General features: G+C 43.0%; 54 protein-coding genes (1 of these 54 running past the window's edge). 32 read left to right on the top strand and 22 right to left on the bottom strand.

Features of this window, described 5'->3' with window-relative positions; all coding sequences use genetic code 11:
• Positions 1 to 302: 302 nt before the first annotated feature.
• Positions 303 to 2,456: a fatty acid oxidation complex subunit alpha FadB gene (fadB, locus tag ACE3PQ_RS00625; RefSeq protein ID WP_374294246.1), complete on the top strand. Its 2,154-nt coding sequence runs from the start codon at positions 303 to 305 to the stop codon at positions 2,454 to 2,456.
• A gap of 12 nt (positions 2,457 to 2,468) precedes the next feature.
• Positions 2,469 to 3,641, top strand: coding sequence for an acetyl-CoA C-acyltransferase FadA (gene fadA / locus ACE3PQ_RS00630; protein WP_374294248.1), 1,173 nt, complete (start codon positions 2,469 to 2,471; stop codon positions 3,639 to 3,641).
• Between the two features lie 79 nt (positions 3,642 to 3,720).
• Here fadA and ACE3PQ_RS00635 read toward each other — a convergent pair whose 3' ends face one another.
• The 4 genes from ACE3PQ_RS00635 to ACE3PQ_RS00650 all read right to left on the bottom strand — a co-directional run bounded on the left by ACE3PQ_RS00635 (position 3,721) and on the right by ACE3PQ_RS00650 (position 6,083).
• Positions 3,721 to 4,254 carry a hypothetical protein gene (locus ACE3PQ_RS00635; protein WP_374294250.1) on the bottom strand — a complete coding sequence of 178 codons (534 nt, stop codon included), beginning with the start codon at positions 4,252 to 4,254 and terminating at the stop codon, positions 3,721 to 3,723.
• A gap of 143 nt (positions 4,255 to 4,397) precedes the next feature.
• Positions 4,398 to 5,126, bottom strand: coding sequence for an HIRAN domain-containing protein (locus ACE3PQ_RS00640; protein ID WP_374294252.1), 729 nt, complete (start codon positions 5,124 to 5,126; stop codon positions 4,398 to 4,400).
• 25 nt (positions 5,127 to 5,151) lie between these two features.
• Complete coding sequence (locus tag ACE3PQ_RS00645) at positions 5,152 to 5,613, bottom strand: hypothetical protein (protein ID WP_374294254.1); 462 nt, start codon at positions 5,611 to 5,613, stop codon at positions 5,152 to 5,154.
• Positions 5,613 to 6,083 carry a hypothetical protein gene (locus tag ACE3PQ_RS00650; protein ID WP_374294256.1) on the bottom strand — a complete coding sequence of 157 codons (471 nt, stop codon included), beginning with the start codon at positions 6,081 to 6,083 and terminating at the stop codon, positions 5,613 to 5,615. The genes ACE3PQ_RS00645 and ACE3PQ_RS00650 overlap by 1 nt, the downstream gene beginning before the upstream one ends.
• Positions 6,084 to 6,280: 197 nt before the next feature.
• On the opposite strand from ACE3PQ_RS00650, the gene ACE3PQ_RS00655 reads away from it, so the two are divergent.
• Positions 6,281 to 6,976, top strand: coding sequence for a DsbA family protein (locus ACE3PQ_RS00655; RefSeq protein WP_374294258.1), 696 nt, complete (start codon positions 6,281 to 6,283; stop codon positions 6,974 to 6,976).
• 93 nt (positions 6,977 to 7,069) lie between these two features.
• Here the strand turns inward: ACE3PQ_RS00655 and ACE3PQ_RS00660 are convergent, their stop codons facing one another.
• Genes ACE3PQ_RS00660 through ACE3PQ_RS00670 form a run of 3 tightly spaced genes read right to left on the bottom strand, consistent with a single transcriptional unit; the run spans position 7,070 to position 9,147 of the window.
• Positions 7,070 to 7,882 carry a metal ABC transporter permease gene (locus tag ACE3PQ_RS00660; protein ID WP_374294260.1) on the bottom strand — a complete coding sequence of 271 codons (813 nt, stop codon included), beginning with the start codon at positions 7,880 to 7,882 and terminating at the stop codon, positions 7,070 to 7,072.
• Between the two features lie 3 nt (positions 7,883 to 7,885).
• Complete coding sequence (locus ACE3PQ_RS00665) at positions 7,886 to 8,656, bottom strand: ATP-binding cassette domain-containing protein (RefSeq protein ID WP_374294360.1); 771 nt, start codon at positions 8,654 to 8,656, stop codon at positions 7,886 to 7,888.
• Positions 8,653 to 9,147: a transcriptional repressor gene (locus tag ACE3PQ_RS00670; RefSeq protein WP_374294262.1), complete on the bottom strand. Its 495-nt coding sequence runs from the start codon at positions 9,145 to 9,147 to the stop codon at positions 8,653 to 8,655. The genes ACE3PQ_RS00665 and ACE3PQ_RS00670 overlap by 4 nt, the downstream gene beginning before the upstream one ends.
• Before the next feature lie 139 nt (positions 9,148 to 9,286).
• Here ACE3PQ_RS00670 and ACE3PQ_RS00675 point away from each other — a divergent pair, with 139 nt between their 5' ends.
• The 13 genes from ACE3PQ_RS00675 (at position 9,287) to guaA (ending at position 20,525) form a co-directional block, all read left to right on the top strand.
• Entirely contained in the window at positions 9,287 to 10,183 is an 897-nt protein-coding gene (locus tag ACE3PQ_RS00675; RefSeq protein ID WP_374294264.1) for a metal ABC transporter substrate-binding protein, read from the top strand.
• A 317-nt stretch (positions 10,184 to 10,500) separates the two neighbouring features.
• Positions 10,501 to 10,893 carry an ATP synthase subunit I gene (locus ACE3PQ_RS00680; RefSeq protein ID WP_374294266.1) on the top strand — a complete coding sequence of 131 codons (393 nt, stop codon included), beginning with the start codon at positions 10,501 to 10,503 and terminating at the stop codon, positions 10,891 to 10,893.
• A gap of 100 nt (positions 10,894 to 10,993) precedes the next feature.
• On the top strand, positions 10,994 to 11,869 hold the full coding sequence (gene atpB / locus ACE3PQ_RS00685) for a F0F1 ATP synthase subunit A (protein ID WP_374294268.1): 876 nt from the start codon (positions 10,994 to 10,996) through the stop codon (positions 11,867 to 11,869).
• A 77-nt stretch (positions 11,870 to 11,946) separates the two neighbouring features.
• Positions 11,947 to 12,192 carry a F0F1 ATP synthase subunit C gene (atpE, locus tag ACE3PQ_RS00690; RefSeq protein WP_000424060.1) on the top strand — a complete coding sequence of 82 codons (246 nt, stop codon included), beginning with the start codon at positions 11,947 to 11,949 and terminating at the stop codon, positions 12,190 to 12,192.
• A gap of 40 nt (positions 12,193 to 12,232) precedes the next feature.
• Complete coding sequence (locus ACE3PQ_RS00695; protein ID WP_374294272.1) at positions 12,233 to 12,703, top strand: F0F1 ATP synthase subunit B; 471 nt, start codon at positions 12,233 to 12,235, stop codon at positions 12,701 to 12,703.
• A gap of 12 nt (positions 12,704 to 12,715) precedes the next feature.
• The gene (locus ACE3PQ_RS00700; protein ID WP_374294274.1) at positions 12,716 to 13,255 is read left to right on the top strand and encodes a F0F1 ATP synthase subunit delta; all 540 of its coding nucleotides are present in this window, start codon (positions 12,716 to 12,718) and stop codon (positions 13,253 to 13,255) included.
• A 41-nt stretch (positions 13,256 to 13,296) separates the two neighbouring features.
• Complete coding sequence (atpA, locus tag ACE3PQ_RS00705) at positions 13,297 to 14,841, top strand: F0F1 ATP synthase subunit alpha (RefSeq protein WP_092619797.1); 1,545 nt, start codon at positions 13,297 to 13,299, stop codon at positions 14,839 to 14,841.
• A gap of 94 nt (positions 14,842 to 14,935) precedes the next feature.
• Entirely contained in the window at positions 14,936 to 15,805 is an 870-nt protein-coding gene (gene atpG / locus ACE3PQ_RS00710) for a F0F1 ATP synthase subunit gamma (protein WP_374294277.1), read from the top strand.
• Positions 15,806 to 15,836: 31 nt separating this feature from the next.
• Positions 15,837 to 17,231: a F0F1 ATP synthase subunit beta gene (atpD, locus tag ACE3PQ_RS00715; RefSeq protein ID WP_374294279.1), complete on the top strand. Its 1,395-nt coding sequence runs from the start codon at positions 15,837 to 15,839 to the stop codon at positions 17,229 to 17,231.
• Positions 17,232 to 17,260: 29 nt separating this feature from the next.
• Positions 17,261 to 17,680: a F0F1 ATP synthase subunit epsilon gene (locus tag ACE3PQ_RS00720; RefSeq protein ID WP_374294281.1), complete on the top strand. Its 420-nt coding sequence runs from the start codon at positions 17,261 to 17,263 to the stop codon at positions 17,678 to 17,680.
• A 139-nt stretch (positions 17,681 to 17,819) separates the two neighbouring features.
• Positions 17,820 to 18,629, top strand: coding sequence for an ATP-dependent Clp protease proteolytic subunit (locus ACE3PQ_RS00725; protein ID WP_374294283.1), 810 nt, complete (start codon positions 17,820 to 17,822; stop codon positions 18,627 to 18,629).
• Between the two features lie 14 nt (positions 18,630 to 18,643).
• Positions 18,644 to 18,814 carry a hypothetical protein gene (locus ACE3PQ_RS00730; RefSeq protein WP_374294285.1) on the top strand — a complete coding sequence of 57 codons (171 nt, stop codon included), beginning with the start codon at positions 18,644 to 18,646 and terminating at the stop codon, positions 18,812 to 18,814.
• A 142-nt stretch (positions 18,815 to 18,956) separates the two neighbouring features.
• Positions 18,957 to 20,525 carry a glutamine-hydrolyzing GMP synthase gene (guaA, locus tag ACE3PQ_RS00735; protein ID WP_374294287.1) on the top strand — a complete coding sequence of 523 codons (1,569 nt, stop codon included), beginning with the start codon at positions 18,957 to 18,959 and terminating at the stop codon, positions 20,523 to 20,525.
• 69 nt (positions 20,526 to 20,594) lie between these two features.
• Here guaA and ACE3PQ_RS00740 read toward each other — a convergent pair whose 3' ends face one another.
• A complete protein-coding gene (locus ACE3PQ_RS00740; protein ID WP_374294288.1) occupies positions 20,595 to 20,864 on the bottom strand; it encodes a hypothetical protein in 270 nt (89 codons plus the stop codon).
• Positions 20,858 to 21,676: a DUF3883 domain-containing protein gene (locus tag ACE3PQ_RS00745; protein ID WP_374294290.1), complete on the bottom strand. Its 819-nt coding sequence runs from the start codon at positions 21,674 to 21,676 to the stop codon at positions 20,858 to 20,860. The genes ACE3PQ_RS00740 and ACE3PQ_RS00745 overlap by 7 nt, the downstream gene beginning before the upstream one ends.
• A gap of 142 nt (positions 21,677 to 21,818) precedes the next feature.
• On the opposite strand from ACE3PQ_RS00745, the gene ACE3PQ_RS00750 reads away from it, so the two are divergent.
• Both ACE3PQ_RS00750 and ACE3PQ_RS00755 read left to right on the top strand, forming a co-directional pair.
• Entirely contained in the window at positions 21,819 to 22,766 is a 948-nt protein-coding gene (locus tag ACE3PQ_RS00750; RefSeq protein ID WP_374294293.1) for a pirin family protein, read from the top strand.
• Between the two features lie 100 nt (positions 22,767 to 22,866).
• Positions 22,867 to 23,268, top strand: coding sequence for an OsmC family protein (locus ACE3PQ_RS00755; RefSeq protein WP_374294295.1), 402 nt, complete (start codon positions 22,867 to 22,869; stop codon positions 23,266 to 23,268).
• A gap of 117 nt (positions 23,269 to 23,385) precedes the next feature.
• On the opposite strand, the gene ybaK is transcribed toward ACE3PQ_RS00755, so the two are convergent.
• The 4 genes from ybaK to ACE3PQ_RS00775 form a co-directional block, all read right to left on the bottom strand.
• Positions 23,386 to 23,859 (bottom strand): Cys-tRNA(Pro) deacylase, encoded by a 474-nt coding sequence (ybaK, locus tag ACE3PQ_RS00760; protein ID WP_374294297.1) that lies wholly within the window; start codon positions 23,857 to 23,859, stop codon positions 23,386 to 23,388.
• An 87-nt stretch (positions 23,860 to 23,946) separates the two neighbouring features.
• On the bottom strand, positions 23,947 to 24,576 hold the full coding sequence (pncA, locus tag ACE3PQ_RS00765) for a bifunctional nicotinamidase/pyrazinamidase (RefSeq protein WP_374294299.1): 630 nt from the start codon (positions 24,574 to 24,576) through the stop codon (positions 23,947 to 23,949).
• 424 nt (positions 24,577 to 25,000) lie between these two features.
• Positions 25,001 to 25,567 (bottom strand): single-stranded DNA-binding protein, encoded by a 567-nt coding sequence (gene ssb, locus ACE3PQ_RS00770; RefSeq protein ID WP_374294301.1) that lies wholly within the window; start codon positions 25,565 to 25,567, stop codon positions 25,001 to 25,003.
• Positions 25,568 to 25,622: 55 nt separating this feature from the next.
• The gene (locus ACE3PQ_RS00775; protein WP_374294304.1) at positions 25,623 to 26,984 is read right to left on the bottom strand and encodes an MFS transporter; all 1,362 of its coding nucleotides are present in this window, start codon (positions 26,982 to 26,984) and stop codon (positions 25,623 to 25,625) included.
• A 193-nt stretch (positions 26,985 to 27,177) separates the two neighbouring features.
• On the opposite strand from ACE3PQ_RS00775, the gene uvrA reads away from it, so the two are divergent.
• The gene (uvrA, locus tag ACE3PQ_RS00780) at positions 27,178 to 30,009 is read left to right on the top strand and encodes an excinuclease ABC subunit UvrA (RefSeq protein WP_374294306.1); all 2,832 of its coding nucleotides are present in this window, start codon (positions 27,178 to 27,180) and stop codon (positions 30,007 to 30,009) included.
• A 133-nt stretch (positions 30,010 to 30,142) separates the two neighbouring features.
• Here uvrA and sstT read toward each other — a convergent pair whose 3' ends face one another.
• The 3 genes from sstT to ACE3PQ_RS00795 all read right to left on the bottom strand — a co-directional run bounded on the left by sstT (position 30,143) and on the right by ACE3PQ_RS00795 (position 33,556).
• A complete protein-coding gene (gene sstT, locus ACE3PQ_RS00785) occupies positions 30,143 to 31,339 on the bottom strand; it encodes a serine/threonine transporter SstT (RefSeq protein WP_374294308.1) in 1,197 nt (398 codons plus the stop codon).
• Positions 31,340 to 31,490: 151 nt separating this feature from the next.
• Entirely contained in the window at positions 31,491 to 32,744 is a 1,254-nt protein-coding gene (dcm, locus tag ACE3PQ_RS00790) for a DNA (cytosine-5-)-methyltransferase (RefSeq protein ID WP_374294310.1), read from the bottom strand.
• 74 nt (positions 32,745 to 32,818) lie between these two features.
• Entirely contained in the window at positions 32,819 to 33,556 is a 738-nt protein-coding gene (locus ACE3PQ_RS00795) for an Eco47II family restriction endonuclease (protein WP_374294312.1), read from the bottom strand.
• A gap of 289 nt (positions 33,557 to 33,845) precedes the next feature.
• Here ACE3PQ_RS00795 and ilvD point away from each other — a divergent pair, with 289 nt between their 5' ends.
• The 9 genes from ilvD (at position 33,846) to ACE3PQ_RS00840 (ending at position 45,141) form a co-directional block, all read left to right on the top strand.
• Positions 33,846 to 35,675 carry a dihydroxy-acid dehydratase gene (gene ilvD, locus ACE3PQ_RS00800; RefSeq protein ID WP_374294313.1) on the top strand — a complete coding sequence of 610 codons (1,830 nt, stop codon included), beginning with the start codon at positions 33,846 to 33,848 and terminating at the stop codon, positions 35,673 to 35,675.
• 367 nt (positions 35,676 to 36,042) lie between these two features.
• A complete protein-coding gene (rsmH, locus tag ACE3PQ_RS00805; protein WP_374294315.1) occupies positions 36,043 to 36,978 on the top strand; it encodes a 16S rRNA (cytosine(1402)-N(4))-methyltransferase RsmH in 936 nt (311 codons plus the stop codon).
• Between the two features lie 129 nt (positions 36,979 to 37,107).
• Positions 37,108 to 37,440 (top strand): cell division protein FtsL, encoded by a 333-nt coding sequence (gene ftsL, locus ACE3PQ_RS00810; protein ID WP_374294362.1) that lies wholly within the window; start codon positions 37,108 to 37,110, stop codon positions 37,438 to 37,440.
• Positions 37,441 to 37,591: 151 nt separating this feature from the next.
• Entirely contained in the window at positions 37,592 to 39,382 is a 1,791-nt protein-coding gene (locus ACE3PQ_RS00815) for a peptidoglycan D,D-transpeptidase FtsI family protein (protein ID WP_374294317.1), read from the top strand.
• Positions 39,383 to 39,397: 15 nt separating this feature from the next.
• Positions 39,398 to 40,930: a UDP-N-acetylmuramoyl-L-alanyl-D-glutamate--2,6-diaminopimelate ligase gene (locus ACE3PQ_RS00820; protein ID WP_374294319.1), complete on the top strand. Its 1,533-nt coding sequence runs from the start codon at positions 39,398 to 39,400 to the stop codon at positions 40,928 to 40,930.
• A gap of 33 nt (positions 40,931 to 40,963) precedes the next feature.
• The gene (gene murF / locus ACE3PQ_RS00825; RefSeq protein WP_374294321.1) at positions 40,964 to 42,388 is read left to right on the top strand and encodes a UDP-N-acetylmuramoyl-tripeptide--D-alanyl-D-alanine ligase; all 1,425 of its coding nucleotides are present in this window, start codon (positions 40,964 to 40,966) and stop codon (positions 42,386 to 42,388) included.
• Positions 42,389 to 43,507 carry a phospho-N-acetylmuramoyl-pentapeptide-transferase gene (gene mraY / locus ACE3PQ_RS00830; RefSeq protein WP_374294323.1) on the top strand — a complete coding sequence of 373 codons (1,119 nt, stop codon included), beginning with the start codon at positions 42,389 to 42,391 and terminating at the stop codon, positions 43,505 to 43,507. It begins immediately after the preceding gene.
• Between the two features lie 73 nt (positions 43,508 to 43,580).
• Positions 43,581 to 44,426, top strand: coding sequence for a putative RNA methyltransferase (locus ACE3PQ_RS00835; protein WP_374294325.1), 846 nt, complete (start codon positions 43,581 to 43,583; stop codon positions 44,424 to 44,426).
• Positions 44,427 to 44,469: 43 nt separating this feature from the next.
• Positions 44,470 to 45,141, top strand: a complete 672-nt coding sequence (locus ACE3PQ_RS00840) for an ion channel (protein WP_374294327.1) — start codon at positions 44,470 to 44,472, stop codon at positions 45,139 to 45,141.
• A 140-nt stretch (positions 45,142 to 45,281) separates the two neighbouring features.
• On the opposite strand, the gene ACE3PQ_RS00845 is transcribed toward ACE3PQ_RS00840, so the two are convergent.
• The 3 genes from ACE3PQ_RS00845 to ACE3PQ_RS00855 form a co-directional block, all read right to left on the bottom strand.
• Positions 45,282 to 45,917, bottom strand: a complete 636-nt coding sequence (locus ACE3PQ_RS00845; protein ID WP_374294329.1) for a hypothetical protein — start codon at positions 45,915 to 45,917, stop codon at positions 45,282 to 45,284.
• A 342-nt stretch (positions 45,918 to 46,259) separates the two neighbouring features.
• Positions 46,260 to 46,706, bottom strand: coding sequence for a DNA polymerase III subunit chi (locus ACE3PQ_RS00850; RefSeq protein ID WP_374294331.1), 447 nt, complete (start codon positions 46,704 to 46,706; stop codon positions 46,260 to 46,262).
• Between the two features lie 15 nt (positions 46,707 to 46,721).
• Positions 46,722 to 48,182, bottom strand: a complete 1,461-nt coding sequence (locus ACE3PQ_RS00855; protein WP_374294333.1) for a leucyl aminopeptidase — start codon at positions 48,180 to 48,182, stop codon at positions 46,722 to 46,724.
• Positions 48,183 to 48,375: 193 nt separating this feature from the next.
• On the opposite strand from ACE3PQ_RS00855, the gene lptF reads away from it, so the two are divergent.
• The 4 genes from lptF (at position 48,376) to ACE3PQ_RS00875 (ending at position 53,735) form a co-directional block, all read left to right on the top strand.
• Entirely contained in the window at positions 48,376 to 49,476 is a 1,101-nt protein-coding gene (gene lptF, locus ACE3PQ_RS00860) for an LPS export ABC transporter permease LptF (RefSeq protein WP_374294336.1), read from the top strand.
• 1 nt (position 49,477) lies between these two features.
• A complete protein-coding gene (lptG, locus tag ACE3PQ_RS00865; protein WP_374294338.1) occupies positions 49,478 to 50,548 on the top strand; it encodes an LPS export ABC transporter permease LptG in 1,071 nt (356 codons plus the stop codon).
• 157 nt (positions 50,549 to 50,705) lie between these two features.
• Entirely contained in the window at positions 50,706 to 52,250 is a 1,545-nt protein-coding gene (gene gpmI, locus ACE3PQ_RS00870; RefSeq protein ID WP_374294341.1) for a 2,3-bisphosphoglycerate-independent phosphoglycerate mutase, read from the top strand.
• 186 nt (positions 52,251 to 52,436) lie between these two features.
• Complete coding sequence (locus tag ACE3PQ_RS00875) at positions 52,437 to 53,735, top strand: S41 family peptidase (RefSeq protein WP_374294343.1); 1,299 nt, start codon at positions 52,437 to 52,439, stop codon at positions 53,733 to 53,735.
• Between the two features lie 382 nt (positions 53,736 to 54,117).
• On the opposite strand, the gene ACE3PQ_RS00880 is transcribed toward ACE3PQ_RS00875, so the two are convergent.
• The 3 genes in view from ACE3PQ_RS00880 to ACE3PQ_RS00890 are tightly spaced (at most 31 nt apart) and all read right to left on the bottom strand, a layout consistent with a single transcriptional unit that may run on beyond the window.
• Complete coding sequence (locus tag ACE3PQ_RS00880) at positions 54,118 to 55,557, bottom strand: sigma-54-dependent transcriptional regulator (RefSeq protein WP_374294345.1); 1,440 nt, start codon at positions 55,555 to 55,557, stop codon at positions 54,118 to 54,120.
• Positions 55,558 to 55,588: 31 nt separating this feature from the next.
• On the bottom strand, positions 55,589 to 57,169 hold the full coding sequence (locus ACE3PQ_RS00885) for an ATP-binding protein (RefSeq protein WP_374294347.1): 1,581 nt from the start codon (positions 57,167 to 57,169) through the stop codon (positions 55,589 to 55,591).
• Between the two features lie 21 nt (positions 57,170 to 57,190).
• Positions 57,191 to 57,671, bottom strand: partial view of a response regulator gene (locus ACE3PQ_RS00890; protein WP_374294349.1) — the 3' portion only. Its footprint extends 155 nt past the window's final position; only the last 481 of its 636 coding nucleotides appear in the window; its start codon lies off the right edge, out of view; the stop codon is at positions 57,191 to 57,193.

A 57,671-nucleotide genomic window follows, 5' to 3' on the forward strand; every position in this document is an offset into this window, starting at 1 on the left:
AAATTAGGGAGAGAAAGGGCGTATTTTAATCATTCCTAAACAAAATACCAATGATTGTATTTTTTGCTACGAAGATTTCGGCAAAGCTTTGAGGCGCTACAGAAAAATTAGAACATGAATTCACTTTAAATTTAGTGCTTTTGCGACAACAAAAGCCTAAGATTGATGACGCTTGCGTCACGCCTTGATACAACTTGTATTTTAAATTTTAGATATAGTTAGCGTAAGATGTGCAAAGCGTCATGCGCCCTGCGTATGACAATGAAATTCAACATAAGTCCTCCAAAACAAGGAGATCAGGCATGATCCACAATGGCAATGCCATTACCGTCCAATTACTTTCGGATGGAATTGCAGAACTACGCTTTGATTTACAGGGCGAGTCAGTAAACAAATTCAACAATGTCACTATGCAAGACCTCAAGGCTGCGACTGACGCAATCAAAGCGAACAGTGAAGTTAAAGGTTTGATCGTGACCAGTGGTAAACCAGTATTCATCGTTGGTGCAGACATCACAGAGTTTGGTGCTTACTTCTCTTCAGGTGCAGAAAAAATTGCAGACATCACCATGGATGCGCATGCGATTTTCAATGCTTTTGAAGATTTGGATATTCCAAAAGTGGTTGCGATCAATGGCATCGCTTTGGGCGGTGGTTTTGAACTTTGCTTGGCATGTGACTACCGTATTATGTCTACAGCTGCGCAAGTTGGTCTGCCTGAAGTTAAACTGGGTATCTTCCCAGGTTACGGTGGTACAGTACGTTTGACGCGTGTGATCGGTATCGACAATGCACTTGAGTGGATTGGTACAGGCGCACAGAAAAAACCGGCAGCTGCACTGAAAGATGGCGCAGTTGATGCGGTTGTTGCACCTGAGCAACTGCAAGATGCAGCGATCGACTTGGTGAAAAAAGCACTTTCTGGCGAGCTTGATTGGAAAGCAAAACGTCAAGAAAAACTTGATCCAGTGAAATTGAACCAAATCGAACAAATGATGGCGTTCAACTCAGCCAAAGGTGTAGTTCTTGCAAAAGCAAATCCTGCACAATATCCTGCGCCAAAACTTGCGATTGACTCAATCCAAGCGTCTGCAAACCAAACACGTGACGAAGCAGTAAAAACTGAAGCGAAATTCTTCGGTCAAGCAGCGTCTACGCCACAAGCAGAAGCATTGATTGGTCTATTCTTAAATGATCAGTTGGTGAAAAAGACTTCTAAAAAATATGAGCAAGGTGCGCATCCTGTAAACCAAGCGGCTGTATTAGGCGCTGGGATCATGGGTGGCGGTATTGCTTACCAAGCGGCAAGCAAAGGCACACCAATTATCATGAAAGATATTGGTAATCCACAGCTTGCACTCGGTATGAAAGAAGCGAATGGCTTGCTTACCAAGCAAGTTGAGCGCAAAAAATTAAAGCCTGCGCAAATGGGTGAAACTCTTGCACGTATCCGTCCGACATTGAGCTATGACGAGTTCAAAGAAGTCGATATCGTGATCGAAGCGGTGACTGAAAATCCAAAAGTCAAAGGTATCGTCCTTGCTGAAACTGAAAAAAATGTTCGTGACAACACGATCATTGCTTCAAATACTTCAACAATTTCAATCACACGTTTGGCTGAAAACCTACAACGTCCTGAAAACTTTGTGGGTATGCACTTCTTCAATCCAGTGCACATGATGCCATTGGTAGAAGTGATCCGTGGTGAGAAAACTTCACCAGAAGCGATTGCGACCACAGTTGTTCTTGCTCAGAAAATGGGTAAAACCCCAATCGTTGTCAACGACTGCCCAGGTTTCCTTGTAAACCGTGTATTGTTCCCTTACTTTGGTGCGTTCAACCTTCTTCTTAAAGATGGTGCGGACTTCCAACAAGTGGACAAAGTCATGGAGAAATTCGGCTGGCCTATGGGTCCTGCTTACTTGATCGACGTAGTTGGTATCGACACGGGTGTTCATGGTGCAGAAGTGATGGCAGAAGGTTTCCCTGATCGTATGAAGCCTGACTTCAAAGGTGCGATCGAAATCATGTATGAAAACAAACGTCTTGGTCAAAAAAATGACGTTGGTTTCTACAAGTATGAACTTGATCGTAAAGGCAAGAAATCGAAAACCGTCGATCCAACAGCATATGAACTTGTAGCATCAATGGCGACCACTGAAAAGCACGAGTTTGATAACCAAGAAATCATTGACCGTATGATGCTGACTTTCTGTAACGAAACGGTTCGTTGCTTAGAAGACAACATCGTTGCAACTGCGGCAGAAGCAGATATGGCGATGATCATGGGTGTAGGCTTCCCACCATTCCGTGGTGGTCCATGCCGTTACATCGATCAAACAGGTGTTGCTGAATACGTTGCGCTTTGCGACAAATATGCACACTTAGGTAAGGCTTATGAAGCGCCACAAATGTTGCGTGACATGGCTGCAAACAACAAAAAATTCTACGGTTAAGGAGCAACGTGAATGGCTACTTTAAATCCACGTGACGTTGTCATCGTTGATGGTGTACGTTCAGCAATGGGTAAAACCAAAAACGGTATGTTCCGCAATGTTCGTGCAGATAACTTATCTGCTGAATTGGTACGTGCGCTCGTTGCACGTAACGAATTTGATACCAATGAAGTTGAAGATGTGATTTGGGGCTGTGTTAACCAAACGCTTGAACAAGGTATGAACATTGGTCGTAATATCGTATTGTTGGCTGATCTTCCAAAAACTGTTGCAGGTCAAACGGTGAACCGTCTTTGCGGTTCATCAATGCAATCGATCCATACTGCTGCAGCGCAAATCGCAACCAATCAAGGTGATGTATTCATCATCGGTGGTGTAGAGCATATGGGTCACGTTGGCATGATGCACGGCATCGACATCAACCCACAAGCATCTAAGCACTATGCAAAAGCATCGAACATGATGGGCTTGACTGCGGAAATGCTCGGTCGTATGAACGGTATCTCTCGTGAAGAGCAAGATGCGTTTGGTGTGGAATCGCATCGTCGTGCATGGGCTGCAACACAAGAAGGTCGCTTCAAAAATGAAATCATTGCGATCGAAGGTCACGACCAAAATGGCTTTTTGCAAAGCTGTGCTATCGACGAAGTGATTCGTCCAGATGCCAACCTTGAAGCATTCCAAGCATTGCGTCCAGTATTCGATCCGAAAGGCGGTACAGTGACGGCGGCAACATCTTCAGCATTGTCTGATGGTGCTTCTGCGATGCTACTCATGTCTGCTGAACGTGCGCAAGCATTAGGCTTGAAGCCACGTGCTGTGATTCGCTCGATGGCGGTTGCAGGTTGTGATGCGGCGATCATGGGTTATGGTCCTGTTCCTGCAACACAAAAAGCATTGAAGCGTGCTGGCTTGACGATGGACGACATTCAAACGATTGAATTGAATGAAGCATTTGCTGCACAAGGTCTATCAGTCATGAAAGGCTTAAATATCTACGACAAACAAGACATCATTAACTTGAATGGTGGTGCGATTGCGCTTGGTCACCCATTGGGCTGTTCTGGTGCACGTATCACCACAACATTGCTCAACGTGATGGAGCAACAAGATACACAAATCGGTCTTGCGACCATGTGTATCGGGCTTGGTCAAGGTATTGCTACCATTATCGAACGTGTTTAATTGCTAAATTAAATACATAAAAAAATCCCCGCCAAGTGCGGGGATTTTTTTGAAATGTAAAATATGAGCGTAAAAACCACTAACGGTTGTTGAAACTATCTCTTAGCTGTTGTTGTAGTCTGATTAGGTCACCATTTTTATTAAGCTCATTTACGATATTTTGATTAAAGTTGATTTCCATCGTGCCATTACGAATAGTGTCAATATTATTGCGATTGATGTCTAAGGTATTGAGTATTTCAAAAGCGCCATTGGTTGGGTCTGATGATTGAAAGCCACTGGCGACTGCTAAAATATATTGTTGTACAAATGGTGAATATTGGCTCATATCAGGTATGACGGTATTGGGAATATAGTTCATCGCAATACTGGCATTTTCACTCATTACCTTATTTTGCATATCAGTTTCGAGCTTATAGATTTTATGGCGCAACGCTTCTTTGACATCTTCATCTTCTTGATAAGGAAGAATACCAACATCTTCTTCACGAAGCTCTTCTTCTGCCATGACGGTAATCGTCGGGAGTGAAATAACGTCACTTGCTTGTACCATCAAGGGGAAGCCGAGTGAGGATAATAGAATGAAGGATGGAGAAAATTTTAAAAATTTCATTGGCTTGCTCCAAATTCAACTTTCCATATATACGGAAAAAAGTTGAATCAATCAAAAGCGATAATAAATTTAGCCTACATCAAAGTGTTGTGAAATACTGTATAGCTCTGATAAGCGGTCAATGAAGCATGGATACTATAGTGCTACGAGGTAATGAGTTTAAACTCTTCATTTTCAAAAGCAGCGAAATCGTTGGGCCAAGGTGCACTAATTTCGCATAAGATTTTAAACTGTGCAGGTGCATCAAGGTTTAATTGTGAAATAGTAATATTGATGTCATCAGATGGTAAAAAATGTAATAACTTTTTAAGGTCTTTACACAAGTAATGAGGTAGATAGCCAATTTTTAATCCATCATCTTTGGATAAAATTGTAGCATCGGCATCAACCTGATTACTCACATCAAAACTGAATAAAAGTTGGTCGCCAACAGCTAAGTATTGTAGATTTCGTTTTTCTTCAAGTGTTAAGTAGTTGATACTGCTAACAAAGAATTTTACTTTGTAGTACCCATTTTCATTTTTTGGTTCGTTGACGATCCTGAAATGGTCTGTTTTCTTTTCACCTCCAGAAATCGCCAATAGCTCTAAATAATCTTTGGTACAAGATGATAACCCAGACCATTCAAACATACTATCGTGCTCGGGTCTGCTTTCAGGAATCAACCGATTTCTAAAAAAGCTAAATAAATTGGTAGAAGTATATACTTCTTGCTTATCTTCCATATTAGGAAATAACGTAAAGTTTGAATTATTAGCGCCAATAGTATAACTCAATACATATTGGTTATTTTCTTTTTGAGTTAACTTTGCGACAGGATGCCACATTCTAGTATTGGTGGAATCTTGCCACATAACGAAAACACTTTTCATGATGACAATCTCTCTAGTGAATAAGTCAAATTTGGTCATCTAATTCTAACAAATTGGACTTGTTGCATAAAATCAATTTGTAGGTGAAATCTTTTGATGTGTTAGTCATCAAATGCATGGGAACTTTGTCTATTATAGCTTTTATATCATCGTCTGAGATACCTTTCAAAATATTTAGCCATGATTTAGCAGCAATCTTTTCGTAGCCAGCATATTGTTTGAAAGCATCTAATAATTTTAACCATTTTGATTGATTTGTTGATGATGGATCTTGAAACAAAGATTTGGCTTTGAGAACAAACTGAGGAAGTTGTTGTCCTTTATCTTTTGATGTCATCCGACTATTTTTCTCAACATCGTTAACATTTCTTGCCAAGCTTGCCCTATGATCGTAGCTCGGGGCAAGGTGTTTAACCCCTTTAAGGGTAATAACTGAACCCCAGTTCTCATTGTGTCTATCTTGATTTGAAATCAAGGTGTCAAACATCAAGTAACCAACAAAAAATTCACTCGCTGTTTTAATGTGTGGAAGGCTATCGAATCCAATGGGCTTGTTGATAATGGTTTTACACATAATTTGATGGACGTCTCTAATATATTGAATATTTGGATTATCCAATTAGGCGTATTCAGCAAACCCTCAAGAAGTTCATTGCCTAATATAAGTTGCTCGCCTCTTTGGGTGATGAAGTTATCAGTAATAACACCTCTTTTTCCTTTAAAAACAGCTAGTTCATAGTGAGCATGAGGTAATCTGAGGAGTTGAGCTAACTCACAGGATATTTTTTCAGCCCAATCCTCCCCAAATCTATCACCTGTTTTAGATTGAATGCTTTTAAAAAGAAATGATTGCCCATTTTCCGTATACCAAAACTTACTTTTAGTGCCTATCTGCTCTAAAGTGTCTGACTCAACTTTAGAAATATCAAATACAGGATAAAAACAATCATTAGACATATCTTATCTCAAAATTTATTTATTGGTAGTGTAGGGCGACGCTAGCTGTCGCCAAGTTTATTGGTGGTATAAAATTAAGACATTAAATTTCACTCTATAACAACTAGCAAGAAGTTTGTCAAAGATATTAAGATAAAGCCTTTAAAAACCAAATTCCAACCTTATCTATCCCTTAACAATGAGATTTGAGAAAAGTCATGCGTGTAGATATTTGGTCGGATGTGGTATGTCCATTTTGTTATATCGGTAAGAAACGCTTAGAAAAAGCCGCTGAACAAGCAGGTGTTGAGCTTGAAGTGCATTGGCATAGTTTTCAGCTCGATGCAGATGCACCAAAACGTCAGGAGATTTCCAATTCAGAGCGATTGGCACAGAAATACGGGCGCAGTCTTGCAGAGGTAGAAGGGATGCAGCGCAACATCGCTGAGATGGCAAAAGCGGAAGGCATTGAATTCAATTGGCAAAATGCCAACTCAGGCAATACCTTAGATGCACATCGCATTATCCATTTGGCACAAAGCAAAGGTCTGGGCTCAGAAGCGAAAGAGGCCTTTTTCTATAGCTATATGACTGATGGTTTGGCGATCGGTGAGCGTGAAACCTTAGAAGATGTGGCAGCACGGATTGGCTTGAATCCTGTGGAAGTCGATGATGTGCTGGACTCGGATGAATATGCCGACTTTGTCAAATTCGATGAAGCGACTGCACGTGATCAGCTCAATGTCACAGGCGTACCATTTTTTGTATTTGATCAGCGTATTGCTTTATCAGGTGCACAGCCGACGGAAGTGTTTGTACAAGTTTTGAAAAAGGCTTTAGAACCAGTTGATACGAATACTGAAACGAATCAGGCAGAACAATGTGATGATACGCAGTGTGCGCCTAAGCAATAATTGCAGATCAAACAATCGATTAATATAAAAAAGACCAGTTCGCATGAGTTGGTCTTTTGCTTTGAAATTTTGCTTTTAAATAGATGCTAAGCGTTAAGCCAATGATTTCGATTTAAACCACACTTTTTGACTGATAAACACGACTGCAAAAAGCACCGACATGGTCAATACGATGCTCAGCCCAGTGGCAATATCGAGCCATGCACTACTCCATAAGCCAACGGTAATTGCCAACTCTGCAAGGATAAATGCCCAAATCACCATTTGTCGTGGCGAATGTGCAAGAAGTCGTGCAGTGAGCGCAGGAATCACCAGTAATGCACCCATCAGCAAGGAGCCAACCACTTTAAGTGCAATCACGGTAAATAGTGCAAGCACACCCATGAAAATCAGCCGTTGCCAACCTGCATGAATGCCTTCACTTTGGGCAATGTCTGAGGCGAGAGCAAGGCGCAACTGCGAACGCCAGTAATAGGCGAGAATTGCGCCTGCACATAAAATCGTAACGATTAAAGCAGGTAGGCTTTGCCACGTCACTGTCAGTAAATCACCGAAAAGATAGCTCATCAGCTCAGGACGCAAAGTTGGCAATTGTTGAATCAGCAATAAACCACTACACAGCAAAGTCGCCGAGCATAACGCCAGCAAGGCATCATTGGGTAAACGGCGGTCATGCAAAAACCATAAGATACCCACCAAAATCACCGCTAACAGCGACACACCAAGCCAAATCGGTAGGCTGAGCAAACCTGCAATCGCCACACCGAGCAAAGTGCCGTGTGCCATCGTGTCGGCAAAAAATGACATGCGACGCCACAACATCAGACAACCCAATGGCGCAGTTAAAAAGGGCAATACACAGCCCATCAACCATGCAGGTGCAAGTAAAATCAGCCACTCATACATGGATTACGGCTCCGCTTCGGGATGGATGTGAGGATGTGGAATGTGTAGACACGGCTCGGCGTGATCACCATGTGCACAGTGGTCATGATGATGCTGATAAGGCACACGTTGCTGACCGAAGATCGCCACATACTCAGGATGTTTTTGAATGTTTTCAGGTGTGCCCGTACAGCAGATATGATGATTCAGGCAGATCACACGTTGCGTGCCTTGCATCACCCATTGCAAATCATGGGATACCATCAATACCGCACAGCCGAGCGTAGTTGGCAAGGTGCGCACATAGGCATACAATTCTTCTTCAGACTGAATATCCAAGCCTTGCATCGGTTCATCTAAAACCAAAAGCTGTGGCTTACGCAATAAGGCACGTGCTAATAACACACGTTGTCGCTCACCACCTGATAATTGTTGTAGCGCAGTCGATTGCAAATTGGCGATGCCAGTATCTTGGATAATTTGCGCTTTATAGGAGTGATCACATTTTTCCAAAGCCAATAAATCTTTGACTCGCATCGGCAGGCTTTCTGAAGGATGAAACTTCTGAGGCACATACGCCATTTTCAAGTTGCGCTGATACGTCACTTGTCCTTGATCTGCTTTACTAATGCCGAGCAAGACTTTAATTAATGTTGATTTGCCTGCGCCATTGGGTCCAACTAAGGTGACGATTTCATGCGGATAAATGTGCAAATCGACATTTTTAAGCACCTGCCGACCTGAAAAGCTGACATTGATTTGATTTAACTGCACTAGTGGCGCATAGTCACTCATTGACATTGTTGACACATTCCAGAGATTTCAATGACGCTGTTTTGTGCTTGAAAATGCCCTTGATCAGCAATACTTTTTAGTTGATCAAATAGGTCATTGGCAGAGGTTTCTTTGACGCTATGACAATTTTGACAGATCAGGAAAGCCGCCTGATGTCCTTCACGAGGATGACAACAAGGGATAAAGGCATTGATCGAAGTTAGGCGATGTACAAAGCCATGCTCTAATAAAAATTCTAAACTACGATACACCGTAGGCGGTGCAGCAGGGCGTTCATTGCTATTTTTCAGTTTTGCGAGCAGATCATATGCACCGATCGGCGCTTTTGCAGAAAGAATCAGGCACAGCACTTCTTTACGAAGTGGCGTCAGACGTGCGCTTGCTTCATCACAGATTTGCTCGGCTTGTTTGATGCGCTCATTGATGCTGCCATGTTCATGCACGCCGTGTAGGCGATCGTCATCATGATGCGTATGCGAGCATGTGTTCACAGATATTCCCCGAAACTTTAAAAATAAAAATGGACTTCAGCTAAACAAAAAAGTGTAAAGAGAAATCGCAAGCAAATAATAGTGTAAAAAATAGCATATCGTTATATTATAACGCTAGTTTTAATTTGGGTAATTTGTTGTGCGTATCGTTCAATCTCTCGTTTTTGTGCTGTTTTTCTCATTGTTGATGCCGTCATTGGCGTGCTCTAAAGATATTTCCAATGATAAAGATTTAGATGATAAAAAATCTACTGTTAGTGGCTTGGTGCTTTCAACCTATCCTTTATATTTGATTGCCAAAGATGTGACTAAAGGTGTTGAAGAGCCGACTTTACTACTCAGCCCACAACAGACAGGGCATGACGTACAAATTACCCCGAAAACTCGTCAACTTGCGACTCAGGCCGAGCTTATTTTATGGTTTGGTGTACAGCATGAAGCCCCATTACAAAAACTATTGGGTACACAAAAAAATGCAATTTCTGTACTGGATAGTCATTTGATGCAAACATTGCCGATGCGTGATGTCAAAGGGCAACCGATCGCCAATAGTCTTGATACGCATGTTTGGTTAGAGCCAAATAATGCGATTCGAATTGCTTTCTTTATCGCCTCATTACGTTCACAGCAACATCCAGAATATAAAACGACGTATTGGAAAAATGCACAACAATTTTCAAAACGGATGTTAGATGCCACTCGACTGGCAAGCAATGGTCGAAAATTGCGCCACTATTGGGCATTTCATGATGCCTTTCAATATCTTGAACGTGCGATGGATTTGAAATATTCAGGGGCGTTGAGTGCAGATCATGAGCAAGCACCAACCATTGCGCAGATCAAATATTTAAATGATCAGCGTCCACAACACACGATGTGCTTAATTCTTGGGCATGGTGCAAGTGACAATGTGGTGCAACGCTTAAAGCCAGTGAATACCATTGAAGTGAATGAAAGCATGTCAGATCAGAAAGATTTTGTCACAGCTTGGTTAAAATTGGCGAATGCTGTACAACAATGTCTGCCTCGTCACTAAAAGAAGGGCTTTGATCACTACAAAACTGTTTTCACAGTCAAAAAATCCATTTTTGTCATCATTATTTCGTATAGTGTTCCTTAAAATACTCGGGTGTTGTCAAAAAACGGTAAAAATTAACTAGCCCTTCTTCGGATAAAGATTGCATGTTATGGGGTGTAACTCTATAATGCCTCCGATTAATAACAATCATTCACGAATCCTTGTTGATTTTGACCAGTTTGGGATAAATCAGACAATCTGCAAAGAGATGATTGCGAATTTGTTACTGAAGTTAAAGTGTTATAGCTACAGAGAGCTACAGAGATAAAGAAGTAATGCGCCGATCTCCACAACTTGTTGATCGTCGATTGGCAAAGGCTTTGGCTGTATTGCAAGCGATGATGATTCCAGTTGCAGCGTTATTGGCTTGGCTAATACACGATGTGACTGCTGCAAAAAGTGCAGCATTGGGCGCATTGGTCTATTGGTTTGCAAGTAGTTATTTCGCGTGGCAGGCGTTTCGATCTTCTGGAGCACGAGCGTCAAGGCAGATTCTGAGCAATATGTATCTCGGCTTGATCGGCAAATTTGTGATCGTGGTTGTTGGTTTGATATTGATTTTAAGCTGTGTTTCACCAATATCTATGGTGGCGGTTTTAGGTGGGTTCTTGCTTGTGCAAGCTATGTCATGGGTGGCGCCGTTTTGGCTCGCTCGGCATCAAGCCTAACTGCTTTGACAGCGAAAGTATCGTTTTCTTAGAGAGTTGATGTCGTGCAGCGTGCATCGGTTTTCTTTAAATAGTAATTTACATTGACCAGGTGTGATTTATGGCTGCTGAAGAACATGCCCTTACTTCGACTGAGTATATCAAGCACCATTTGACCAATATGACCTATGGCAAAATGCCAGATGGGACATGGAAATTGGCTGAATCGGCTGCTGAAGCTCAGCAAATGGGGTTCACTGCAATTCACTTGGACTCAATGGGTTGGTCTATCGGTCTTGGGATCATCTATTGCTTTATTTTTTGGTTAGTTGCTCGTGCTGCGAATAGTGGCGTGCCAACAAAATTCCAATCAGCAATTGAGATGATTATCGAGTTTGTAGACTCAAGTGTCCGTGATACTTTTCATGGCAAATCACGTTTGATTGCGCCTTTGGCGTTGACCATCTTCGTGTGGATTTTCCTCATGAACCTGATGGATTTGATCCCTGTTGACTGGGTGCCTGTATTGGCTCAGAAAATTGGTGAAAGCGTATTTGGTATGGATCCACATCACGTTTATTTCAAAATCGTCCCTACTACTGACCCGAACATCACTCTAGGGATGTCATTGTCAGTATTTGCGTTGATTCTATTTTATAGTTTCCGTGAAAAAGGCGTGGCAGGTTTTGTAGGTGAGTTGGCACTGAACCCATTTAACCCGAGTAATCCTATCGCTAAGGCGTTATTAATTCCCGTAAACCTTGTTTTGGAATTGGTTACTTTCTTGGCTCGTCCGATTTCATTGGCACTTCGACTGTTTGGTAACATGTATGCGGGTGAGTTGATCTTTATCTTGATCGCTTTACTACCATTTTGGATCCAATGGGCGTTGTCTGTGCCGTGGGCGATTTTCCATATTCTTGTTATCACATTGCAAGCCTTCATTTTCATGATGTTGACCATCGTGTATTTGAGTATGGCGAGCGAAAAACATTAATGGTAATGCCTAGCTACGTGGTGTAGTTGGGCAAATTTTTTATTTAATTGGTATAACCTAACCTCTGAGGAATTATCATGGAACTCACTTTAGGTCTAGTTGCAATCGCATCTGCTATCTTGATCGCTTTCGGTGCTTTGGGTACTGCGATTGGTTTCGGTCTTTTGGGTGGTCGCTTCTTGGAAGCTGTTGCTCGTCAACCAGAATTGGCTCCACAACTTCAAACTCGTATGTTCTTAATCGCGGGTCTTCTTGATGCTGTGCCTATGATCGGTGTTGGTATTGGCTTGTTCTTCATCTTCGCTAATCCATTTGTAGGTTAATCGGCTTAATTCTCAAATTAAACTATTGAGGAATAGCGAAATGAATATCAACCTCACATTGATTGGCCAAGCGATTGCATTTGCGATTTTTGTCGCATTTTGCATGAAGTTTGTTTGGCCACCACTAATCAATGCGATTAGTGAGCGTCAGCGTAAAATTGCTGATGGCTTAAATGCAGCTGAAAAAGCCAAAGCTGATCTTGCCGATGCGCAAGCTCAAGTAAAAGCTGAATTGGATGCAGCAAAAGCACAAGCGGCGCAATTGATCGAACAAGCGAACCGTCGTGCAGCACAATTGGTCGAGGAAGCTCGTACCCAAGCGTCTGCGGAAGGTGAGCGTATTCGCCAACAGGCTCAGGAGTCTGTGGATACTGAGATCAATAGCGCTCGCGAAGCACTACGTCAACAAGTTGCTGCTTTGGCAGTCGATGGTGCAGAGAAGATTCTTGCACAACAAGTTGATGCACAAGCTCACGATGCCATGCTCAAAGAGCTGGCTGCGAAACTTTAAGCGAGGCGAAATATGGCTGAACTCTTGACGTTGGCACGCCCATATGCCAAAGCAGCATTTGCTTATGCGTCTGAGCAAAATGCAGCAGACTCATGGTCTACTGTATTAAGTACGCTCAGTGCGACGGTGCAAGATGAAGCATTTTCCGCTTATATTACTCGCCCAGAATTGACGCCTGCTGAAAAAGTTAAAGCTTTTATCCAAATCCTTGGTGCCGAGCAAACTTCAGTTGCAGTTTCAAACTTTTTGACTTTGCTTGCAGAGAATGATCGTTTGGCATTGCTCCCTGAGATTTCAGCAGAGTATGAATTATTGAAAGCACAAGGTAATAACGCAGTTGACGTTGTTATCGAATCTGCATTCCCACTTTCTGCAGTACAGGAGCAGTTGTTGACGGATCGTTTGGAAAAACGCTTCAACAAATCTGTGAATACCACTGTAGAAGTTAACCCAAGCCTTATCGCTGGGGTGGTGATTCGTGCAGGCGATCAAGTCATCGATGATTCTGCGCTAGACAAGCTTGAAAAAATGCGAACTCGTCTTCTTGCTTAAATCACAAGAATGAACATACAAAGAATTGAGGTAATAGCGCAATGCAACAACTGAATCCATCCGAGATCAGTGCGCTCATTAAACAGCGTATCAGCGATCTGGACACCAGTGCGACCGCGAAAAACGAAGGTACCATCGTCATGGTATCTGACGGTATCGTGCGTATTCACGGCTTGGCAGATGCCATGTACGGTGAGATGATCGAATTTGAAGGCGGCTTATTTGGTATGGCACTGAACCTTGAAGAAGATTCAGTGGGTGCCGTAGTTCTTGGTAACTACTTAGGCTTACAAGAAGGTCAAAAAGCTCGTTGTACTGGTCGTGTACTCGAAGTACCAGTAGGTCCTGAACTTTTAGGTCGTGTCGTGGATGCCTTGGGTAACCCGATCGATGGTAAAGGTCCTATCGATGCAAAAATGACTGATAAAGTTGAAAAGGTAGCACCTGGCGTTATTTGGCGTCAAAGTGTTGATGAGCCTGTACAAACTGGTTATAAATCAGTAGATACCATGATCCCAATCGGTCGTGGACAGCGTGAGTTGATCATTGGTGACCGTCAAACAGGTAAAACTGCAATGGCTGTTGACACCATTATTGCGCAGAAGTCTTCTGGCATTAAATGTGTGTATGTAGCGATTGGTCAAAAACAATCTACGATTGCGAACGTCGTGCGTAAATTAGAAGAAACTGGCGCAATGGCGTACACCACTGTTGTTGCAGCGGCAGCAGCTGATCCTGCAGCGATGCAGTATTTGTCAGCTTACTCTGGCTGTACAATGGGTGAATACTTCCGTGACCGTGGTGAAGATGCGTTGATCATCTATGATGATTTGTCTAAGCAAGCAGTTGCTTACCGTCAAATCTCATTGCTTCTTCGTCGTCCACCAGGTCGTGAAGCGTATCCAGGTGACGTATTCTATCTTCACTCACGTCTTCTTGAGCGTGCTTCTCGTGTATCTGCGGACTATGTTGAGCAGTTCACCAATGGTGAAGTGAAAGGTCAAACTGGTTCATTGACGGCATTGCCAATCATTGAAACCCAAGCAGGTGACGTCTCTGCATTCGTACCAACCAACGTGATTTCGATTACTGATGGTCAGATCTTCCTAGAAACTTCATTGTTTAACTCGGGTATCCGTCCTGCGGTCAACGCTGGTATTTCGGTATCACGTGTTGGTGGTTCTGCACAGACGAAGATCATCAAGAAATTGTCTGGTGGTATCCGTACTGCACTTGCACAGTACCGTGAATTGGCTGCATTTGCGCAGTTTGCTTCTGACCTTGACGAAGCGACTCGTAAGCAACTTGAACACGGTCAACGCGTGACTGAGTTGATGAAGCAAAAGCAATATGCGCCTTACTCAATTGCTGATCAAGCGGTTTCTGTTTATGCGTCGAACGAAGGCTATATGGCTGATGTTCCTGTAAACAAAATCGTTGATTTTGATGCAGCATTGATTGCATATTTCCGCTCTGAAAAAGCTGCATTCATGCAAAATATTGATGAAACTGGTAACTACGACAAAGACATCGAAGCTGAATTTAAAGCAGGTATTGAGAGCTTCAAAGCGACTCAGGCTTACTAATTCATTTTTTAATGATTTGGGTTAGTTAAGTTTGTTTCACGGATCAACCATCGAAAGCCTGTTGATTCAGGTTTTCGAGAATTAGGTTAAGCGTATGGCAAATTTAAAAGAAATTCGCGCCAAAGTAGCTAGTATCAAAAGCACGCAGAAAATTACTCGCGCGATGCAGATGGTAGCAGCTTCTAAGATGCGTCGTGCGCAAGAGCGCATGGCACAAGGTCGCCCGTATGCCGAAAATATGCGCCGTGTAATTGCTCACTTGGTACAAGCCAATCCAGAATACAAACACCGTTATATGGTCGATCGTCCTGTGAAACGCGTTGGTTACATCGTGGTTTCATCGGATCGTGGACTTGCTGGTGGTTTGAACATTAACTTGTTCAAAAAAGTGGTGCAGCATGTACAACAACAACGTGCGCAGTCAATTGAAGTCGAATTTGCTTTAATTGGTCAAAAAGCGGTTTCGTTTTTTAAAAGTTACGGCGGTAAAGTGGTGTGTGCAGCGACCCAGTTGGGTGATGCGCCAGATACGGAACAACTGACAGGTTCGGTTCAAGCGATGCTTGATTCTTATGATAAGGGCGAGATTGATCGCATTTATCTAGTATCAAACCGCTTCATCAATGCGATGACACAAAAACCGACAGTCGATCAACTTGTTCCACTTGCACAAGCTGACGAAAGCGAAGATCTAAACCGTCAATACGGTTGGGATTATCTCTATGAGCCAGAAGCAGAAGAATTGCTCAATGGTTTATTGGTTCGCTATATCGAGTCGATGGTCTATCAGGGTGTGATCGAAAACATCGCCTCTGAGCAGTCTGCACGTATGGTTGCGATGAAAGCAGCAACAGATAATGCGGGTGGATTGATTAGAGATCTACAACTCATCTATAACAAGCTGCGTCAAGCCGCGATTACTCAGGAAATTTCTGAAATCGTTGGCGGTGCCGCTGCCGTTTAACAGTATTTATTTGAATTGAGGAGACAGCAATATGAGTAGCGGTCGTATCATTCAGATCATCGGCGCGGTTATCGACGTCGAGTTTGAACGTAATAGCGTTCCAAAGATCTATGACGCACTTCATGTTGATGGCACTGAGACAACTCTCGAAGTGCAACAACAGCTCGGTGATGGTGTTGTTCGTACCATCGCAATGGGTTCTACTGAAGGTTTGAAACGTGGTCTTCCAGTATCTGATACTGGTGCACCGATTTCAGTACCAGTGGGTACAGCGACACTTGGTCGTATTATGGATGTACTTGGTCGCCCGATCGACGAAGCTGGTCCAGTTGCGACTGAAGATCGTTTGCCGATTCACCGTGAAGCGCCTTCTTATGCTGAACAAGCAGCGTCTACTGACCTTCTAGAAACTGGTATTAAAGTCATCGACTTGCTCTGCCCGTTTGCAAAAGGTGGTAAAGTTGGTCTGTTCGGTGGTGCGGGTGTTGGTAAAACCGTTAACATGATGGAATTGATCAACAACATCGCAAAAGCGCACTCAGGTTTATCTGTATTCGCTGGTGTTGGTGAGCGTACTCGTGAAGGGAATGACTTCTATCACGAAATGAAAGATTCTAACGTTCTTGATAAAGTAGCCATGGTCTACGGTCAGATGAACGAGCCACCGGGTAACCGTCTACGTGTTGCGTTGACAGGTTTGACCATGGCGGAATACTTCCGTGATGAGAAAGATGAAAATGGTAAAGGTCGTGACGTACTACTGTTCGTTGACAACATCTACCGTTATACACTCGCGGGTACAGAAGTATCTGCACTTCTTGGTCGTATGCCATCTGCGGTAGGTTATCAGCCGACACTTGCAGAAGAAATGGGTGTGCTTCAAGAGCGTATTACATCGACGAAGTCTGGTTCGATCACGTCAATCCAAGCGGTATACGTACCTGCCGATGACTTAACCGATCCATCACCTGCAACGACATTCGCCCACTTGGACGCAACAGTTGTATTGAGCCGTGACATCGCATCTTCTGGTATCTATCCAGCGATCGATCCACTTGACTCGACTTCTCGTCAGCTTGATCCTTTGGTAGTTGGTACTGAGCATTATGAAATTGCACGTTCTGTACAGAATGTATTGCAACGTTATAAAGAGCTGAAAGACATCATTGCGATATTGGGTATGGACGAATTGGCTGAAGAAGACAAATTGGTTGTTTACCGTGCACGTAAAATCCAACGTTTCTTCTCTCAACCGTTCCATGTTGCTGAAGTCTTTACTGGTGCGCCAGGTAAACTTGTACCGCTTAAAGAAACCATTCGTGGCTTTAAAGGTCTATTAGCTGGTGAATACGACCATATCCCAGAACAAGCGTTCTATATGGTTGGTGGTATTGACGAAGTGATTGCGAAAGCTGAGAAGCTGTAATTAGCATCTCTAATTAAGGAGGCTATCTTATGGCAACGATGCAATGTGACGTGGTGAGTGTCAAAGAGTCAATTTACTCTGGACAAGTCAGCATGTTGATCGCAAAAGGCGCAGGCGGTGAGCTCGGTATTTTACCGGGTCACGCTCCGCTAGTGACTTTACTTCAACCTGGAACGATTCGTGTTCAGCTTGAAAATGGTACAGAAGAAATCGTCTATGTATCAGGCGGTGTGCTTGAAGTTCAACCGCATGTAGTGACTGTCCTTGCAGACACCGCAGTACGTGCAGACAACTTGGATGAAGCAGCAATTATCGAAGCACGTAAAAATGCTGAACAATTGCTTGCAAATCAAAAGAGTGATTTGGACTCAGCAGCAGCTTTGGCTGCCCTTGCTGAAACAGCGGCACAACTTGAAACATTACGCAAAATTAAAAATCGTGCAGGTTAATCCTGTCATGATTGAGAAGAAGCCATCCGTAAGGGTGGCTTTTTCAAATTTTTTAGCAGAAATAGAATAAGGAAAGAAAATGTTTACAGGTTCGATACAATCACACGCTCAGTTGGCTTTAGCCTATTAGCATACTGAGTTGAGTAAGAAATTCAATGACAGAGATTTGATCAGTTATGTAGGTTCAATTAATCAATTTTCACCTAATGTTCTAAAAGAAGTTATTGAGAAAAATAAACAAAATCCAAACTTGGCAGTCTTGATTTATTCAGGTGGTGGTTTAGTGGAATCTGCTGAAAAAATGGTAAATATAATGCGTCATCATTATGAAGATGTTGTATTCATCATTCCTGAAATGGCAATGTCAGCTGCAACGATTATGTGCATGTCTGGTGATCAAATATATATGGATTACTCTTCTTCATTAGGTCCAATTGATCCGCAGGTTCAAAACAAAGAAGGACACTTTGTACCAGCTTTAGGTTATTTGGATAAGGTTAATGAAATTATTGAAAAATCTAATAATGGTAATTGTAGTCAAGCGGAATATATGCTTCTTACCCAGCAAGATTTAGGTGTATTGAGGCGTTATGAGCAAGCAAGAGACCTCTCGGTTAGTCTGCTTAAAAAATGGTTAGTTCAATATAAGTTTAAAAATTGGAGCAAGCATAATAGTACTGGTAAAAAAGTTACTAATCAGGAAAAAGAAGAAAGAGCAGAAGAAATTGCTACAAAATTTTGCGATCATAAGCATTGGCATTCACATAGTAGATATATTAGTATTCAAGAATTAGGAGCGTCGAATATTCGCCTAGTTATTGAAGACTTTGGTCAAAATAGAGATTTATCTGAGGCGGTTCACAAGTACCACGATTTATTACTTGATTATTTTCAAGGACTAGGTCAAAGTTTTTATATCCACTGTAACACTCATCTTCAGAGTATGTGATTATGAAACAACATATGACAATTGATCAAAGAGTTATTGTAGCTAAAGAAAATTTAGAAAAGAAAAAGTCCTATCAAAGCGTGCAAGAGACTCTAAAGTTAGTAAATGAATTTCAACAGTTAGGTCTAATAAAACCACCAAAGTTTACTTTGGCTCTGCATGGTGAAGTAAGAATTACTACGTAACTGTAAAGCCATCCGTAAGGGTGGCTTTTTTATTGCCTTTTAAAAACAAATTATAGTTGAACAAATTTATAATCGGTGCAGTTCACCGTAGAAAATGCTAAAATACAGCGCTTAATTTCTCGCCTTGTATAAGTTGTAACTGATGACGACCAATACTCAAATTACCGAAGACCGTATCCTTATCCTTGATTTTGGCTCGCAATACAGCCAGTTGATCGCTCGCCGTGTCCGTGAAGCAGGCGTGTACTCTGAAATGTACGCCTATGACATGAGCGAAGAAGAGATTCGTGCCTTTAATCCAAACGGCATCATCCTCTCAGGTGGTCCAGAAAGCGTGCATGTCGAAGGCAGTCCTCGTGCACCACAAGTGGTATTTGAGCTCGGCGTGCCTGTACTTGGTATTTGCTACGGCTTCCAAACCATGTCTGAACAGTTGGGCGGAAAAGTCGAAGCAGGTAAAGTGCATGAGTTCGGCTATGCAGAAGTTGATATTCAAATCCGTGACCAGTTGATTGGTAATCTACAAGATCGTGAAGATCAATTGCATGTGTGGATGAGCCACGGTGATAAAGTGGGTCAATTACCACAAGGTTTTAATACCACGGCAAGCACGCCAAGCTGTCCATATGCGGCGGCATCTGATGAAACCCGTCGTTTCTACGGTGTGCAGTTCCACCCTGAAGTGACGCATACCGCAAAAGGCGCAGAATTACTTTCAAACTTCGTGCATAAAATCTGTGGTTGTGGTGGTCTGTGGACACCTGAACAGATTATCGAGCTTCGTATCGAACAGCTTCGTGAACAAATCGGCGATGAAAAAGTCTTGCTTGGCTTGTCAGGTGGCGTGGATTCCTCTGTGGTTGCAGCCTTGTTGCATAAAGCGATTGGCGATCAATTGACTTGTGTATTCGTCGATAATGGTTTGCTTCGTTTAAACGAAGGCGATCAAGTGATGCAAATGTTTGCAGACAATATGGGTATTCGAGTGATTCGTGCTGATGCAGAAGAGCGCTTCCTCACTGCACTTGCAGGTGAAGTTGATCCTGAGAAAAAACGTAAAATCATCGGTCGTGAATTCATCGAAGTCTTTGCAGAAGAAGCACGTAAACTTGATGGCGTGAAATTTTTGGCGCAAGGCACGATTTATCCTGATGTGATCGAATCGGCGGCGAGTAAACAAGGTAAGGCGCATGTGATCAAATCGCATCACAATGTTGGCGGGTTACCTGAAGATTTGGCGTTTGATTTGGTTGAGCCATTACGTGATTTATTTAAAGATGAAGTGCGTAAACTCGGCACGACACTTGGCTTGCCACATAGTATGATCTACCGTCATCCGTTCCCAGGACCGGGTCTTGGTGTACGTATCTTGGGCGAAGTGAAAAAAGAATATGCAGATATTCTGCGTCTTGCTGATGATATCTTTATGCAGGAGCTACGTGCCAGTGGCTGGTATGACAAGACGGCGCAAGCCTTTGCGGTATTCCAACCTGTGAAGTCTGTGGGTGTGGTCGGTGATGGTCGTCGTTATGCGTGGGTGATTGCGCTACGTGCTGTGGAAACTGTGGACTTTATGACGGCTCGTTTTGCGCATCTACCGTATGATTTGGTTGATCGTATCTCAACTCGTATTATGAATGAAATCAGAGATGTATCACGTGTGGTCTATGATGTGTCGAGCAAGCCACCTGCAACGATTGAATGGGAATAATTTCCTTAAAAGAGCACTTCGGTGCTCTTTTTTATTCGTTTTTAAAATAGATATTTACTAAAATTGAGTTTAGGGGTTTAGCGCATAAAAGATAAAATCCGATAATTGTTCTTCATCTTCGTCAAACTTCAGCGCAATTTTGGAAATCAAATGATCAATCACGCTATGAATTTCTTCTTTTGAATTGAGTCTATTTAGAAATTGAAAATCACAGCTTTGTTCATCTTCAAAATCATTAAAGTAAAATACAATATCTGTTTTAAAACTATCCACATGAGTGTCGCCAATCTCATCAAGATAGTCTTTCAAAATGTTAATTTTATCGCTGAGTTCTAACATATATCAGATACCAAATGATATTCTTTGACTTCTTTTGATTTGATGATTTTTTCTTCAAATTTCAGATTTTTCAGTGGATCATCAATAGTTAAAAAAGTCGGTGTATCATCTAAATTCAGCACCAAAGTAATGATGTAATCAAGCTGATATTCTTGCGCTTTTTTGTATTCATTTTCTGTTAAACGAAAACGACCTTTCTTGGCACGAATCCCTTTTATTTCAGCTAAATACGATGTACTTTGTACATTGACTTGAAAATCATAACCATCACCATATAGGCGAGCATCTTCGATGCTTCCATCTTTAAAAATATCAATGGATTGATAGTTATTCAGGAAATATAGCTCTGCTTCCAATCCTGTTTCTTGTAACTTCTTAAATCTTGATTTTACGATGGGTTTGACCTGTACAATAAAGTCATCAATTTTAAAATTTTCATGTAGGAAAAGTTTGATGATATTGGCATAACCGACACAGTTTTCACTGCCGAATAGATTATCAATCAGATGTTTACGGTGAATATATGCGTCGCCTTTTTGCCACCAACCTTTACGATCATTGTCAAAAAATGGATCAAATAAATCCATTCTGTTTTTAACGACACTTCCTGTTTCAACGATGCCTAACTCAACGAAATAGTCATAGAATGCAGATTTGGTCGAAAAGCCAAATTGTTGAATAAAATCATTGTCAAACTTCGCCAAGCCATAACCGAGCAAATTTAAGAGTTCGTAATTTTCGTGTTTGTTACTGTTCATTTGATAAGTATTGAGCATTTCTTCGACATTATTTTTACATAAGATTGTGTACATTTCCTAAAATTATTTGTCATAAATCAAAATAATACACACACAGCGTTGCAATTCTGGACTGTAATCTGTCGTACAATTTCGATATTTTATAAAAAATCTAGTCGAAAACCAGTAACAGATTAGCTAGAAATAAGGAAATAATATGACCAATACTACGACAGCCCGTGTGTCGCAATCGTCCGATTGTCCATCCGCACAACCAAATAGCATCAAAGAAGTCCATCTACGTTCTGCCATCGTCGGCACAAGTACCACGATCAAACGTGCATTGCCGAGCAAAGATAAACGTATGATTGGCGCATGGTGTTTCCTAGACCATGCAGGACCTGTGCAGTTTGCACCGAATGATGGCATGGATGTTGGACCGCATCCGCATATTGGCTTGCAGACCTTTACATGGATGATCGACGGCACAGTGATGCACCATGACAGCGTGGGCAGTGAGCAACTGATTCGTCCAAAACAGGTCAATTTAATGACCGCAGGACAGGGTATTTCCCACACCGAAGTGACGCCATCGACGGAAACAGGCTTGCATGCGGCACAGCTTTGGATTGCATTGCCTGAGGCACATCGTCATATGGCGCCGAAGTTTGAGCATTATCCTGAACTGCCAACCATTGAACAAGACGGTGCAATTTTCTCAGTGTTGGTTGGTGATTTTCTCGGGACGACGTCGCCAGTGCAAGTTTATAGCAAGATGCTCGGTGTAGATGTCGAAGCGGTGGATGATGTTGAGGTGATTTTGGATTTAAATCCTGAATTTGAATACGGGCTGTTGGCGATGGAAGCTGAAGCAGAAATCAACGGTCATGCCCTGACACACGACAATATGGTGGTGCTCGAAGTTGGTAATGAAAAAATGCACCTTAAAATGAAAAAAGGTGCACGTGTTTTGCTGATTGGTGGTGAGCCATTTGAAAGTGAAATTCTGCTGTGGTGGAACTTTGTAGCACGTACTACGGAAGAAATGAAACAGGCACGTCAGCAGTGGATTGACCATGATGCACGTTTTGGAGAAATTCCATCGTATCAGGGCAAACGTCTGATTGCGCCTGAAATTCCAGATCAGATGCGGACTTCAAAATAAGCCTGCGTGACTTGAACCTGTAAATACAGAACGCAAAGTAGAGAACCTAGAATAGAAAACCTAGAATAGAAAACCTAGAATAGAAAACGAGGACGACAACATGGCAAGCATCGCAAATACAAAAATCTCAAGCCTAGACGCACCGTGGGCAGGTGAACTGACCAGTGGGAAACATCACTATATTACCGATAAGCCTGAGAGCTTTGGGGGTGGTGATACTGGTCCTGCGCCGTATGACTATCTGCTTGCAGGATTGGCGGCGTGTACCATGATCACACTGCGCATGTATGCAAAGCATAAAGAGATAGATTATGGGCATTTCTCCATTGATCTACATTTCAATATGAACAAAGAAGGTGAGGAATGGATTACTCGCAAGCTGAGATTTGACAAGGACTTAGATGAGGCAGGCAAAGCTAAAATTCTTGATATTTGCCAAAAGACACCTGTGACTAAAACCTTACTGCGTGGCACACGGATTGATACGTCGATTAAATCATAACCCTATTTGCAAGATTCAACATATTTAGGCAAATGAATTTAATTCAATGACAAGGCAATTAAGCGAAGGTGTACAAGTTGCACATTGAGAGCAATTAACGCAGTCGGGGAGTTGAGGTCATCCGACTAAATCTCGAATCTCGGCAAAGTCTGCATTTAATACTTTGCTGAGATCATTCGGTGCAAGCGAGATGTCTAAGCCACGTTTGCCACCACTGACGTACATTTTTTCAAAGTGTTGTGCGGAATCATCAATCACGGTTTTTTGGCGTTTTTTCTGTCCTAGCGGACTAATCCCACCGACCAGATAACCTGTCAGGCGTTCGGCATCTTTGATCTCTGCCATGGCTAATTTTTTACAGCCCAAAGCGCTTGCGGCTTTCTTGAGATTCAGTTGATAGGCGACTGGTAGTACAGCGACATAATGATTTTTACCGTCTGTGACCAATAAGGTTTTAAAGGTTTCCTCAAGCGTCAGTCCGAGTTTTTCTACTGCTTCCAAGCCAAAATTGTGATTATTCGGATCATGCTCGTATTCATGCTTGCGATAAGCGATTTTTTGTTGATCGAGAAGTTTGCAGGCAGGCGTCATGTTGAATCAATGTTTACAAAAGTTTAGGCAAGTTTAAACCCATCATACTCAGGATAAAAGCAAATATGCAAGATAAGCCAAGTAAGATCAACCATTCAAAATATTTTGGGATGCTATGCGCTGTACACCCGCATTGCGCATGGCTTGCCAAGCATTTTCCAATGAGCCATTTAGATCAATAGCACGACAGGCATCTTCGATCACATAACTGGCAAAACCAAGTTTAGCTGCGTCCATCGCCGTCCATGCCACACAGAAATCCGTCGCCAAACCGACCACAAAGACCGTATCTATGCCACGAGATTGTAGGTAGCCTGTCAGTCCAGTCGAGATTTGCTGATCTGCTTCCAAGAAAGCCGAATAACTGTCGATATGCTGATGGTAGCCTTTGCGGATAATGAGCTGTGCGCTTGGAATGTTTAAATCGAGATGAAGCTCGGCATCTTTCGAGCCTTGCACACAATGCGTCGGCCAAAGTACTTGCGTACCATAATCCAGTTCGATGGTGTCAAAAGGCTGTTTACCCACGTGGTTTTCTGCAAAAGAAATATGATCGGCAGGATGCCAGTCTTGAGTGAATACAATATTTTGAAAATGTTTTGCCAGTTGATTGATGATCGGTACGACTGCATCACCATTCGGCACAGCAAGATTGCCGTTGGGGCAAAAGCCATTTTGTACATCGACGACGATCAAGGCGGTATTTTTGGCGTGCATTATCAGTGACCTAAATATTGGGAATTAGCTTGAGATAGGAGAAATCCTAGCATGAAAATAGAATGATCTTTGCATGTGTGAGATGAAAATAAATAAGAATGATTCTTCTTCTATTAAGAATGGCTTTAAAATGAAAAATTAATGCAAATATATTTAAAAAATGCTTGCTTTCTGCACAGCAACTGATTATTATGCGTTCAACATATTTGGTATCTGCAATCTCTCCTTATATTTTTGATTTTGAATCAAATTTCTTAGCTTCAACGATTGTGATTTTATAGCTTATCCCCCTCGGATAAGCTTTTTTTTGCCTATTCATTGTGTAGTCGCAAAATTCAAAGCATAAAAAACCTGACGAATCAGGTTTTTTAAGGCATTTAGATTTCTAAATAACTAGAATGTCTTGATCTAGTGCAGTTCGATATTAGAACGGCAAATCATCATCAGGCTCATTACCACCTTGTTGTGGTTGAGCTCTTGGCGCTTGGTTGTTTCCACCGTATCCACCACCTGCAGGTGCTGCATAGTTTGGATTGTTGTTATAACCGCCTTGATTGTTGCCTGAGTTATTACCTGAATTATTGTTAAAACGTGGTGCGTCAAAGCCACCATTGTTCTGACCATAATTTTCGTTTTGATAACCACCCTCTTGCTGTGGACGTGAGTCGAGCATTTGCATTTGGTCGCCACGAATCTCAGTGCTATAACGCTCTTGACCGTTTTGATCCGTCCATTGACGTGTACGTAATGAGCCTTCGATGTAGACTTTTGAGCCTTTTTTCAAATATTGTTGAGCGATTTCACCCAATTTATTATTTAAAACAATACGATGCCATTCTGTTTGTTCTTTGCGTTCACCAGTACTTTTATCAGTCCAAGACTCACTGGTGGCAATTGAAAAATTACACACCGATCCGCCATTTGGAAAGGTTTTTGATTCAGGGTCACGTCCTAAGGTACCTACTAAAATCACCTTATTCACTCCGCGCATGCGTTATTCCTCTTATAGATGTCTATTTTGTCCGAATACTTTAATCGAGATTGCCTTAGATCGCTAGCTCTTGATTGAGCAAGCGCGACAATTCTTGTCTTGCTGTATCTGTAATTTGTTGTTTATCCACTTTGATGTAGGCGACCTGTTTTTCAGGCATGACTACGACCTCTTCAATACCATGAACAGCCAGTAAAAGGGAAGTCCAATCATCCATTTTTTCTGTTTCAGGTAATGTCACGACGAGCGAAGAGAGATAACGTGGCTGATTGAGCTGAAAAGTGACCAAAAGCCAAATGATCGCAATACCTGCCAAGATCGCCCAACCAAGCCCAATTTGGTGCATACTCAGTAAGATACCGCCCAATGTCCCACCGAAAAATGCGCCCAAAAACTGAAAACTGGAGTTCACACCCATCGCAGTCGATTTGGATTGGATTGGTGCAGACTTGGATAGCCACGATGGTAATAAGGCTTCCATGACATTGAAAGCGATAAAAAATAAGGCTAAGCCACAGAGCAGACCATATTTATTGTCATAGCCAAGCGCCATGACGATCAAGCCCAAGACGATCGCCACTACTGCAGTGATAAAAATACCACGCATCTGACGGTATTTTTCCGCCAAGATAATACTTGGAAAAGCAAAAAATAAGCTGATTAATAAGAGTGGCAAATACACCCAACCATGATGCGCAAGTGGTATCCCTGCATATTCAATCAACTGTGATGGAATAAACACAAACATCGCCGTCAGCAATAAGTGCAACATAAAAATCGACACGTGCAAACGGTTCAGATCTGCCATGCCAAGCACTTGTTTGAGTTGTGTCAAATAACCTTGAGGTGCGACTCGATAATGGCGAGTGACTTTCGGCACCAAGAGCAACATCAGCATTGCCAATGTACCCATGATGGTGGTGACCCAAAAGAGTCCTGAAATACCGACTTGCTCGGTGAGCCATGGACCGATACTAAAGGCGAGCATGAAAGACAGCCCAATGCTCATGCCCATAAATGCCATCGCTTTGGAGCGTTGTTCTTCACGGGTGACATCGGAGAGCAGTGCCATGACTACAGCGGATACCGCACCAGCACCTGCAATCGCCCGACCAATGATCACGCCATAGATCGAATCAGATAAAGCCGCAATCGCACCACCCAGAGCAAACAAGGCAAGTCCGAAAATGATTAATGGCTTTCGGCTAAAACGATCGGCAAGTAAGCTAAATGGAATCTGTAAAAAGGCTTGGCTGAGTCCATAAATACCGACGGCTAAACCAATCAATGCAGGTGTTGCACCATGATATTGCTGACCTGCAACCGCAAAGACAGGAATAATCATAAATAAGCCCAACATGCGCAGAGCAAAGATGCTACTGAGTGCAAAAGTTGAGCGAGCTTCGAGATTATTCATATCAGGGGCTTTTAAATGGTTGTAGCGGTCGATTTTTAACGCCGATATTATAAAGCAAATTAACCATAAACAATAAATCAATCTGAGTCAGGTGTAATAGTTCAAACTTTTATTTCAATTTGTGAACTTGAATAATTGTTAGACATCTTCATATACAATACTGTTTTTCGCCAAATAACAACAGGACAGCAGAATGAGTCAAAGTCATATTCGCATTCGTGGTGCACGTACCCACAACTTGAAAAATGTGTCTTTGGACATTCCACGTGACAAATTTGTGGTGATCACTGGACTATCAGGTTCAGGCAAATCATCACTTGCATTTGATACTTTATATGCCGAAGGTCAGCGTCGCTATGTCGAATCGCTGTCTGCCTATGCACGTCAGTTTTTATCACAGATGGAAAAACCCGAAGTCGATGCGATTGAGGGTTTAAGTCCTGCGATTGCGATTGAGCAAAAATCCACCAGTCATAATCCACGTTCAACGGTCGGCACCATCACGGAAATTTACGATTATCTGCGTTTGCTCTATGCACGTGTCGGTACGCCATACTGTCCTGAGCATGACTTACCAATGGTGGCGCAGACAGTATCGGAAATGGTCGATGAAATCCGTGCGCTTCCTGAAGATACGGCGATTATGTTGCTAGCGCCAGTGGTGCGTGAGCGCAAAGGCGAATACAGCACTTTATTTGAAAAGTTACAAGGACAAGGCTTTGTCCGTGCCCGTGTTGATGGTGAAATCATTGATATTGATACGCCGCCCGAACTCGATAAAAAGAAAAAACACACCATCGAAGTGGTGGTCGATCGCTTTAAAGTCCGTGATGATTTGGGTAATCGTATCGCAGAATCCATCGAAACTTCGCTACGACTTGGCGGTGATTTAGTCACTTTATCATGGATGAAAGGCGAACATCCTGACCGTATTTTCTCGGCAAAACATAGTTGTCCGCAGTGTGATCGTGCGGTGGCGGAGCTTGAGCCACGTTTATTCTCATTTAATAATCCCTTTGGTGCATGTCCTGTTTGTGATGGTCTGGGGACACGTAGCCATTTTAGCCCTGATAAACTCGTACCAAATGCCGAACTTAGCCTCAGCCAAGGTGCAATTCGTGGTTGGGATCGTCAGCATCCGTATTATTTCACCATCGTGCAAAAAGTCGCTGCGCATTTCGAGATTCCGATGGATCAGCCGTGGCAAGATTTGGATAAAGCACAGCAAAAAGTCATTCTGCAAGGCTCAGGCAAAGAAAAAGTCGATCTGTCCTATGTCGATGAGCGTGGACGTAAGCACAATCGGGTGTCGCCATTTGAGGGCGTGTTGCCATACATGGAACGCCGCTACCGTGAAACCGAAAGCAACTACGTGCGAGAGGATTTGGCGCAATATCTTTCCAATGCAGCATGTAGTAGCTGTGAAGGTTCACGACTGAATGAAATCTCACGTCATGTGCGAGTGCTCGATAAAACCATTGCCAATATTACGCAAATGTCGATTGGCGAAGCGGAAAATTATTATCAAGGCATTGAGCTTGAGGGCGCAAAAGGTGAAATCGCCGATAAAATTTTTAAAGAAATTCGAGAGCGCTTGCAGTTCTTGGTGAGCGTTGGATTGAATTATTTGAGCCTTGCGCGTTCCGCAGAAACCTTGTCAGGTGGTGAAGCACAGCGGATTCGTTTGGCATCGCAGATTGGTGCAGGCTTGATGGGTGTCATGTATGTGCTCGATGAGCCGTCGATTGGACTGCATCAACGGGATAATGACCGCCTACTACAAACTTTGATTCGCCTACGTGATTTAGGCAATACGGTATTAGTCGTTGAACATGATGAAGATGCAATACGTGCGGCGGATCACATCATTGATATTGGACCGGGTGCGGGTGTGCATGGCGGTGAAATCATCGCCGAAGGGACTGCGCAAGATTTGGCAGATCATAAAGATTCACTGACAGGGCAATACCTCTCAGGAAAATTAAAAATTGCTGTACCAAAAGAACGAAAAAAATCGCCTCGTCCTGATGAAACCATTCGCCTCACAGGTGCAAGCGGGCATAACCTAAAAAATGTCAGCCTGACCTTGCCGACTGGTGTGATGACTTGCGTGACGGGTGTATCAGGTTCAGGTAAATCGACATTAATTAATCGTACTTTATTACCGTTGGCTTTGACGCAACTCAACGGTGCAACCACGCTCACAGCAGAAAAGTTTGAGTCGATTGATGGTTTGCAGTTCTTAGATAAAGTGGTCGATATTGACCAAAGCCCAATTGGTCGTACACCACGCTCCAATCCTGCGACCTATACAGGATTATTCACGCCGATTCGTGAGCTGTTTGCTCAGACCCCTGAAGCACGTGCTCGTGGCTATGCCGCAGGGCGATTCTCGTTCAATGTCAAAGGTGGTCGCTGTGAAGCCTGCGAGGGTGATGGCATGATCAAAGTGGCGATGCACTTCTTACCTGATATGTATGTGCCGTGCGATGCCTGTCATGGCAAACGCTATAACCGTGAAACTTTAGAAGTGCATTACAAAGGTAAAAATATTTCCGAAGTGTTGGAAATGACCGTAGAAGATGCAGCGCAATTCTTTGATGCGATTCCGACCATTCACCGTCGTTTGGAAACATTAAATGATGTCGGTTTGGGCTATATCCGTCTTGGGCAAGCGGCGACCACATTGTCAGGTGGTGAAGCACAGCGGGTGAAACTGGCTCGTGAACTTGCTAAGCGTGATACAGGCAAGACGCTGTATGTGCTCGATGAGCCAACCACAGGATTGCATTTCCATGATATTGCCAAGTTACTCGATATCCTGCATACGCTACGTGAAAAAGGGAATACCATTGTGGTGATTGAGCATAATCTCGATGTGGTGAAAACAGCTGATTGGATTATTGATCTTGGTCCAGAAGGTGGCTCAGGTGGTGGTGAAATTATTGCCGAAGGCACACCTGAGCAAGTGGCAAAAGCCAAAGGTTCACATACTGGACATTTCTTAAAACCATTATTGAAATAGTCCATAGAACTTACTTAGGTTTGTATGTTCCTCCCCTTTTAAGGGGAGGTTAGGAGGGGATTAATTAAAGATGCCTATTTTTGATTAATCGAATACACCTGTATGATTTTTATAAATAATTATTTTTCACAAATCATTTCTTCGACAAATCTACCGCAGCGGTAAATAGAATATCTGTTGATGAGTTGAGTGCGGTTTCGGTCGAGTCTTGTAAGACGCTGATGACCATACCAATCGCCACCACTTGCATGGCAGTTTCCGAAGAAATTCCAAACAAACCACATGCGACTGGAATTAATAGTAGTGACCCACCTGCAACGCCTGACGCACCACACGCTGTCACCACAGACACCACAGACAATACCACCATCGTTAAAAAGTCCACTTCAATATTCAACGTATTCACCGTAGCCAAAGTCAAAATGGTAATGGTCACGGCAGCACCTGCCATATTGATGGTTGCACCGAGTGGAATGGACACACTTGCGGTCGATTCAGAGACACCTAGACGCTTTGCCAAGTCTAAATTCACAGGAATATTCGCCGCCGAACTACGTGTAAAGAATGCGGTAATACCACTTTCTTCCAAACACTTAAACACCAACGGATATGGATTCTTTTTCATCACGATCGCCACCAAAATCGGATTGATCACCAGTGCCACAAAAGCCATGGTCGCCACCAAAACAATGATGAGATGCGCATAATGCTCCAAAGTATCTAATCCCGCTTGGGCAAACGTCGCCACCACCAAACCAAAAATCCCCAGCGGTGCAAAGCTAATCACGATGCGGATAATGTGATTGACGCCATCCGCAATGTCCGTGAGTACCTGACGCGTGGTATCTGACGCATGACGTAGCGCAATGCCTAAGCCTACTGCCCATGCGAGAATCCCAATAAAATTCGCCTCATGCAACGCCGTCACAGGGTTGCTAATAAAGTTGAGTAATAAGGTTTTGAGGACTTCGGCGATACTGTTTGGCGGTTGTAGCTGTGTTTCAGGGTCGATGGTGAGAATAAGTGTACTTGGAAAAAGGTTGCTTGCGATGACGGCACTGGTAGCAGCGAGTAACATACCGATCACGTACATGCCTAAAATCGGCTTGAGGTTGCTTGCTCCTTGACCGACTTTAAAATTGGCAATCGACGCAAGGACTAAAATAAAGACCAAAATCGGTGCAACCGACTTCAACGCCTTGATGAATAAATCACCCAATATGCTGACATAACTTGCAGACTCAGGGAATAAATATGCCACGAGACCGCCTAAGACGATGGCGATCAAAATACGTGAAACTAAGCTTAGACGAGCTAGGGCTGAAAACATAACCGAGCCTTTTGAACAATATTTGTTTTGAAAAAATAGAAACCAAGCGGATTATTTTATAACAAAAATTGATAAGACTGTTGATTTTTAGGAATATGTTAATTTAAGATTCTGAATTACATAAACTTCTTTGCTAAAAATCCTGTTAAAGTTAAATTAATTTCAATTGTTTTACATCTTCAAGTTGATTCAATACATCAATCACCGCACGACCGACAGCATGCGCAAGATTAACAGGTACTGCATTGCCGATTTGCTTGTATTGCGAAGACAGCGAACCTGAAAATTGCCATTGATCAGGAAAGGTTTGAATCCGAGCATATTCACGAACGGTCAACGGACGAGTTTCATCAGGATGACAGCGTTCGGTTTGCTTTTGCGCAGGCGCACAGGTTAATGTCAAACTTGGCTCATCCCATGATAAACGCCTTGCCATACCTGTCTTACCACCACCGAGGTAATAGCTTTTCATCATATATTCTTTTTGGATTGGCTCGGGTAAATCACGCCAATAGCCACCTTGAGGTACCATGTCTAAAATTTCAGCTTTGCGCTGTGGATACTTTTGTCCTTGTGATGGTGCGACATCTGTATCGAACAGCTCGCCAGCTTTCAGTGCATCTTTTAAAGTCAACACTTTGTGATAAGGCGAGGGCCATTGAAACTCAGCAAAATGTGCCAAATCATTACGAATGCCAATTAATAATAGTCGCTCACGTTTTTGTGGAACACGGTAGAAAATAGCTTTGAGGACTTTAGGCTCGACTAATGTGTAGCCAAGTTCTGCAATCACATCTTTAATCGCTTGTAACGTGCGTCCATTTTCATGATTGAGCAGACCACGGACATTTTCTGCAATAAAGACTTTGGGTTGAACTTCTTTGATTGCCCGAGCAAATTCAAAAAATAACGTGCCACGTGCATCTTCAAAGCCCATTTTCTTGCCTGCATAAGAAAATGCCTGACAGGGAAAACCACCTGAAATCACATCGACTTGATGTTGATGCGGCGTGAAATCTTGGGCACTAATATCGCCTTGCAGAACATTCCATTCAGGACGATTGGCTTTTAATGTGGCGCAAGCATCTTTGTCTAATTCATTTAAAAGGACAGATTTAAAGCCTGCTTTTTCAAGTCCGATTGCCAAACCACCTGCACCCGCAAACAATTCGATCAATGAATATGGTCGCTTTGGCTTGATCGCAAGTTCTTTGTCCCAATCACTTTGAAACAAGATTTTGGCTTGCTCAAAGTGCATCAGTTGCTCACGATGATAGACACGATAGTTATTATCAGGATGGCGTTGTGGTACGAGTTCGCCATTGTGATCCCAACGACGCAAAGTTTCTTTTGTCACACCTAAAATATCTGCGACTTGAGCAATAGAGAAATAATCGGGTGTCATAAAACCATACCAAAACCTTATATATGGTGATTATAGTATCTTGAATCTCAAGCAGACTCAAACATTATATATGGTTATTTTTCTAAAAATGCTTGCGCAAATATTTTGGCAAAATTTTGCTTATCTTTAATTTCAAAGTTTGGCATAGAAAAGTCATTTTTCATTATTTCTTCAATGACTTGGGGTAAGACTTTGTAGAATTGCTGTAAGGCATTATCGACACCCGTAACCAAAGCATAAAAACTTGCACCATCAATCATACGAATTTTTGGATTAGCAAAACAGCGTGCGCCTTTCTCTTTATCTGATGGTGTAAATTCTTTGTCAAAACGAATTGGTGACTTCGGAATGATCGTCACATAATATGCGGTATAGCCATGATAAGAGCTGGCTTTAGGTGAAATCAAATTATCAAACTCTCGATATAGCGTAACTTGTTTTCCACCTGTTAATGTATTGTACTTATTCTTAATTTCAGCAACAATTTTTTGATCCATACAGACCAAATCACTACCTGCATTTGAACCGACTTTGAGATTTTGCCAACCTTCGACATTGCCTAAAATATCTTGATGTAAATTACCGATATGATTTTGCAAAGTTTTCTGCGCTTGTCGGTTTAACTCTTGTTCTTTCCAATAGGCAAAATTTGCTAAACCAAATGCAGACATTTCAAACAATGAGCCAAAGGGATCAACGACATTCTTATTAAAATTCTGTGGTGCATTTTTCTTGGCAATCAAGCCTTTTTCTAAGACACTTTTGACTGCTTGTTTTAATAAATTATCTGCAATCCACGTAAGATACGCCATTAGTTTCCCCAAATAAAACGGCTATTAAAATGAAAGTCGATAAAATATAGCATATTTATATTAGGAAAAATCTCGCTGATAGGCAGTAGAAAAATGAAAAGAAATTCGAATTGTCCACTAATTTGTTTGTGAGTACCGAACTTCTCGCTAGAGCTTCCCTATCTCCACTCAAATTGTAGTATCATTATTCGATAGCTCCGCTGATTGATTCATCAGCACTCATTGCAAGTTTCGCCAGAGTAAATGGTTCTGATAGTGTTTACTCAAGCATCATATTTTGGAAGTACACATGCCTGATTATCGTTCGAAAACATCAACACATGGTCGTAATATGGCTGGTGCACGTGGCTTATGGCGTGCAACAGGAATGAAAGATGAAGACTTTGGTAAACCGATTATTGCCGTAGTCAACTCATTTACTCAATTCGTTCCGGGTCACGTCCATCTCAAAGATTTAGGTCAGTTGGTGGCTCGTGAGATCGAAGCATCAGGCGGTGTAGCCAAAGAGTTTAATACCATTGCTGTCGATGACGGTATTGCGATGGGGCATGACGGGATGCTGTATTCACTGCCATCTCGTGATTTGATTGCGGATTCGGTCGAGTATATGGTCAATGCGCACTGTGCCGATGCGATGGTATGTATCTCAAACTGTGACAAAATCACACCGGGAATGCTCATGGCGGCGATGTGTCTAAACATTCCAGTGGTATTTGTGTCAGGCGGTCCGATGGAAGCAGGTAAGGTCAAATTCCGTGGTGATGAAAAAGCCATTGACCTTGTTGATGCGATGGTGGTTGCCGCAGATGATAGCTACACCGATGAAGAGGTCGAAGCATTTGAACGTTCTGCGTGCCCAACCTGTGGTTCTTGCTCAGGGATGTTTACTGCTAACTCAATGAACTGTTTGACGGAAGCACTTGGTTTATCACTTCCGGGCAATGGTTCGATCGTGGCAACCCATGCCAACCGTAAAAAATTATTCTTACGTGCAGGTCAGTTGATCGTTGAGCTATGCCGTCGTCATTATGAACAGGACGATTACAGCATCTTGCCTCGTTCGATTGCCACCAAAGCCGCCTTTGAAAATGCGATGACGCTCGATATTGCCATGGGCGGTTCGACCAATACCGTGTTGCACTTGCTCGCCGCAGCGCATGAGGCGGAAGTTGACTTTAGTATGGATGACATTGATGTGTTATCTCGTAAAGTCCCTGTGTTATCTAAAGTTGCCCCTGCGAAGTCTGACGTGCATATGGAAGATGTGCACCGTGCGGGTGGTATTATGTCGATTCTCGGCGAACTTGATCGTGCAGGATTGCTTGATACCTCGGTCAGCACTGTACATGAAAAAACCATGAAAGATGCTCTCGATAAGTGGGACATTATCCGTACTGAAGATCCTACAGTATATGAATTTTTCCGTTCGTCACCGGGTGGTATCCCTACGCAAGTGGCGTTCTCACAAGATCGTTATTATTCAACTTTGGACGGCGACCGTGAAAAAGGCGTGATTCGTAATGCAGAGCATGCGTTCTCACAAGACGGTGGCTTAGCGGTACTTTACGGCAATATCGCACTAGATGGTTGTATCGTGAAAACCGCAGGTGTTGACGAATCAATTCTGAAATTTAACGGTACAGCACGTGTCTTTGAAAGTCAGGATTCAGCGGTTGAAGCGATTCTCGGTGGCAAGATCGTTGCAGGTGATGTCGTAGTGATTCGCTACGAAGGTCCTCGTGGCGGACCAGGTATGCAAGAGATGTTGTATCCAACCAGTTACTTGAAGTCGAAAGGCTTGGGTAAAGACTGTGCGCTGATCACTGACGGTCGTTTCTCAGGTGGTTCGTCGGGTCTATCTATCGGTCACGTTTCACCGGAAGCTGCTGAAGGCGGTGCGATTGCTTTGGTTGAAGATGGCGATACTATTCAGATAGATATTCCAAATCGTACCATTCACCTTGATATTGATGATGCAACGATGGCACATCGTCGTCATATCCAAGAAGATAAAGGCTGGCATCCAGTCGAAGAGCGTAAGCGTAAAGTGTCTAAGTCTTTGAAGATTTATGCGAAGCATTCGACCAGTGCGGCAAAAGGTGCGGTACGCGTTCTTTAAGCTGTTATGATTGATTGAAAATGCACATTGCTCAGGTGATGTGCATTTTTTGCTTTTGAGGCGTTCACTCTCATGCAAAGAATTTTAGCAATGACGTGACTTATATAGTCGAAGAAGTTAATTTCTGATACAAGGCAACCGAACGAAGGTGTACAGATAGTACTGCGAGTGAGGTTAACGCTGTAGCAGGATTTAAGTTCTCTGACTATAATGCTTACACTGGCAAAATTTGACATTCAATACAATTGATACAAATTTTGGCTTGGGATGCGTCCCAAAACCATGAATAATTGTCTGAATTACATGTGTTATTTTAAATTTATTTTTAAGATAATTGTTTAGCTAATAAAACCAATCGTTGTGTTCCATGTCCCATATTTCTGTGTTGTTAAATGAAACTGTTGAAGCTGTATTAGGTGAGAAGCAGTCTGGAATTTTTGTTGATGCGACGTTTGGTCGTGGGGGACATACACGTCAGCTTTTAAATCAGCTTGATCAGGATGCCAAAGTCTATGCTTTTGATAAAGATCCACAAGCCTTAGCAGAAGCACAGAAACTCGCCGAAGAAGATGCACGTTTCCAGATTATCCATGCCAGTTTTGCCGATATTAAAGATGCGCTTGCTGAATTGGGTGTGACTGCTGTAGATGGTATCATGGCTGATTTGGGTGTGTCGTCGCCACAGCTTGATCAAGCTGAGCGTGGTTTTAGTTTTATGCACAATGGTCCTCTCGATATGCGAATGGACAACTCGCAAGGACTCACCGCAGGGCAGTGGCTACTGGAAGTCGATGAAACCGAGCTGGCCAATATTATTTTTAAATATGGTGAGGAGCGTTATAGCCGACGCATTGCCAAAGCGATTAAAAATGCAGGACAGATCGACACCACGGCGCAACTGGCTGAAATCGTCAAAGTCGCTCATCCAAAATGGGAAAAGCATAAACACGCAGCCACACGGACTTTTCAAGCGATTCGGATTTTTATCAATCGTGAGCTCGATGATGTGGAGCAGTTTTTACCGCAAGCGGTTGAATTATTAAAACCCAATGGTCGCCTTGCGGTGATTAGTTTTCATTCTTTGGAAGACCGTTTGATTAAACAATTTATCCAAAAAGAATCGACTTTGCCTGAACAGGATTGGGGTGCGGTACTTTCGCAAACAACGCAAAAAGACACAAGACGCTTAAAGAAAATTGCACGTATTGCACCAAGTACAGTGGAAGTCAAAGAAAATCCACGTTCACGTAGTGCATGGCTTCGAGTGGCAGCACGTGTGGAGATGCGTGAGGAGCAAGTATAAATGGCGACATTACAACCACAGCGTAAACAACAAAACAAACAACAGATCAAGCCGAATCAATCCGCTGAAAACTTTGGCAAAGCTTCTGCGAGTAAACTGCTCAATGCAGAGTTTTTACAAGAAAAATCCATGCTGCAAAATATTGCCATTATTTTTGTATTACTCGTCGCAGTGATGGGTAGTGCCTTTATGGTGGTGCATCAGGTATTTAAATATCGTTATGATTATCGTGGCTTTACCAAACTGATGCAGGAAAAAGATAATCTTAATGCGGAGTGGGGGCGTTTGCTAATCGAGCAACAGACCTTTGGTGCAACGGCGCAGATTGGTAGCCGAGCCGTGACACAGCTTCGTATGTTTTCACCGCCTGCATCACAAACTGTGGTGATCGCAGGGAATCAATTGGCAACAGAGAAAATTGCGCTAGGCGAATCGCAACTTGGTCAGGGAAATGTGCCATGAACGACTTCAAGACTGATGCAAAATTGATGCAAAATTGATGCAAAATTTTAAATAGGATTGGAATTCACTGACACGACTTAAATGAATTGGATGAATTCAATTCTGCACAGTATTTCAAGTAAACTAAGCAAGATTGGGAAAATAAGGCAACATGGCGTTGAAATCACAAAAAGGCAAAAATAAACGAAAGGCGGTGGTCGCCAAGCCAACTCTTGCGCAAGATATGTGGCGTTTTCGTCTGCTGTGGATTGCTGTATTTGTCGCCTTTGTCTTGCTCATTGGCCGTGCGTTTTGGGTGCAAATTATTGAAAGTAAGTTCTTACAAGAACGAGCCGATGCCAAGATTCTATATACCGAAAAAGTCCAAGCGATGCGTGGTGTGATCAATGATCGTAATGGTGTGCCACTGGCGATTAGTACACCAGTGATGACTTTGGTGATCGACCCAACAGACTATTATCAAGCACAAAAGCTGAATCAGGAAAATATTGCCGAAGGCAAAAAGCCAAGCCAGAAAAATTTCGACTTAGATGCGCTTGCCAAAGCCGCTGGTGTGGATGCAAGTAAGCTGAAAAGTGATGTAAAACGTCGTGAGCGTACACGTTACGTCGTGATCAAACGTCAAGTGCCACCTGCCAAAGCGCAAGCCATTTTGGATCAAAACTTCCAAGGGGTGTACACCGAAAAAACCTACAAACGCTACTATCCTCAACCACAGCCGAATGCACAAATCATTGGTGTGACCAATAGTAATGGTCTAGGCATCGAAGGCTTGGAGATGCAACTGAATAAGCGTCTTGCAGGTGTCAATGGTGAACAGCGAATTTTGCGTGATCGTCGGGGTAATCGCCTGAAAGTTGAAGAAGTGTTGACTCAAGGGCAAGCAGGGGAAAATATTCAGCTCAGTATCGACTCACGACTACAATATATTATGTATCGTGAGCTGACTGCTGCGGGTGTGGCGAACAATGCACGTTCTGCAACGGCGATCGCTGTCGATGTCAAAACAGGTGAAATTTTGGCGATGAGCAGTTGGCCATCGTATAACCCGAATAATCCAAAAAGCTTTACCAATAAAGATGCCATGCGTAACCGTGGTGCGATCGACTCGTTCGAGCCGGGTTCGACCATGAAGCCATTGACAGTGATGATGGCATTAGAAACAGGTAAATATAAGCCTGAAACAGTAATTAATACCTCACCAGGCTATATGCGAGTAGGTAATCATACCATTCGAGATACGCATAATTACGGTGCGCTGAATCTCGGTGGGATTGTGATCAAGTCTTCTAACGTCGGTGTATCAAAGATTGCCTTGTCTGTACCGTATGAAACTTTACCACTGTTTTATCAGCGTCTTGGTTTTGGTCAAAAGTCTGCAGTGAAGTTCCCCGGTGAAAGTTCAGGTTTGATCTTGCCACGCAGTAAGTGGAATGTATCGGAAGTCGCCACCATGTCCTATGGCTATGGTCTAAATGCGACGGTGTTACAGCTTGCACAATCTTATGCGATGATCGCCAATCACGGACAAAAAGTGCCTTTGACTTTATTTAAAGTAACTGAGCCACCAAAAGCCGAGCAAATGGTTAAACCTGAAATTGCCGATACGGTATTGCAAATGCTCGAAGGCGTGACTCAACCGGGTGGTACAGCACGTCAGGCGGTGATTCCTGGCTATCGTGTCGGGGGGAAAACAGGTACAGCGCATAAACTGCGTGCCGATCGTAAAGGTTATTCGCAAAATGAGTATCGTGCGCTGTTTGCAGGGGTTGCACCAATCAGTAATCCACGGATTGCGATGGTGGTGGTGGTGGAAAATCCGCAAGGCAAATATTACGGTGGTCTAGTTGCTGCACCTGTGTTTGCCAAGATCATGCAAGAGTCATTGCGTTTGCTCAATGTACCTCTAGATCGTCCGCTTGAAACTGCGACTGCACCATAATAGGAGAGCCCAACGATGAGCACATTGCAACAGATTTGGACGGGTGAAATTGCTTCTCTTACAGCGAATGTGGATTTGCCAAAATGGACGAATGACACTTTTTCAGGTTTTCAATTAGACAGCCGTAAAGTGCAAATAGGTGATATTTTTATTGCACTACAAGGCGTGAATAATGATCTTGAAAAGACCCAGCACTATATCAATGGCGCACTAGAAAAAGGTGTAATCGGCGTATTGACCGAAGTTCAAGTGCCTGCACATGAAAAAGTGCTGTATCTGCCACAATTACGTCAAATTCTCGGATTATTACAGCAACAGCTCTTACAGTCGAAAGCACCGATTGAATTAGCAGAAGTCGTCGCAGTCACTGGCACTAATGGTAAAACTACGGTTTCACGATTGATTGCAGAATTATTGACGATGCTTGGTCAAGCTACTGCCGTGATGGGCACCACAGGCAATGGTATTTTACCGAATCTACAAGCCTCGACGCATACCACACTGGATGCTTTGCATTTACAGCAATCCTTTTATGATTACAGCTTGCAAGGTGCACGTTATTTAGCACTTGAGGCGAGTTCGCATGGTTTAGCGCAAGGACGATTGGCAGGCATGCCGATTGCCGTTGCTGCATTTACCAACTTGAGCCGTGATCATTTGGATTATCACAAAACTTTAGAAAATTATGCTGAAGCGAAAGCGATGTTGTTTGATTTTCCAAGTTTAAAGCATGCAGTCATCCATCAAGATGATGAGTTTGCAACATTGATGATCGAGCATGCCAAAAATAATCCTGCTCAGCCGAACATCGTGACTTATAGCATACGTCATGAGGATGCAGATTATTATTTGAGAGATGTGCAATTTAGCCTTGAAGGTGCAAGCTTTACTTTACATTGTGCAAATGGCGAATTTCAGGTCAATAGCCCACTGCTTGGATGCTTTAATGTGGAAAATGTCTTAGCAGCGATCATCTGTGTGGAAAAACTCGGCTATACATTGGCGGATATTGTGCCTTTGGTCGCAAAGCTAAAAGGCGCACCAGGTCGCATGCAAGTTATTGCTGACCAAGGGCGATTGTTTATTGTGGATTATGCGCATACGCCAGATGCTTTGGCGCAAGTATTACAAAGTCTAAAAGCCCATGTCGAGCATCAGCTTTGGGCGGTGTATGGTTGTGGCGGTGATCGAGATCGAGGCAAACGTCCAGAGATGACCCAAGCTGCGATCGATTGTGCTGATCAAGTACTGATGACCACAGATAACCCACGTACGGAAGACCCATTACAAATTTTTGCCGATATGAAAGCCAATTTAGCAGATCAAATCGTCAATGCTGAACATTTCCATGAAATTCATGATCGCCGTGAAGCGATTAAGTTTGCAGTTAGGCACGCCAAACAAGGTGATATTGTGGTGATTGCAGGCAAAGGACATGAAAATTATCAAGAAATTGATGGGGTGCGGCATTGGTTTGATGATGTGGTCGAAGTCGAGTCGGCAATCAAGGCACAACCTCACCAGCCACATAGCTATCCCGCTGAATAATCATTGATCAAGATTTAAGGAACATCGCATCACATGCATACGTCAACTACCAGTACCAGCCGTCTTGATCCGTGGACTATTCAAGATTTACGACGTGCAACACAAGGCGTTTGGCATCAAGGCATTCAGCCTAAAGAAAGCCAGTCGAAAGAAAGTATTCAGCGTATTGTCACCGATTCACGAGAGGCGACAGTTGGCGATGCTTTTTTAGCACTGAAAGGTGAGCGTTTTGATGCACATGATTTTGTCGAAAAAGTGGCGATGCAAAACGCAAGTTGTGTGATTGTTGAGCGTGCCATTAACGGTGTGAATATTCCGCAGTTGATTGTTGCAGATACTCGGTTAGCCTTGGGGCATTTGGGTGCATATCGCCGTCAGCAATGTGTTGATTTAAAAGTCGTTGCATTGACGGGCAGTAGCGGTAAAACCACTACCAAAGAAATGCTTGGTAGTATCTTCTCTCGGCTCGGCGAAACCTTAGTCACCCGTGGCAATCTAAATAATGATCTCGGTGCGCCAATCATGTTGTTGGAACTGCGTGCTGATCATCGTTATGCTGTGATAGAGCTTGGTGCAAGTCATATTGGTGAGATTGATTATACCAGTCGCTTGGTACAACCCGATGCCGCAGGGATTTTGAATATTGGCACAGCACATTTGGGCGAGTTTGGTGGGCGTGATGCGATTTGCAAAGCAAAATCAGAGATTTATGCCCATATCAAAAATAAGGGTACGGCGATTATTCCTGCCCAAGATGATTATGCAGCGCAAATTCTAAACACTGTGAATGATGTGGCGAATGGTCGTGCGCAGATTCGCTTTGGTCAAGGTGGTGATGTTTATGCCACGGAGATTGAGATTTTAGCGCAATCTTCACGATTTACTTTAAATACGCCAAAGGGCAGTGTACAAATCGACTTACCTTTTGCAGGTGCGCATAATGTGCAAAATGCTGAAGCAGCGACCAGTTTTGCATTGGCAATGGGCGTGTCTTTAGAGGATATTGCGATTGGTTTGCAACAGGCGACAGGTGCAAAAGGGCGACTCAATTTTATTGAAAAAGATCAAACCTTGTTTATTGATGACACCTATAACGCCAATCCAAACTCGATGCGAGCGGCAGCACAAGTTTTGCTCCAACAGCAAGGCATCAAAGTCATGGTGATGGGTGATATCGGTGAATTGGGTGATGATGCAGAGATTGAGCATCAGAAGCTCGGACAGGATTTGGCACAGCTCAAACTTGACTATGTCATTGCAGTGGGTGAGTATGCACCTGCGGTTGCTAGAGGTGCAGATGTGTCACATTGCTATGCTTTTGCAACACAAGATGAAGCGCAAGTGCGCCTTGAACAAATTATTCAACAACATCAACCACAGCCAGTGAGTTTGCTGTTCAAAGGGTCTCGTTATACCCATATGGAGCATCTCTTGGACGCATTGATGGAGAAATTATAAATGCTGTTATGGCTCTTTGATTTACTTGCGAATTATCATGACTCATTTCGTGTATTTCGTTATTTGACCTTGCGTACCTTGCTAAGTGTATTGACCGCATTGGGGATTGGTCTATTGCTTGGACCGATGATGATTCGCAAATTGCGTGCTTTGAAATATGGTCAAGCGGTCAGTAGCTACGCACCTGAAAACCATGCAGCGAAGATGGGTACACCGACGATGGGTGGTGTACTGATTTTGATGTCGATTGGAATTAGTACCTTGCTCTGGGCTGATTTAAGCAATCCTTATGTATGGATCGTACTCGGTGTGATGGTCATCTTCGGTGCTGTGGGTTGGGCGGATGACTGGATTAAAATCCGTTATAAAGACAATGCAGGCTTACCTGCACGCAAAAAGTTCTTTTGGACATCGGTGGGTTCGCTTGGCGCAGGGATTGGCTTGTACTGTATTGCACAGATGCAGACTGACCCAGTGCTTACGTCCAATATGCTCGATTTACTCATTCCATTTTTTAAGAATTTGAGTATTCCGTTTTCTGTGATTCCATTTGGTATTGCCTTTATCATCTTTACCTATTTGGTGATTAACGGTGCATCCAATGCGGTGAATTTGACTGATGGTTTAGATGGTTTGGCGATTATGCCAATCGTGCTTGTTGCAGCAGGTCTAGGTGTATTTGCTTATCTATCAGGTGATGTGCGCTTTGCCAATTATTTACATATTCCTTATGTCAAATATACTTCTGAACTGGTGGTGATCTGTGCGGCGATGATCGGTGCAGGACTGGCATTCCTGTGGTACAACGCCCATCCTGCGCAAGTGTTTATGGGCGATGTCGGTGCGCTATCGCTTGGTGCGATGTTGGGTACGATTGCGGTGATGGTACGTCAAGAGATCGTCTTTGCGATCATGGGCGGTGTGTTTGTCATGGAAGCGATATCAGTATTCTTGCAAATTGGCTCACTGCGGATGCGTAACAAGCGTGTATTTTTAATGGCACCGCTTCATCATCATTATGAAAAGCAAGGTTGGAAAGAAACCCAAGTGGTGATTCGTTTTTGGATTATTACTATTATTTTAGTTGTCTTGGGTTTAATGACTTTAAAATTACGTTAAACAATTTTTGTTTAAAGGAGCCAGCACTGCTGGCTTTTTTATTCAGATTAACCGTTATTGTGGAAAGTAAAATATGTCTGAGCTGTTGATGTGTCCAATCTGCCGAGAAGCTTTGCATCTCGATGGAAAAACGTGGCAATGCGTGAATCGGCATAGCTATGACCAAGCCAAGCAAGGTTATGTCAATCTGCATGTGGTACAGCATAAAAACAGCAAGAGTCCAGGAGATACCCCTGATGCGGTGGCGGCACGTCGTCGATTTCTACAAACAGGTGCATATCAGCCTTTACAGCAAGCAGTCAGCGAATTATTACAATCTATTTCTGCGAAAACACTGTTAGATATTGGCTGTGGTGAGGGTTATTACACGCAAGCGATGGCAGACGTTGTACCACAAGTGGTCGCTGTAGATATTGCCAAAAGTGCGGTACAAACCGCTGCCAAGCAATCACAGCATGGCAATGAGAATAAGAATAATAAAACGCAAGAAATAACATGGGTGGTCGGGACAGGCGCAATGCTTCCTGTACTTGATCAATCGATGGATGTCTGTACCAGTCTATTTAGTCCATTGCCTAAAATGGAAATGCTTCGAGTGTTAAAGAAAAGTGGTAATCTCATCATCGCTACACCTGCACCACAACATCTATTTGCCATGCGTGAAGCTTTATTTGATGAAGTCAAAGCGCATGAGCCTGATAAATTCCTTGCACAAATGGCACCTGAATTTTCACTCGTATCTAAACAAATTATCACCACAGATTTAAATCTTGATCAAAACCAATTAAAAGATCTCATCGCCATGACACCGTATGCGTGGAAAGCCAAAGCAGACAAACGACAAGCCCTAGAAGCGCAGTCATCATTTCAAATCAGTGCGTCATTTTGTTTATTTTTACTGCAAAAGTGCGTAGATTAAACGCTCAGGTTTTCATAAATACTCTAGGGATAGTGCGGTCGCCATGCTTAAATTTTTGCAAAGTTTTAAAAGTTTACCTTCGGCGTGGTTGCTTGCAGTGCAATTGATGATGCTGTTTACCGCACCTTTAACCCATCAGATATTTAACCATCATGCTTTTGCATGGTTTTTGGGTACATTGGCGCTATTGATGGTGGCGCAGATTATTCGAGTCACGGCGATTTATACGGTGATCGGGATGATCTGTGTGATTCCTGCCCTAGTATTGTCGCTTGCCGTGATGCTCGGTGCGGATTCACCAAATATCTTGATTACAGCGCATTTATTTGAGGCTTCGGCGTATCTTTGTGCTGCTTATGGCTTGACCCGTTATATGTTTGATGACCGTTATCTGACTCGGGATGAGCTGTTTGCGGCGGCAAGTGTGTTCACGCTTTTGGTTTGGGCGTTTGCCTTTATGTACAGTGCGTGTCAGCTTTGGGATGTGAATAGTTTTAATTTGGAAAATGGTCAAGCACGCTCATGGGTGGATTTGATATTTATTAGCTTTAGTGTGCAGACAGGCACAGGTCTCAGCGATATCGTGCCACAAAGTGATATGGCACGTGTGCTAGTGTCTTTGCAGATGTTTGGCGCAGTGATGTATTTGGCGTTGATCGTATCTCGATTGATCGCCTTACAATATATTCGCCATGTTCCAAGGAAAAAAGAGTAAAACCTACCATTTAAAACAATAAGCTAAACATAAGAAATTCAATAAGAAGGTTTTAGCAAAAGATTCAAATAGTGGATTCAAGAAAAATGATTCAAGACAAGAGATTCAAGACAAGAGATTCAATCACTGGCTTAAACCCATTACTCCGTATCTTGTTGCTGAGACAAAATCAGCTCAATTTCTTCTTGTGCGGCAGCTTGGAGTTTGGTTTTTAGCTGTTGCAAAGTTTGCTCGATATAAAATTCCGCTTCCAGTTCCAATCGAGTCCGTAAGTCTTGATGCTCTGCTGTTGGCGGTGCGTCATGATGTTGAATGCTATTAAATTGTTTAACGTCTTGAGTGTTAAATTGACGCAAACTGTCTAAGTTCGAAGAAGTGCTTTGTTGATGAAGTTCTTGTGCAAGTTGTTGTAGATAGGCATCTTGATGCTGTGCTTGTTGTTGTTCCTGTGCTTCGAGTTCTGCCACTTGTTTGGCTTCGAGCGCACGCTTTTCGGCGAGAGCGTGTTCTAATTCAGCTTGACGCTGACGTTTACGCTCTTCGGCAAGTCGAGCTTGTTCCGCTAAAATTTGCTGTTCCAATTCGGCATAAGCACGCTCAATGACTTTTTTATTTTTTTGTTGTAAAACAGCATCTTGATATTGCCATTTTGAAATATGTTCAGTCGAGTCCAGAAGATCGCAAATGTGATTGAGCTCATCACAAAATGTTTGGCGAACGGCTTCAGGTGTGGCAAGCCAACGCTGGGTAAAGTTTTCACCGACATTTAGTGCCACGATCGACTCCTCTATGTTTGATCATTAAGAAAAATTAACAGCTATAAATTGATGTGATCTTGGCATCGCTTATAACCATTATATTGAAGAATCAGCGCAATATCGACAAGTACTAGAGGTGGATGTGCATATGTTGGGATTAACCTTCGGTTCGACCTACTTTTCTTTCGGGAAAAGTAGGCAAAACCATTTGTCAGTCGCAAACTCGGTCATATACCAAAACCGATCAAATATCTTGAAAAACGTCATTTTACAAAAATTGCTCTGACCTCGAACAATGCGACTGACGTTCTCACGTATCAGATAGCTTTTACTCGTTGGATATTGAACTTAGTCTATTCATTAAATCTTATGTACCGCAGGTTCAATATTATCCGCCCGATAGGCTTTAAATACTTGGCGGGACAAGATTTTTTCCGCTTCATTATGCCCGACTATTTCGATTAAATGTAGTGTGCCGTGCTTGATTTCTGTTAAATCCAAAGCCTGCCCTGTGAGATTAATACAGACTTCACTGTGTCGTGGCGGAGGATTACAACTAATCAGAATCGGCGTGTTTGACCAATTATGCTGTGCATCGGTTACATTTTTAGTATCTTCAATCAGAAGATGTGGCACAAAACTGGTCGCTGAAAATGTCCAAAGTTGATCATCCAAATGCTGAGCTTGCGCCGTATCACGGCAATAAATCCAAATAGGATGTTTGTGATAAATTTGCTGACACAAACGACAGACCACATCGGTCTGCGTTTGCGAAGACTTTTCAACTAAGTAAAAACTAATTTTCATTCAATTTTTACAGTATTAATTGCTGACACGATTGGCAAGGAATTGCATCAACAGCGGTACTGGACGACCTGTTGCGCCTTTCTGTGCGCCTGAAAGCCATGCCGTACCTGCAATATCCAAATGTGCCCAACGATAGTCACGGGTAAAGCGTTGCAAGAAGCACGCAGCGGTGATCGCACCTCCATAAGGTCCACCGATATTCCCCATATCTGCAAATGGCGAATCTAACAATTCTTGATAATCATCCATCACAGGCAAGCGCCATACACGGTCAAAGGACTGCTCGCCTGCATCAATCAAGGCTTGCGAAAGTTCATTGTCAGGGCTAAATAGACCTGAAAGCACTTTACCGAGTGCCACTACGCAAGCACCTGTTAAAGTTGCAATATCAATCACCAGTTCAGGCTCATAACGTGCGATATAGGTCAAGGTATCGCAGAGTACCAAGCGACCTTCGGCATCGGTATTCAGTACTTCGACGGTTTGACCGCTCATGGTGGTGACGATATCGCCTGGGCGAGTCGCATGACCTGACGGCATATTTTCCGCACAAGCCAGCGCACCAACCACGTGAATTGGTAATTTGCTTTCACATAAAGCACGCATCACACCAAGCACGGTTGCTGCACCACACATATCGAATTTCATTTCGTCCATGGTCGCCGCAGGTTTCAGTGAAATACCTCCTGTGTCAAAGGTCACACCTTTGCCGACGAGGACAACAGGTTTTTGATTTTGTTGCGCATTGTACTCAAGCAAGACGACACGTCCTGAACGCTCCGAGCCTTTACTCACCGCTAAGAACGCATTCATTCCGAGGTCAGCCATTTGTTGTTCATTCAGCACAATCACGTTGAGCAAATCTGGAAATTCACCTGCAAGTTTCAAAGCCTCATCAGCGAGATATTCAGGGAAACAGACATTGCCAGGGGTATTACCAAGATGGCGAGTGAAATGCTGACCTTTTTGAATGGCTTGGAGCAAAGTCAGTTGTGCGCTAACGAGCGAGGTTTGTTCAGCAAAGAATTGGATATTTTTTAAGGTGATTTCTGATTTTTTCGTTTTGAATTGATCATAGGCATAATTCGCTTGAGTCAAAGCTAATGCAAATTGGTAATGCAATGTTTCAGGTAAATTGCTGAGATCAATGGTGATGGTTTCAGCGAGTTTTTGCGTGGCTTTGACAATGCTTTGCGCGAGCTTTTGCAGTTTTGTGCCGTTTAATTGTTCAACGTCACCGATGCCAACCAAAAATAGTTGAGGGAAAGCTTCACTTTGCGCATAGACAGGGTGCAGTTGGTTGAACTTGCCTTCAAATTGACTGAGTTCTAGCCATTGTTCGAGTTGGTTGATTTGACTGGATTGTAATTGATCTGCAAGATTATTATCGTCATTTTTATTTTCTTGGATCAAACGAATGACAGGTTGCACTTTAATTTCAGGCGATAGTAGATCGGTTATTAAGCTTAGTTTCATAAAGTCATCATTATCCTTAGTAGTCATCAGCTTTGATGAGATTTGTGTAAGTGGTGCAACAATATCACCATAATATACCGCTTTATTGAAGCACTGCAAAATAGCACTGGGGCTGACATTCAGGTAAACTAGCACAATTTATGCGTCGTCTGTGGACGCATCGCATGATCCATAAATTTTTGGGAATTTGCCTTTGATTATTACACGTTATTTGGTCAAGCAAGTGGTGACAACCTCATCAGTCGTTGTGGCATTGCTGACCTTAGTGATGCTCGGCGGTCGCTTGATCAAATACTTTGGTGTTGCTGCGCAAGGGCGTATGGATGCAGGGATTTTATTTAGCATCATTGGTTATCGTTTACCTGAATTTTTGACTTTAATTTTGCCACTTGGTTTTTTTGTTGGCTTAATGTTGGTATTTGGACGTTTGTATGTCGATCATGAGATGGCGGTGCTCAATGGGAGTGGTGTCAGTCGTGGGCAGTTGGGGCGAAAATTATTACCACTTGCTACAATCATCATGGCGATACATGTTGCTTTGATGCTATGGATCGCACCGTGGGGGAACCGTTCTTTTGATCATCTCACCACAACGCAAGCCGTGCGCAGTGGCTTTGACATGGTGCGTCCAAAAGAGTTTATTTCTAGCGGTGTGTATACCATCTATGCAGGTGACTTGACTGAAGATCGTCGCAGTTTAAAAGACATTTTTTTCTATCAAAAAGCTAAAAAAGCAGGGCAACCTGATGTGATTATACTCGCCAAAGAAGCACGTCGTGTTGCAGCGGAAAATGATCAAGCCAGTATTGTTGACCTGTATCAAGGAAGACGCTATAGCTTCGTTCCTGGGCAACCAAAATATTTACAGGCAGAGTTTGAAAGCTATCGCTTACGTCTTGAGCCTGAAGATGACGATGAAATTGTGGCGCAGCGCATCGAATCAATGACCATGTCCCAACTATGGCAACGCCGTGGGCAAAGTGATGTGGTGATGAGTGAGCTAGGCTGGCGAATATTTGCGCCGTTCGTGATTCTGTTAGCGTTATTACTTGCTGTGCCCTTGTCAGAGGTCAGTCCACGTCAAGGACGTTATTATCGCTTATTCCCTGCGATTATGATCTTTGCCAGTTTGATCGTGGCACTTATGGCGGTGAAGACACGGATGACCAAAGGTGAACTTGGAATTTGGGCATTTCCTGCGATTCTCATGATTTATACTGTGGTTGGCTTATTCTTTGCAAAAAAGCACAAACTTACGCCAAAAATTAAAAAGCATTTACGAGGAGCGAGCTAATATGTTGTCACGTCGTATACTCGCTCGTCATGTCATCAAAGCAGCTGGTGTTGCGATGATTGGTGCTACAGCGATTTTATTATTATTACAAATGTTGTTCGGCTATCTCGCAGAGCTTGGTGAGCTGAACGAGCATTACAACGCATGGCAAGCTTTTCAGTATATTCTGTGGGATGCGCCGAGCAAATTGCTTGAACTATTACCGATCGGTGCATTGATCGGTTCGGTTGTCGGCTTGGGGACACTTGCTTCGAATAGCGAATTGGTGGTGATGCGTGCTTCAGGGGTAAGCCTGTGGCGCATCGTCGGTTGGGTAATTCGCCCTGCATTACTCTTAATCGTCGTGTCTTTTGCGCTCAGTGAATGGGTCATTCCTTATAGCAATGAACAAGCCAAAGCTGCTCAAAAGGAAAATTATCGCGCATCACTCGGTGAAGTGAGGGGCTATTGGACACGAGAAGGGCAACGCTTTGTACATATTGATTATGCCAATGCAGGCGGACATTTGCGCAATGTGCAAGTGATTGACTTCGATGATAATTACCGCATTGTTTCGACCATTAATGCCGAAGAAGGGCGGTTTAAAGATAATCAAAATTGGACACTCTCAGGTATCAAACAAATTGATATTTTCCCTGAAGGTCATGCACAAAAAACGACACGAACCGAGGAAAGCCTACCTTTAGCACTACAGCCGAAATATGTGCATATGGTGACAGTAAATCCTGAAGATCTTGCGCCAAGTCAATTGATCAGCTTTATGAGCTATATGGATGAATATAGCCAAGTGCCGAAGAAATATGAGCTCGCTTTTTGGAAAAAACTCACCTCACCTTTGGCTTTGATTGCTTTGGTGGTGATTGCTTGTTCGTTTATCTTTGGACCACTGCGTCAACAGTCGATGGGCTTTCGCTTGGTGATCGCACTATTTGTTGGCTTAGGGTTCTATTATTTACAGGATTTCTTAGGTTACGCCAGTTTGATTTATAGTCCATCGGCGGCGTGGTTTGTGCTGTTGCCTATTTTTATGATTTTGGGTGCAGGTGCATTTTTGTTGCATCGGGTGCGTTAACTTCAGATGCGTGCTTGCATTTGGTAAGTTGGCTCTTGCATCAACAGCCCAAGCAGTCGCCAAATGAACAGTATTTGGCGGATGAATTTGTTGTAGAAATTGCGTAAAATTACGTCGATAAAAGACGATGTAAAGATTAAACAGGTGAGATGAAGTCATGGCGGATGTAGCAACACATAAAGTTCCCCACGTTTTGGTGATTATGGATGGCATTGGTCATCGTGAAACGGTGGAAGATAATGCGTTTTTGGCGGCAAAGACACCAAATCTAACGGCAATGAAGCAAAATCATCCGCATAGTTTAATCTCAGGCTCAGGCGAAGATGTTGGCTTGCCTGATGGTCAGATGGGCAACTCTGAAGTTGGACATATGAATCTTGGCGCAGGGCGTGTGCTCTATCAAGACTTTACTCGGATTACCAAAGACATTCGCACAGGGGACTTCTTCGAACATGAAGTCTTAGTCGATGCGGTAGAAAAAGCCAAAGCGACAGGTGGTGCAGTACATATCATGGGATTGCTTTCACAAGGTGGCGTGCACTCGCATGAAGATCAAATCGAAGCCATGTGTGAATTGGCATTGAAACGTGGCGCAACCGTTTATCTGCATGCGTTCCTTGATGGTCGTGATACACCGCCAAGAAGTGCTGAGCCAAGCTTAAAACGCTTTGATACTTTATTTGCGCAGTATCCAAATCAAGGGCGTATTGCCACGATGATTGGTCGCTACTTTGCCATGGATCGTGATAATCGTTGGGATCGTGTTGAGCAGGCTTATCGTCTATTGGCCGAAGGCGAAGCATTACGTGTCGTAGACAGTGCGGTGGATGGTTTAAATCAAGCCTATGCTGCAGATGAAAGTGATGAGTTTGTCAAAGCAACTCGTATCGGTGAACTGGCAACCATCAAAGATGGTGATAGTATTGTCTTTATGAACTTCCGTGCCGATCGTGCCCGTGAACTGACCCGTGCTTTCGTAGAAAAAGAATTTGCAGGCTTTGAACGCAAAACCCTGCCGAACTTAGCTAAATTCGTGATGCTTACACGTTATCAAGCGACCATTGACGCACCTGTTGCGTATATGCCTGAAGAATTGAAAAATTCAATCGGTGAATATTTATCTGATTTAGGTAAAACCCAACTGCGTATCGCTGAAACTGAAAAATATGCGCATGTGACTTTCTTCTTTAGTGGCGGTCGAGAAGACGAATATGAAGGTGAAACACGTATTCTCGTGCCATCGCCAAATGTTGCAACGTATGATCTACAGCCTGAAATGAGTGCCTATGAAGTCACTGACAAGCTTGTTGATGCGATTAATTCAGGTGCATATGATCTGCTCATCGTGAATTATGCCAATGGTGATATGGTTGGTCATACAGGTGTATTCGATGCGGCGGTCAAAGCAGTTGAAGCGGTCGATAGCAGTCTAGGACGTGTCTATGAAGCTGTGATGTCGAATAAAGGGCATATGATTGTCACTGCCGATCATGGTAATGTCGAGCAAATGCAAGACTACGACAGTGGTCAGGTGCATACGCAACATACAACAGAGCACGTGCCATTTATCTATGTCGGACCGACTTCGGCAACGATTGCTGAAAAAGGTATTTTGGCAGATGTGGCACCGACCTTACTGAACCTGATGAATATTCCTGTGCCAACAGAGATGCAGGGGCGTAATCTCATTACTTTGGCTTAAATCGCTGATTTAAGGTGTCGTATCAAAGAAGTTCGCTTTAGCTACTCATTGTGATGAATTGTTAAAGCGACTTACGTGCAGAATAATAATATTGAGTCGATTACATATTTCAGTTGATGTGATCGACTTTTACAGACACTATCAAGGATTGAATTGCGAGAAATCGCCACTGCATAGGACGTGAATATGCCCAACACATCACCACTAATCTTAGTTTTGCTGATGACAGTCTGTGGTGTGTTTCCAAGCTCTGCATTGTGGGCGCAAAGTGATGCAACGCAGAATAATCCTCAGCCTGATAAAGGACTGAATACAAATTCTAATGATGAGGATTTTCGAACTGCGCAGAACGATGTGAGTCAAAGTATAGATGATCAGCTCAGCCTTGACGAAGAAGAGCTCTCAAATCAACCTGATGATGCGAATATCGAAGATATTCCGATTGATCAAATTCGCCAGTTTGTAGAAACTTTCCAATTAGTCAAAAAGAACTATGTGGATAATGTATCGAATGATCAACTGTTCGAGCAGGCGAGTCATGGTCTATTAGAAGGACTAGATCCCTATTCACGCTATCTCAGCAATGAACAATATCAACAACTGATGCAATTTACCGAAGGGCAGATTGCAAAAATTCCATTTCAGTTAGTTTACGTTCCTGAACAACATCAATGGCAAATCAGCGGTATTGCCAATGGTTCCGATGCCTATGAACTCGGCTTACGTAATGGCGAAGTGGTGGAAAGAATAAATAATAATGCTGTGCAATATTTGGATCAACGTACTGTCGATAGTTTGCTTACAGGGTCGCTCGGTAGTATCGTCAAGTTGAAAATCAAACGTGGTAATCGTTCGGTGGTTGCCGATGTCGTCCGGGATCAACAGCTGAACTATGATGTTGAACCGTATTTGACCGATGAGCGTATATTGGTTTTAAAAATTAAAGCTTTTCAGCAAGATACTGTGCAACAAATCCAACATTTCTTAAATATTTATCAGCAACGTACCGCAATTCGTGGTGTGATGATTGATCTTCGAGATAATCCAGGCGGCTTGCTTTCTTCGGCAGTTGAGCTTGCGGATTTGTTTTTGGAAAAAGGTTTAATTGTCAGTACCAAAGGGCGTATTGAGGCGAATCAACAATTCCAAGCTTTAGCCAGTCAAAATCCAGTGACTTATCCTGTGGCAATTTTACAAACTCGCTTTTCAGCTTCTGCTGCAGAAGTCTTCTCAGCAGCATTGAAAGAAAACCAAAGAGCGACTGTATTTGGTGAAACCAGTTATGGCAAAGGTGCTGTGCAAAAGCTTTTTCCATTACAACAAGGCGCAGTGCAATTGACCGTATCGCATTATTTCACCCCAAATGGTCAGATGATCGAAGGCAAGGGTGTTGAAGTCGATCGCAAACTGAATATGAGCGATCTACAGACAGATCGTCAGATTCAAGATGAAGCGAGTAGTCAGTTTGGTCGCATGATTCCTTAAAGGTCGAATTTTATATCAACTGCAACGCTTCGTGTTCTAAATGAAAAAGCTTTTTCTAATGAAACCTGAGTTCGATGAATTGTGTCGTGTATAGTATTGAAAAGCAGAGAATTTTAGGCAAGGTCTTGCGGTTTATACTCGTATTTCGGGATAAACCTTCGGTTCGACCTACTTTCTTTTCGGGGAAAGTAGGCAAAGCCATTTGTCAGTCGCAAACTCGGTCATACACTAAAATTTATCCAATGCCTTGAAGAACGTCACTTTGCGAAATTTATCCTGTCCTCGAACAATGCGTCTGACGCTCTCACGAATCAGACAATTTTTACTCATCTTATGTCGCACTGAGGTTAATGAAGCAAAAAAATACAGAAAACGACGTGCATTATTCCTCTTCATCACTATCGAGTTCAAACTTTTTCAAACGATAACGCAAAGATCGGAACGTCATACCAAGCTTTTTCGCTGCAAGTGTGCGATTCCAATGTGTTGCATCAAGCGCCTGAATAAGCAGACGTTTTTCAATCTCTGCCAAGTATTCTTCTAAGCCTTCTTGAGGAAGCCCTGATTTGCCAAGTTTTGGTAATTCGGGTTGATTTGATGCTTGCACTGACCCTGTAGGATTTGAGCTGATCGGCGACTCAGTGAGATCAGCGCTGTTACTGCTAGCAAGCTGTCTTAAGCCTTGAATATGCTCACTGCGAATAATTTCACCATCGCATAAAGTAACCGCTCGTTCCATCACGTTGCGTAACTCACGCACATTTCCTTCATAGTAGCCTGTAAGTAAATGCGCTTTTGATGTATTCGACAATTGCATTGGTTCCAGTTGCCAATCCTGACAAATCTGCTTTAAGAAGTGCTCAGCGAGGATAATGATGTCGTTGCCACGCTCACGAAGTGGCGGAATATTGACTTCAATAACATGAATACGGAAAAATAAATCTTGGCGGAATACGCCTGTTTGCAACATCTCTGCAAGATTTTTATGTGTTGCGCTCAGAATACGAATATCAACGCTGATTTCTTGATCGCTACCGACAGGGCGGATTTTTTTCTCTTGAATCGCTCGAAGCAGTTTCACTTGCATAGCGAGTGGCAAATCGGCAATTTCATCTAAAAACAGTGTGCCGTTATGTGCCGCTTGAAACAGTCCAACTTTGTCTTGATGCGCACCTGTGAAACTACCTTTTTTATGCCCAAAAAACTCGCTTTCCATCAGTTCTTGTGGAATCGCACCACAGTTTACTGGGACGAAAGGTCCTTCGTTACGATTGCTAAGCTGATGAATCAGTCGTGCGACGACTTCTTTACCTGTACCTGATTCACCTGAAATATAAACAGGTGCTTGTGAGCGAGAAAGCTTGCGCAGCGTGCGCTTTAGATTTTGCATCACTTCAGATTGACCAAGCAGTAACTGATCTTCAATCTGCAAATCTAATGAAGAAATTGGATTGATATTACTATCTAAGGCGTGGGAGAGTAATGCTTTGAGCTGAGTTTGTTGGATGGGTTTACTGACAAAATCAAAGGCGCCTGCTTTGAGTGCAGCAATCGCAATATCGATACTGCCATAGGCACTGATCACCGCCACAGGCAAACCTGCATAATGTTGTTGGATATGTTCGACGATCTGCAAACCATTGCCATCAGGCAGGTTCAGGTCGGTCAAGCAGACATTGAACGTACGCTCGGCAAGCGCTTGCTTGGCTTGTTGGACATTTTCCACGCAAATACTTTCTACGTCTAAGCGCTTCAAAGTCATTTGCATCAAGGTTCTAATATCTTCTTCATCGTCTACGACTAAGGCAATCGCTTGCGCCATCGAGGTTAACCCCTAATATTTCATTAATTTTTTAATCTTCCATCAGTGGACATTCTATACGAAAACACGCACCTTGTGTCTGTGGAATATATTTCAAATGTGCGTGATTCGCCTCACAAAATGTTTTGGATAGATACAGTCCCAAGCCTGTACCATTGACCGCTGTACTATGAAATGGCTCAAATAAATTTTGCAGTTGCGCACTGCTGACGCCAGTGCCTTGATCAATCACGTCGATCATGGTGTAGTCGCCGAGTCGATGTGCTTTGATGTCAATGCGACTGTTTGGAATGTGTTGATGTCCGTGACGGATCGCATTTCGAATCAAATTGATTAAGACTAAACGCAGCTGATGCGGGTCAAAATGAATTTCTGTTTTCGCTTCGATAGTCAGGCGCAAATGTTTTTGTACATCCATCAAGTCTTCACGAATAAAGCTACGTAGCCACGGATATAGGTCGATGTCTTCGGACACGGTTTGATTTTGCCGTGACATGTTTAAAGTATCTTCAATGATGCGATTGATGCGTTTGCATTGCTTACCAATCATCTCTGTCAACGATTTTAAGTCGTCGACAATATCATTCTCAAGTAACTCATTGGCTTGGCTAATCGCAGATAACGGATTGCGAATCTCATGGGCAATACTCGCAGAGAGTTGACCCAGTGATGCAAGCTTTAGACGTTGTACTTGTTGATTGATCTTATCCATACTTTCTATGGTAAATAAGGTCAATTGCTGTGTCTGATTGCGTGTAATGATCGGACGATAGTGAATATTTAGCTCAACACCGATATCAGCGGTATAAATGAATGTGCCTTTGTAGTTTTGTGCTTTGTGGCGAAGTATCTCTTGCAATAGCTTTTCATCAATATGATGCAAGTCTTTGCTTCGGAGCAACATGTCATTCGGTAGTTGTAACAAGTTTTCCGCAGAGCGATTGATGGAAATAATCATGCCTTGCTGATCAAGCACCATAAACCCTGTTTCAAGTTGCTCAATAATGTTTTGATTAATCTGTTGTAACTGAAAAATTGCAGAACGCTGGGTCGTTGCAACGGATTCAATAAACTTCAATCGACGAATACCAATGCGAGCGATGGCATATGTACTTAAGAAAACGAGGGTAATTAGGCTCGATGTACCAATAAAGGCGACATTTCCATCACCAAAAATACTATAGAAGAACTGCTGATAAACCACCGCAATCACACTGAGCAAGGTAATGATCAACGCCTTTCGTGCGGAAAGTAACATCACCGCTGCGAGTACCAACATCATAAATAGCAAGACAATGGCAATATTTGGACCAGTGCTGAGATACAGAATCGCAGTCAAGTGCAAATAATCAATGATCAAATACACAAAAAGCTGTTGGGATAAATATTTTTGTTTATAGCGAAATGTCAGGAAGTTCATCCCACAAATCAGCACATAAGCGATACTCAACACCAAATATGCTTTGGGATGACGAGCACCAATGATCAAATCATTCATACTCACCAATAGAATGGCAAGTAAACCCAGCGCAAGAAATAAACGATATCCCGTGTAAGATGCACCCAAGCGTTTTAGCGTTTCTAACTTATTGAGTTCTTGTAGTTTACTCATGTTGAGGAGATATGGTTGTTTTTAGAGCTTTATTAAACCATAACGCATTGCCAAATGGGTAAGTTTTACATCACTATCCACGTTTAATTTTTCAAAAATACGATAGCGATAAGTATTGACGGTTTTGACACTGACGAAAAGCTTATCAGCGATCTCCTGTGCACTGACACAATTGACCACCATCATCGCCACTTGCATTTCACGTTCAGACAGACTATCGAATGGTGATTGCTGATGATCAGATAGATAAGAACTCGCCAATTGTTCAGCAATATCCGCACTAAAGTATTTGCCACCTTGGGTGACTTTTTTGATCGCACGTACCATCTCGGTCATTGGTGCGCCTTTGGTAATATAACCTTTTGCACCTGCTTTAAGTAAAAGCGAAGGGTAAGGCTCTTCGGATAAACCACTCACAGCAAGGACATGAGTGTTCGGTACAGATTGTAAAAGACGACGTGTCGTTTCTACACCGCCGATCCCTGGCATATTCACATCGAGG

It is taken from the genome of Acinetobacter sp. (genome assembly GCF_041911495.1).
Lineage (GTDB): Bacteria > Pseudomonadota > Gammaproteobacteria > Pseudomonadales > Moraxellaceae > Acinetobacter.

Excerpts from the sequence above, each read along its gene's own strand:
- fadB (WP_374294246.1), top strand. The coding sequence starts at position 303 with ATGATCCACAATGGCAATGCCATTACCGTCCAATTACTTTCGGATGGA.
- fadA (WP_374294248.1), top strand. The coding sequence starts at position 2,469 with ATGGCTACTTTAAATCCACGTGACGTTGTCATCGTTGATGGTGTACGT.
- ACE3PQ_RS00635 (WP_374294250.1), bottom strand. The coding sequence starts at position 4,254 with ATGAAATTTTTAAAATTTTCTCCATCCTTCATTCTATTATCCTCACTC.
- ACE3PQ_RS00640 (WP_374294252.1), bottom strand. The coding sequence starts at position 5,126 with ATGAAAAGTGTTTTCGTTATGTGGCAAGATTCCACCAATACTAGAATG.
- ACE3PQ_RS00645 (WP_374294254.1), bottom strand. The coding sequence starts at position 5,613 with ATGTTTGACACCTTGATTTCAAATCAAGATAGACACAATGAGAACTGG.
- ACE3PQ_RS00650 (WP_374294256.1), bottom strand. The coding sequence starts at position 6,083 with ATGTCTAATGATTGTTTTTATCCTGTATTTGATATTTCTAAAGTTGAG.
- ACE3PQ_RS00655 (WP_374294258.1), top strand. The coding sequence starts at position 6,281 with ATGCGTGTAGATATTTGGTCGGATGTGGTATGTCCATTTTGTTATATC.
- ACE3PQ_RS00660 (WP_374294260.1), bottom strand. The coding sequence starts at position 7,882 with ATGTATGAGTGGCTGATTTTACTTGCACCTGCATGGTTGATGGGCTGT.
- ACE3PQ_RS00665 (WP_374294360.1), bottom strand. The coding sequence starts at position 8,656 with ATGAGTGACTATGCGCCACTAGTGCAGTTAAATCAAATCAATGTCAGC.
- ACE3PQ_RS00680 (WP_374294266.1), top strand. The coding sequence starts at position 10,501 with ATGCGCCGATCTCCACAACTTGTTGATCGTCGATTGGCAAAGGCTTTG.
- atpB (WP_374294268.1), top strand. The coding sequence starts at position 10,994 with ATGGCTGCTGAAGAACATGCCCTTACTTCGACTGAGTATATCAAGCAC.
- atpE (WP_000424060.1), top strand. The coding sequence starts at position 11,947 with ATGGAACTCACTTTAGGTCTAGTTGCAATCGCATCTGCTATCTTGATC.
- ACE3PQ_RS00695 (WP_374294272.1), top strand. The coding sequence starts at position 12,233 with ATGAATATCAACCTCACATTGATTGGCCAAGCGATTGCATTTGCGATT.
- ACE3PQ_RS00700 (WP_374294274.1), top strand. The coding sequence starts at position 12,716 with ATGGCTGAACTCTTGACGTTGGCACGCCCATATGCCAAAGCAGCATTT.
- atpA (WP_092619797.1), top strand. The coding sequence starts at position 13,297 with ATGCAACAACTGAATCCATCCGAGATCAGTGCGCTCATTAAACAGCGT.
- atpG (WP_374294277.1), top strand. The coding sequence starts at position 14,936 with ATGGCAAATTTAAAAGAAATTCGCGCCAAAGTAGCTAGTATCAAAAGC.
- atpD (WP_374294279.1), top strand. The coding sequence starts at position 15,837 with ATGAGTAGCGGTCGTATCATTCAGATCATCGGCGCGGTTATCGACGTC.
- ACE3PQ_RS00720 (WP_374294281.1), top strand. The coding sequence starts at position 17,261 with ATGGCAACGATGCAATGTGACGTGGTGAGTGTCAAAGAGTCAATTTAC.
- ACE3PQ_RS00730 (WP_374294285.1), top strand. The coding sequence starts at position 18,644 with ATGACAATTGATCAAAGAGTTATTGTAGCTAAAGAAAATTTAGAAAAG.
- guaA (WP_374294287.1), top strand. The coding sequence starts at position 18,957 with ATGACGACCAATACTCAAATTACCGAAGACCGTATCCTTATCCTTGAT.
- ACE3PQ_RS00740 (WP_374294288.1), bottom strand. The coding sequence starts at position 20,864 with ATGTTAGAACTCAGCGATAAAATTAACATTTTGAAAGACTATCTTGAT.
- ACE3PQ_RS00745 (WP_374294290.1), bottom strand. The coding sequence starts at position 21,676 with ATGTACACAATCTTATGTAAAAATAATGTCGAAGAAATGCTCAATACT.
- ACE3PQ_RS00750 (WP_374294293.1), top strand. The coding sequence starts at position 21,819 with ATGACCAATACTACGACAGCCCGTGTGTCGCAATCGTCCGATTGTCCA.
- ACE3PQ_RS00755 (WP_374294295.1), top strand. The coding sequence starts at position 22,867 with ATGGCAAGCATCGCAAATACAAAAATCTCAAGCCTAGACGCACCGTGG.
- ybaK (WP_374294297.1), bottom strand. The coding sequence starts at position 23,859 with ATGACGCCTGCCTGCAAACTTCTCGATCAACAAAAAATCGCTTATCGC.
- pncA (WP_374294299.1), bottom strand. The coding sequence starts at position 24,576 with ATGCACGCCAAAAATACCGCCTTGATCGTCGTCGATGTACAAAATGGC.
- ssb (WP_374294301.1), bottom strand. The coding sequence starts at position 25,567 with ATGCGCGGAGTGAATAAGGTGATTTTAGTAGGTACCTTAGGACGTGAC.
- ACE3PQ_RS00775 (WP_374294304.1), bottom strand. The coding sequence starts at position 26,984 with ATGAATAATCTCGAAGCTCGCTCAACTTTTGCACTCAGTAGCATCTTT.
- uvrA (WP_374294306.1), top strand. The coding sequence starts at position 27,178 with ATGAGTCAAAGTCATATTCGCATTCGTGGTGCACGTACCCACAACTTG.
- sstT (WP_374294308.1), bottom strand. The coding sequence starts at position 31,339 with ATGTTTTCAGCCCTAGCTCGTCTAAGCTTAGTTTCACGTATTTTGATC.
- dcm (WP_374294310.1), bottom strand. The coding sequence starts at position 32,744 with ATGACACCCGATTATTTCTCTATTGCTCAAGTCGCAGATATTTTAGGT.
- ACE3PQ_RS00795 (WP_374294312.1), bottom strand. The coding sequence starts at position 33,556 with ATGGCGTATCTTACGTGGATTGCAGATAATTTATTAAAACAAGCAGTC.
- ilvD (WP_374294313.1), top strand. The coding sequence starts at position 33,846 with ATGCCTGATTATCGTTCGAAAACATCAACACATGGTCGTAATATGGCT.
- rsmH (WP_374294315.1), top strand. The coding sequence starts at position 36,043 with ATGTCCCATATTTCTGTGTTGTTAAATGAAACTGTTGAAGCTGTATTA.
- ftsL (WP_374294362.1), top strand. The coding sequence starts at position 37,108 with ATGCTGCAAAATATTGCCATTATTTTTGTATTACTCGTCGCAGTGATG.
- ACE3PQ_RS00815 (WP_374294317.1), top strand. The coding sequence starts at position 37,592 with ATGGCGTTGAAATCACAAAAAGGCAAAAATAAACGAAAGGCGGTGGTC.
- ACE3PQ_RS00820 (WP_374294319.1), top strand. The coding sequence starts at position 39,398 with ATGAGCACATTGCAACAGATTTGGACGGGTGAAATTGCTTCTCTTACA.
- murF (WP_374294321.1), top strand. The coding sequence starts at position 40,964 with ATGCATACGTCAACTACCAGTACCAGCCGTCTTGATCCGTGGACTATT.
- mraY (WP_374294323.1), top strand. The coding sequence starts at position 42,389 with ATGCTGTTATGGCTCTTTGATTTACTTGCGAATTATCATGACTCATTT.
- ACE3PQ_RS00835 (WP_374294325.1), top strand. The coding sequence starts at position 43,581 with ATGTCTGAGCTGTTGATGTGTCCAATCTGCCGAGAAGCTTTGCATCTC.
- ACE3PQ_RS00840 (WP_374294327.1), top strand. The coding sequence starts at position 44,470 with ATGCTTAAATTTTTGCAAAGTTTTAAAAGTTTACCTTCGGCGTGGTTG.
- ACE3PQ_RS00850 (WP_374294331.1), bottom strand. The coding sequence starts at position 46,706 with ATGAAAATTAGTTTTTACTTAGTTGAAAAGTCTTCGCAAACGCAGACC.
- ACE3PQ_RS00855 (WP_374294333.1), bottom strand. The coding sequence starts at position 48,182 with ATGAAACTAAGCTTAATAACCGATCTACTATCGCCTGAAATTAAAGTG.
- lptG (WP_374294338.1), top strand. The coding sequence starts at position 49,478 with ATGTTGTCACGTCGTATACTCGCTCGTCATGTCATCAAAGCAGCTGGT.
- gpmI (WP_374294341.1), top strand. The coding sequence starts at position 50,706 with ATGGCGGATGTAGCAACACATAAAGTTCCCCACGTTTTGGTGATTATG.
- ACE3PQ_RS00875 (WP_374294343.1), top strand. The coding sequence starts at position 52,437 with ATGCCCAACACATCACCACTAATCTTAGTTTTGCTGATGACAGTCTGT.
- ACE3PQ_RS00880 (WP_374294345.1), bottom strand. The coding sequence starts at position 55,557 with ATGGCGCAAGCGATTGCCTTAGTCGTAGACGATGAAGAAGATATTAGA.
- ACE3PQ_RS00885 (WP_374294347.1), bottom strand. The coding sequence starts at position 57,169 with ATGAGTAAACTACAAGAACTCAATAAGTTAGAAACGCTAAAACGCTTG.